The organism is Enterococcus sp. JM9B (assembly GCF_009933265.1).
In the GTDB taxonomy this organism is placed as follows: domain Bacteria; phylum Bacillota; class Bacilli; order Lactobacillales; family Enterococcaceae; genus Enterococcus_C; species Enterococcus_C songbeiensis.
Window position 1 is genome coordinate 1 of record NZ_MAEK01000008.1, and the last position, 57,671, is coordinate 57,671.

Annotated in this window: 55 protein-coding genes, 12 tRNA genes, 1 pseudogene and 1 riboswitch (1 of these 69 running past the window's edge); of the genes and pseudogenes, 58 read left to right on the forward strand and 10 right to left on the reverse strand. The window is 39.0% G+C overall.

All coding sequences use genetic code 11. The features are described 5' to 3' along the window. The first annotated feature begins 65 nt into the window (after positions 1-65). The 12 genes from BAU16_RS02250 (at position 66) to BAU16_RS02305 (ending at position 1,203) form a co-directional block, all read left to right on the forward strand. A tRNA-Ser gene (locus BAU16_RS02250) sits at positions 66-154 on the forward strand. A gap of 7 nt (positions 155-161) precedes the next feature. Then, positions 162-233: transfer RNA gene (locus BAU16_RS02255), tRNA-Glu, on the forward strand. 13 nt (positions 234-246) lie between these two features. Further along, positions 247-319 (forward strand) — tRNA-Val (locus tag BAU16_RS02260). A gap of 10 nt (positions 320-329) precedes the next feature. Beyond that, positions 330-405: transfer RNA gene (locus BAU16_RS02265), tRNA-Asp, on the forward strand. A gap of 30 nt (positions 406-435) precedes the next feature. Then, positions 436-511, forward strand: a tRNA-Phe gene (locus BAU16_RS02270). Between the two features lies 1 nt (position 512). After that, positions 513-593, forward strand: a tRNA-Tyr gene (locus tag BAU16_RS02275). 2 nt (positions 594-595) lie between these two features. Then, a tRNA-Trp gene (locus BAU16_RS02280) sits at positions 596-669 on the forward strand. 31 nt (positions 670-700) lie between these two features. Further along, positions 701-773: transfer RNA gene (locus tag BAU16_RS02285), tRNA-His, on the forward strand. Between the two features lie 6 nt (positions 774-779). After that, positions 780-851 (forward strand) — tRNA-Gln (locus BAU16_RS02290). Between the two features lie 36 nt (positions 852-887). After that, positions 888-958 (forward strand) — tRNA-Cys (locus BAU16_RS02295). A 30-nt stretch (positions 959-988) separates the two neighbouring features. Further along, positions 989-1,072: transfer RNA gene (locus tag BAU16_RS02300), tRNA-Leu, on the forward strand. Between the two features lie 58 nt (positions 1,073-1,130). Continuing rightward, positions 1,131-1,203, forward strand: a tRNA-His gene (locus BAU16_RS02305). Between the two features lie 131 nt (positions 1,204-1,334). On the opposite strand, the gene BAU16_RS02310 is transcribed toward BAU16_RS02305, so the two are convergent. The 3 genes from BAU16_RS02310 to BAU16_RS02320 form a co-directional block, all read right to left on the reverse strand. Further along, a complete protein-coding gene (locus tag BAU16_RS02310; protein WP_161526364.1) occupies positions 1,335-2,459 on the reverse strand; it encodes a tyrosine-type recombinase/integrase in 1,125 nt (374 codons plus the stop codon). Beyond that, positions 2,456-3,802, reverse strand: a complete 1,347-nt coding sequence (locus BAU16_RS02315) for a replication initiation factor domain-containing protein (protein WP_161526365.1) — start codon at positions 3,800-3,802, stop codon at positions 2,456-2,458. The genes BAU16_RS02310 and BAU16_RS02315 overlap by 4 nt, the downstream gene beginning before the upstream one ends. A gap of 226 nt (positions 3,803-4,028) precedes the next feature. Beyond that, positions 4,029-4,223 carry a DUF3173 family protein gene (locus BAU16_RS02320; protein WP_086303677.1) on the reverse strand — a complete coding sequence of 65 codons (195 nt, stop codon included), beginning with the start codon at positions 4,221-4,223 and terminating at the stop codon, positions 4,029-4,031. 185 nt (positions 4,224-4,408) lie between these two features. On the opposite strand from BAU16_RS02320, the gene BAU16_RS02325 reads away from it, so the two are divergent. The 5 genes and pseudogenes from BAU16_RS02325 (at position 4,409) to BAU16_RS02340 (ending at position 9,727) form a co-directional block, all read left to right on the forward strand. Beyond that, entirely contained in the window at positions 4,409-4,933 is a 525-nt protein-coding gene (locus BAU16_RS02325; protein WP_161526366.1) for a helix-turn-helix domain-containing protein, read from the forward strand. Positions 4,934-5,096: 163 nt separating this feature from the next. Next, positions 5,097-5,825, forward strand: coding sequence for a hypothetical protein (locus BAU16_RS02330; protein WP_161526367.1), 729 nt, complete (start codon positions 5,097-5,099; stop codon positions 5,823-5,825). A 70-nt stretch (positions 5,826-5,895) separates the two neighbouring features. Beyond that, a pseudogene (locus BAU16_RS13760) lies at positions 5,896-6,980 on the forward strand (ATP-dependent nuclease); the annotation flags it as partial. Further along, complete coding sequence (locus tag BAU16_RS13765; RefSeq protein ID WP_442896816.1) at positions 6,954-8,021, forward strand: ATP-dependent nuclease; 1,068 nt, start codon at positions 6,954-6,956, stop codon at positions 8,019-8,021. The pseudogene BAU16_RS13760 and the gene BAU16_RS13765, both read left to right, overlap by 27 nt. Continuing rightward, on the forward strand, positions 8,006-9,727 hold the full coding sequence (locus BAU16_RS02340) for an ATP-dependent helicase (protein WP_161526368.1): 1,722 nt from the start codon (positions 8,006-8,008) through the stop codon (positions 9,725-9,727). Before BAU16_RS13765 ends, BAU16_RS02340 begins: the two co-directional genes overlap by 16 nt. Positions 9,728-10,098: 371 nt before the next feature. Here BAU16_RS02340 and BAU16_RS02345 read toward each other — a convergent pair whose 3' ends face one another. Beyond that, positions 10,099-11,250: a hydroxymethylglutaryl-CoA synthase gene (locus BAU16_RS02345; RefSeq protein WP_137605938.1), complete on the reverse strand. Its 1,152-nt coding sequence runs from the start codon at positions 11,248-11,250 to the stop codon at positions 10,099-10,101. 183 nt (positions 11,251-11,433) lie between these two features. Here BAU16_RS02345 and BAU16_RS02350 point away from each other — a divergent pair, with 183 nt between their 5' ends. Then, positions 11,434-13,830, forward strand: a complete 2,397-nt coding sequence (locus tag BAU16_RS02350) for a hydroxymethylglutaryl-CoA reductase, degradative (RefSeq protein WP_137605937.1) — start codon at positions 11,434-11,436, stop codon at positions 13,828-13,830. A 117-nt stretch (positions 13,831-13,947) separates the two neighbouring features. Here the strand turns inward: BAU16_RS02350 and BAU16_RS02355 are convergent, their stop codons facing one another. Next, positions 13,948-14,589, reverse strand: coding sequence for a hypothetical protein (locus BAU16_RS02355; RefSeq protein WP_048603153.1), 642 nt, complete (start codon positions 14,587-14,589; stop codon positions 13,948-13,950). A gap of 190 nt (positions 14,590-14,779) precedes the next feature. Here BAU16_RS02355 and BAU16_RS02360 point away from each other — a divergent pair, with 190 nt between their 5' ends. Then, complete coding sequence (locus tag BAU16_RS02360) at positions 14,780-15,784, forward strand: nucleoid-associated protein (RefSeq protein WP_137605936.1); 1,005 nt, start codon at positions 14,780-14,782, stop codon at positions 15,782-15,784. A 45-nt stretch (positions 15,785-15,829) separates the two neighbouring features. On the opposite strand, the gene BAU16_RS02365 is transcribed toward BAU16_RS02360, so the two are convergent. After that, on the reverse strand, positions 15,830-16,186 hold the full coding sequence (locus tag BAU16_RS02365) for a YxeA family protein (protein WP_161526369.1): 357 nt from the start codon (positions 16,184-16,186) through the stop codon (positions 15,830-15,832). 243 nt (positions 16,187-16,429) lie between these two features. Here BAU16_RS02365 and tuf point away from each other — a divergent pair, with 243 nt between their 5' ends. From tuf to BAU16_RS02450, 17 genes are all read left to right on the forward strand, one after another. Then, positions 16,430-17,617, forward strand: coding sequence for an elongation factor Tu (gene tuf, locus BAU16_RS02370; protein WP_048603150.1), 1,188 nt, complete (start codon positions 16,430-16,432; stop codon positions 17,615-17,617). Positions 17,618-17,812: 195 nt separating this feature from the next. Then, entirely contained in the window at positions 17,813-18,439 is a 627-nt protein-coding gene (locus BAU16_RS02375; RefSeq protein ID WP_048603149.1) for a lysozyme family protein, read from the forward strand. A gap of 127 nt (positions 18,440-18,566) precedes the next feature. Then, positions 18,567-19,403, forward strand: coding sequence for a DUF368 domain-containing protein (locus BAU16_RS02380; RefSeq protein ID WP_048603148.1), 837 nt, complete (start codon positions 18,567-18,569; stop codon positions 19,401-19,403). A 223-nt stretch (positions 19,404-19,626) separates the two neighbouring features. Further along, positions 19,627-21,486 (forward strand): DNA primase, encoded by a 1,860-nt coding sequence (gene dnaG / locus BAU16_RS02385; protein WP_048603147.1) that lies wholly within the window; start codon positions 19,627-19,629, stop codon positions 21,484-21,486. Between the two features lie 16 nt (positions 21,487-21,502). Next, positions 21,503-22,609, forward strand: coding sequence for an RNA polymerase sigma factor RpoD (gene rpoD, locus BAU16_RS02390; RefSeq protein ID WP_048603146.1), 1,107 nt, complete (start codon positions 21,503-21,505; stop codon positions 22,607-22,609). A gap of 179 nt (positions 22,610-22,788) precedes the next feature. Further along, complete coding sequence (locus tag BAU16_RS02395; RefSeq protein WP_161526370.1) at positions 22,789-24,561, forward strand: cell division site-positioning protein MapZ family protein; 1,773 nt, start codon at positions 22,789-22,791, stop codon at positions 24,559-24,561. A gap of 101 nt (positions 24,562-24,662) precedes the next feature. Then, positions 24,663-25,376 carry an AzlC family ABC transporter permease gene (locus tag BAU16_RS02400; RefSeq protein ID WP_137605827.1) on the forward strand — a complete coding sequence of 238 codons (714 nt, stop codon included), beginning with the start codon at positions 24,663-24,665 and terminating at the stop codon, positions 25,374-25,376. Then, a complete protein-coding gene (locus BAU16_RS02405) occupies positions 25,369-25,692 on the forward strand; it encodes an AzlD domain-containing protein (protein ID WP_048603143.1) in 324 nt (107 codons plus the stop codon). The genes BAU16_RS02400 and BAU16_RS02405 overlap by 8 nt, the downstream gene beginning before the upstream one ends. 10 nt (positions 25,693-25,702) lie before the next feature. Further along, positions 25,703-26,566, forward strand: a complete 864-nt coding sequence (locus tag BAU16_RS02410) for a CvfB family protein (protein WP_161526371.1) — start codon at positions 25,703-25,705, stop codon at positions 26,564-26,566. Positions 26,567-26,680: 114 nt separating this feature from the next. Next, a complete protein-coding gene (gene fur / locus BAU16_RS02415) occupies positions 26,681-27,163 on the forward strand; it encodes a ferric iron uptake transcriptional regulator (protein ID WP_048603141.1) in 483 nt (160 codons plus the stop codon). A 144-nt stretch (positions 27,164-27,307) separates the two neighbouring features. Beyond that, complete coding sequence (gene xerD / locus BAU16_RS02420; RefSeq protein WP_048603140.1) at positions 27,308-28,198, forward strand: site-specific tyrosine recombinase XerD; 891 nt, start codon at positions 27,308-27,310, stop codon at positions 28,196-28,198. A 14-nt stretch (positions 28,199-28,212) separates the two neighbouring features. Next, a complete protein-coding gene (locus BAU16_RS02425; RefSeq protein WP_137605829.1) occupies positions 28,213-28,971 on the forward strand; it encodes a segregation/condensation protein A in 759 nt (252 codons plus the stop codon). Then, the gene (gene scpB / locus BAU16_RS02430) at positions 28,955-29,554 is read left to right on the forward strand and encodes an SMC-Scp complex subunit ScpB (RefSeq protein ID WP_137605847.1); all 600 of its coding nucleotides are present in this window, start codon (positions 28,955-28,957) and stop codon (positions 29,552-29,554) included. Before BAU16_RS02425 ends, scpB begins: the two co-directional genes overlap by 17 nt. Positions 29,555-30,104: 550 nt before the next feature. After that, the gene (locus tag BAU16_RS02435) at positions 30,105-30,827 is read left to right on the forward strand and encodes a pseudouridine synthase (RefSeq protein WP_048603137.1); all 723 of its coding nucleotides are present in this window, start codon (positions 30,105-30,107) and stop codon (positions 30,825-30,827) included. A 75-nt stretch (positions 30,828-30,902) separates the two neighbouring features. Then, positions 30,903-31,026: riboswitch (FMN riboswitch) on the forward strand. A 141-nt stretch (positions 31,027-31,167) separates the two neighbouring features. After that, a complete protein-coding gene (locus BAU16_RS02440; protein WP_137605830.1) occupies positions 31,168-31,764 on the forward strand; it encodes an ECF transporter S component in 597 nt (198 codons plus the stop codon). A 459-nt stretch (positions 31,765-32,223) separates the two neighbouring features. Further along, positions 32,224-33,747 (forward strand): YfcC family protein, encoded by a 1,524-nt coding sequence (locus tag BAU16_RS02445; RefSeq protein ID WP_048603135.1) that lies wholly within the window; start codon positions 32,224-32,226, stop codon positions 33,745-33,747. A gap of 143 nt (positions 33,748-33,890) precedes the next feature. Next, positions 33,891-35,231 (forward strand): M20 family metallopeptidase, encoded by a 1,341-nt coding sequence (locus tag BAU16_RS02450; RefSeq protein ID WP_048603134.1) that lies wholly within the window; start codon positions 33,891-33,893, stop codon positions 35,229-35,231. Between the two features lie 75 nt (positions 35,232-35,306). Here the strand turns inward: BAU16_RS02450 and BAU16_RS02455 are convergent, their stop codons facing one another. Beyond that, positions 35,307-35,528 (reverse strand): ferredoxin, encoded by a 222-nt coding sequence (locus BAU16_RS02455; RefSeq protein ID WP_137605831.1) that lies wholly within the window; start codon positions 35,526-35,528, stop codon positions 35,307-35,309. Positions 35,529-35,561: 33 nt separating this feature from the next. Here BAU16_RS02455 and BAU16_RS02460 point away from each other — a divergent pair, with 33 nt between their 5' ends. The 9 genes from BAU16_RS02460 to BAU16_RS02500 all read left to right on the forward strand — a co-directional run bounded on the left by BAU16_RS02460 (position 35,562) and on the right by BAU16_RS02500 (position 45,430). Then, the gene (locus BAU16_RS02460) at positions 35,562-36,578 is read left to right on the forward strand and encodes a helix-turn-helix domain-containing protein (protein ID WP_161526372.1); all 1,017 of its coding nucleotides are present in this window, start codon (positions 35,562-35,564) and stop codon (positions 36,576-36,578) included. Next, the gene (locus tag BAU16_RS02465; protein WP_137605833.1) at positions 36,571-37,956 is read left to right on the forward strand and encodes a RecQ family ATP-dependent DNA helicase; all 1,386 of its coding nucleotides are present in this window, start codon (positions 36,571-36,573) and stop codon (positions 37,954-37,956) included. The genes BAU16_RS02460 and BAU16_RS02465 overlap by 8 nt, the downstream gene beginning before the upstream one ends. Positions 37,957-38,029: 73 nt before the next feature. Further along, complete coding sequence (locus BAU16_RS02470; protein WP_048603130.1) at positions 38,030-38,638, forward strand: LysM peptidoglycan-binding domain-containing protein; 609 nt, start codon at positions 38,030-38,032, stop codon at positions 38,636-38,638. A gap of 82 nt (positions 38,639-38,720) precedes the next feature. After that, the gene (gene cmk / locus BAU16_RS02475) at positions 38,721-39,401 is read left to right on the forward strand and encodes a (d)CMP kinase (protein WP_048603129.1); all 681 of its coding nucleotides are present in this window, start codon (positions 38,721-38,723) and stop codon (positions 39,399-39,401) included. Between the two features lie 174 nt (positions 39,402-39,575). Beyond that, a complete protein-coding gene (rpsA, locus tag BAU16_RS02480) occupies positions 39,576-40,790 on the forward strand; it encodes a 30S ribosomal protein S1 (protein ID WP_048603128.1) in 1,215 nt (404 codons plus the stop codon). Positions 40,791-40,985: 195 nt separating this feature from the next. Further along, on the forward strand, positions 40,986-42,296 hold the full coding sequence (der, locus tag BAU16_RS02485; RefSeq protein ID WP_137605834.1) for a ribosome biogenesis GTPase Der: 1,311 nt from the start codon (positions 40,986-40,988) through the stop codon (positions 42,294-42,296). 242 nt (positions 42,297-42,538) lie between these two features. Further along, positions 42,539-42,814, forward strand: coding sequence for an HU family DNA-binding protein (locus tag BAU16_RS02490; protein WP_048603126.1), 276 nt, complete (start codon positions 42,539-42,541; stop codon positions 42,812-42,814). A gap of 225 nt (positions 42,815-43,039) precedes the next feature. After that, positions 43,040-43,906, forward strand: coding sequence for a VOC family protein (locus tag BAU16_RS02495; protein WP_171000834.1), 867 nt, complete (start codon positions 43,040-43,042; stop codon positions 43,904-43,906). A gap of 132 nt (positions 43,907-44,038) precedes the next feature. Next, entirely contained in the window at positions 44,039-45,430 is a 1,392-nt protein-coding gene (locus tag BAU16_RS02500) for a glycoside hydrolase family 1 protein (RefSeq protein WP_161526373.1), read from the forward strand. 55 nt (positions 45,431-45,485) lie between these two features. On the opposite strand, the gene BAU16_RS02505 is transcribed toward BAU16_RS02500, so the two are convergent. Further along, the gene (locus tag BAU16_RS02505) at positions 45,486-46,070 is read right to left on the reverse strand and encodes a polymer-forming cytoskeletal protein (RefSeq protein ID WP_137605836.1); all 585 of its coding nucleotides are present in this window, start codon (positions 46,068-46,070) and stop codon (positions 45,486-45,488) included. 249 nt (positions 46,071-46,319) lie between these two features. Here BAU16_RS02505 and rpsN point away from each other — a divergent pair, with 249 nt between their 5' ends. From rpsN to BAU16_RS02525, 4 genes are all read left to right on the forward strand, one after another. Then, a complete protein-coding gene (rpsN, locus tag BAU16_RS02510; protein WP_048603123.1) occupies positions 46,320-46,589 on the forward strand; it encodes a 30S ribosomal protein S14 in 270 nt (89 codons plus the stop codon). A gap of 122 nt (positions 46,590-46,711) precedes the next feature. After that, complete coding sequence (locus tag BAU16_RS02515; RefSeq protein WP_137605837.1) at positions 46,712-47,749, forward strand: hypothetical protein; 1,038 nt, start codon at positions 46,712-46,714, stop codon at positions 47,747-47,749. Positions 47,750-47,757: 8 nt separating this feature from the next. Next, positions 47,758-49,017 carry a tetratricopeptide repeat protein gene (locus BAU16_RS02520; RefSeq protein ID WP_137605838.1) on the forward strand — a complete coding sequence of 420 codons (1,260 nt, stop codon included), beginning with the start codon at positions 47,758-47,760 and terminating at the stop codon, positions 49,015-49,017. Positions 49,018-49,026: 9 nt separating this feature from the next. Continuing rightward, entirely contained in the window at positions 49,027-49,617 is a 591-nt protein-coding gene (locus BAU16_RS02525; protein ID WP_048603120.1) for a YpiB family protein, read from the forward strand. 76 nt (positions 49,618-49,693) lie between these two features. Here the strand turns inward: BAU16_RS02525 and BAU16_RS02530 are convergent, their stop codons facing one another. Next, positions 49,694-50,593, reverse strand: coding sequence for a YitT family protein (locus tag BAU16_RS02530; protein WP_048603119.1), 900 nt, complete (start codon positions 50,591-50,593; stop codon positions 49,694-49,696). A gap of 134 nt (positions 50,594-50,727) precedes the next feature. Here BAU16_RS02530 and BAU16_RS02535 point away from each other — a divergent pair, with 134 nt between their 5' ends. From BAU16_RS02535 to rpmG, 5 genes are all read left to right on the forward strand, one after another. Beyond that, the gene (locus BAU16_RS02535) at positions 50,728-51,096 is read left to right on the forward strand and encodes a nucleotide pyrophosphohydrolase (protein WP_161526374.1); all 369 of its coding nucleotides are present in this window, start codon (positions 50,728-50,730) and stop codon (positions 51,094-51,096) included. Next, positions 51,083-52,294 carry a CCA tRNA nucleotidyltransferase gene (locus BAU16_RS02540; RefSeq protein ID WP_137605840.1) on the forward strand — a complete coding sequence of 404 codons (1,212 nt, stop codon included), beginning with the start codon at positions 51,083-51,085 and terminating at the stop codon, positions 52,292-52,294. The genes BAU16_RS02535 and BAU16_RS02540 overlap by 14 nt, the downstream gene beginning before the upstream one ends. Beyond that, on the forward strand, positions 52,291-52,650 hold the full coding sequence (locus BAU16_RS02545; protein ID WP_137605841.1) for a thioesterase family protein: 360 nt from the start codon (positions 52,291-52,293) through the stop codon (positions 52,648-52,650). Before BAU16_RS02540 ends, BAU16_RS02545 begins: the two co-directional genes overlap by 4 nt. Positions 52,651-52,727: 77 nt before the next feature. After that, positions 52,728-53,180 carry a hypothetical protein gene (locus tag BAU16_RS02550; protein WP_048603116.1) on the forward strand — a complete coding sequence of 151 codons (453 nt, stop codon included), beginning with the start codon at positions 52,728-52,730 and terminating at the stop codon, positions 53,178-53,180. 190 nt (positions 53,181-53,370) lie between these two features. Then, entirely contained in the window at positions 53,371-53,520 is a 150-nt protein-coding gene (gene rpmG, locus BAU16_RS02555) for a 50S ribosomal protein L33 (protein ID WP_082147212.1), read from the forward strand. A gap of 137 nt (positions 53,521-53,657) precedes the next feature. Here rpmG and BAU16_RS02560 read toward each other — a convergent pair whose 3' ends face one another. Beyond that, on the reverse strand, positions 53,658-54,584 hold the full coding sequence (locus tag BAU16_RS02560) for an ABC transporter substrate-binding protein (protein WP_137605842.1): 927 nt from the start codon (positions 54,582-54,584) through the stop codon (positions 53,658-53,660). Between the two features lie 176 nt (positions 54,585-54,760). On the opposite strand from BAU16_RS02560, the gene BAU16_RS02565 reads away from it, so the two are divergent. The 4 genes from BAU16_RS02565 to BAU16_RS02580 form a co-directional block, all read left to right on the forward strand. Next, complete coding sequence (locus BAU16_RS02565; RefSeq protein WP_048603114.1) at positions 54,761-55,564, forward strand: ABC transporter ATP-binding protein; 804 nt, start codon at positions 54,761-54,763, stop codon at positions 55,562-55,564. Beyond that, positions 55,551-56,534 (forward strand): FecCD family ABC transporter permease, encoded by a 984-nt coding sequence (locus BAU16_RS02570; RefSeq protein WP_137605843.1) that lies wholly within the window; start codon positions 55,551-55,553, stop codon positions 56,532-56,534. The genes BAU16_RS02565 and BAU16_RS02570 overlap by 14 nt, the downstream gene beginning before the upstream one ends. Continuing rightward, the gene (locus BAU16_RS02575; RefSeq protein ID WP_137605844.1) at positions 56,531-57,508 is read left to right on the forward strand and encodes a FecCD family ABC transporter permease; all 978 of its coding nucleotides are present in this window, start codon (positions 56,531-56,533) and stop codon (positions 57,506-57,508) included. Before BAU16_RS02570 ends, BAU16_RS02575 begins: the two co-directional genes overlap by 4 nt. Positions 57,509-57,586: 78 nt before the next feature. Continuing rightward, on the forward strand, positions 57,587-57,671 hold the 5' portion of the coding sequence (locus BAU16_RS02580) for a 5-formyltetrahydrofolate cyclo-ligase (RefSeq protein ID WP_048603111.1). It continues 458 nt past the right edge of the window; only the first 85 of its 543 coding nucleotides appear in the window; its start codon is at positions 57,587-57,589; its stop codon lies beyond the right edge, outside the window.

The window sequence follows — 57,671 nt, forward strand, 5'->3', positions numbered from 1 at the left end:
TCGAGTCCTACTGCCGGAGTTCTCAATTTTTTTAAAATTGTAGAGTAATGAGCTTCTTTCACTCGGGAGAGTTGTCCGAGAGGCCGAAGGAGCATGATTGGAAATCATGTAGATGGTAAACACTGTCTCAAGGGTTCGAATCCCTTACTCTCCGTTTTGTTGGTCCGTTGGTCAAGTGGTTAAGACACCGCCCTTTCACGGCGGTAACACGGGTTCGAGTCCCGTACGGATCATTAATTAAAATATGGAGGTTTAGCTCAGCTGGGAGAGCATCTGCCTTACAAGCAGAGGGTCAGCGGTTCGATCCCGTTAACCTCCATAATATGAGTGGTTCCGTGGTGTAGGGGTTAACATGCCTGCCTGTCACGCAGGAGATCGCGGGTTCGATTCCCGTCGGAACCGCCATTTATAAATTTAATTATCTTCATTTTTTGTGGCTCGGTAGCTCAGTTGGTAGAGCAATGGATTGAAGCTCCATGTGTCGGCAGTTCGATTCTGTCCCGCGCCACCATGGAGGAGTAGCGAAGTGGCTAAACGCGACGGACTGTAAATCCGTTCCTTCGGGTTCAGTGGTTCGAATCCACTCTCCTCCATTAGGGGCATAGTTTAAAGGTAGAACAGCGGTCTCCAAAACCGTTAGTGTGGGTTCAATTCCTGCTGCCCCTGCCATTATTTTTTGTTACTGTTAGTTAGTGTCATGGCGATTGTGGCGAAGTGGTTAACGCACCGGATTGTGGCTCCGGCATTCGTGGGTTCGATTCCCATCATTCGCCCTTTATTGGGGTATAGCCAAGCGGTAAGGCAAGGGACTTTGACTCCCTCATGCGTTGGTTCGAATCCAGCTACCCCAGTTCTACATTTACAGATGTAGAAAAAAATAGTATAATGGCGGTATAGCCAAGTGGTAAGGCAGAGGTCTGCAAAACCTTCATCACCGGTTCAAATCCGGTTACCGCCTTAGTACTAATTATTACTATTATATTGTTATGCCGGCGTGGCGGAATTGGCAGACGCGCTGGACTCAAAATCCAGTGCCCTCACGGGCGTGCCGGTTCGACCCCGGCCGCCGGTATAAAGAGCTAAGATGTTATTTCATCTTAGTTTTTTATTTGAAATTGAATAGTACGATGGCGATCGTGGCGAAGTGGTTAACGCACCGGATTGTGGCTCCGGCATGCGTGGGTTCGAATCCCACCGTTCGCCCTAATGAAGACTCAGCAGAATTTTTTGGGTCTTTTTTTGTTATTGAAAGAAAGAAATCAAGAGAATGAATCAGAGGTATTTTGGTTGAAAAACACCTCTGATGGACCAATCATGGACCAGCTCGTTACTTCTTAAATCAAATCATTCAAGCGATCCGCCATTTCTTGTTGTCTATTAGGAAATAAATGCCCATAAACATCAATGGTCGTTGTAATACTTGAATGTCCCATTCGTTCTTTGATTGTCACTAATTCTTCTCTATTATCGATCAGCAAAGCCACGTGTGAGTGGCGGAAATCGTGGATTCTAATCTTTTTCAAATCTGGATGATGGCGATAAATCACATCCATTTTCTTGCGAACGTGAAATCTTGTAGTCTCCATCAATTTAAATTGAAAGACTTGTGTCGTGTTTCCGTGTGGAAGATCGAACTTGTTGATGAATAATTCCTTTTGTTCTTTTTTCCAGATTTTCAGCATATTTGCGAGTTTTGAATGGATACTGATTCTGCGGATCGAGCTTTTAGTTTTCGGTGAGGATACAACCGTCTGTCCTTTGATTTGTGAGACATTTTTATTGATGATGATCTCACGCCGATTAAAATCAATATCATTCCAAGTTAGAGCAAGCAGTTCACCAATTCGCATTCCTGTAAAGAAGAGAGTATAGAAAATTAATTCAAAACAGTTTTCTTTTGAATTTTCTTCTTTCAGATAATCTAAGAACTGTGAAAATTCATCGGGTGTCCAGAACTCCATCTCTTTCTTTTCAATTCGAAGATTTTTGATTTTAAAACAAGGATTTGTATCAATAATTTCTTCATCAACAGCTACATCAAATATTTTCTTTAAGAGCAAAATAATTTTGTTGATCGTGTTGTAACTTAGATTGCTGTTGTCAATGAGCACTTCTCGAAATTCTCGAATGTGTGATCTGGAAATATTTCTGACATCCGCATTTTTGAAATAGGGGAGAAGATGGCTTTTGAAATTTGCTTGCTTTGAATAATTGTAAGAAGGTTTATGCTCATGTTTAGTTTGTTCAGAGAACAATTCGGCGAGTTGTTCGAAAGTGATAGTAGTACGATCTTTCATTAATTTTGTTGTATCAGTTTGTCTAAGCTCACTCTCAATCATTTTCGCCTTCGCTAATGTGTCGATTCCATAGAATTTTTTTCGAATTCGTTTGCCTGTAATTGGATCGACTCCAAAAGACACATCAACCTTGTATTTTCCTTTTACCTTGCTTATCGTCATTGTTGAAAACCTCCTAAGTTCTTTAGAAGCTTTTCAGAATGTGATATACTCAACTTGTATAGGGCGGAGTATGCATCGGAGGAATAATTTTCTTCTGTTATGTGTACTTTGCTTTTTTCTTTTTGTTCCTTTCTAAAAAAGAAGGATCGTTCAAATATACGAATCTGATCCTTATAAGGTTCTGGATCGTCCTTGATGATTTCAATCAATGTTTTTTGTCTTTTATTTAATTCCGCGTTTTCAATGATTTGTTCTAGTAGTCTAGCATTCAATTGAGTGTCAACGATTGAAAGAAATTTGAGTGTGGGAGCAACATTATTGATTATCCATGAGGCACTTCTTGCATACGATACCGCTTTGACATCCAAAGGTAAAGATATTTTTCTAGCCGATCCTATCAGACGTTTCCAGTTGCGATCCATTTCAACATCTTTTTCTGTTTTAGGCCGATCGTAAAAGCACAGGTGAGTATTCAATAGCCCATATATGACATTCTCTACATCTTGGTGTTTCAATAACTCTTTCGCTAATTTGTCAGCTTTTTCATGTCGGAATCGTAGTTCATAGCGATTGACGATTCCTGCTTCATCCAATTCAATTCCTTTCTTGCGTTTTTGTTCATAATTTTTTTGATAAAAGCAGAAGTGGACTAAACTTTTCTTGGAACCGAAATAGATTGTCGTTCCGTTTGACTCATTATTAGAAATATCTTTTGAGGAGATCACTTCAGCGACTTTGAATTTTGACCAGAATTCCTCTCGTTCGATCTTTTCCTTGATCTCATCTAAATCAATTACGCCTACCGAATCATCCAAAGCCAAATCAATTCGAGTGAAATTCCCCTGATACTTGAATACTTTTTCAAAAAAGTCAAACCAGGTTTCTTTTCTTGATTTGAGCCATCCACCTAACATTGTACAGCCTTGCCCAGATAGCTCTAAAAGTACGCCCTTTTCTCGATTCGAATGAGACCTTAAGAGATTGATGATATTTAAGAGGGAGAGTCGATCGTCGTAACCCAGAGGTGCACTATCGTGAAATTCAAAATGTTTATTTGCAATTCCTAATATTTCCGTAATAACCCACTCGGATTCTAAAGTAGAGAAGTGGATGGAAAGGTAATCTATTTTTCCTTTGAGAGGTTCGTCACCTTCAAGGTCGTGAAAGAAGTCAAATAGTGTTTCTAAATTGCTTTGAGATAGTTTACGTGTGCCTGCTTCTGCTTTAGAGAGCATAGAACGTGAAATGCCAATTTCTTTGGCTAATTCTTTTTGTGATAATCGGTGAAGCAGTCGGGATTCTTTGATGGATTCTCCAACTTCTAGTGAATCTAATTTTTCCATTTAATACCTCCGTAATATGAGTGTGACTGAACAGTTGAAAAAAGTGACAGACAAATTGTTGATGTAACAGTGTTGAGGGGAGTGGTAAGACATAATTATTTAGTGTTAGCCCCCTGTTAGAATATGGGGCTTGAAGCAGCAAAGCTGCTAGGGTATCGAAATCGCTGTAACAAAGCTTGCGGTTGCTGGCGCAACCGCGCTTTGCCACAGCGTTTCGACACCTATATTAGTCTGATTCCAGTGGATCGATACCAATCAGCTCTTCAATCGCATGATTCGGTACAACTCCAAGTCTGCGATTTTTATAATAAGAGAAGCCTTTGCTGACTAACAACTGTTTCGAATCGTGGATGATCTTTGCTGCATGATAGTTTGAATAACCTGCTCGAATGAGATCTTTTTTTGAGACGAGTTTTGCCATAGATTCACCACCTTTTTAGTGTTATAAACTAACACTATTAATGTTTGCCTTTAGTATATCAGGCATAATTCATTTTGTAAACACTAATAATGTTAGTGTTGTTTACAACCAACATATTAAATGTTACCATTATGTAGTAGAAACGATATGTAACTCTTTCAAACAAACTTAAAGGGGTTAAAACGATGTTTAATGAAGAGAAAAATTTAGATAAAAAAATTGGAAAAAATATTAAACGGATTCGAAATGATCGAAAAATCACTCAAAAGGAACTTGCCGAATCTTTAGGGATCATCGAACAAACAGTTTCTAAAATCGAGCGTGGTGTTTTTTCGCCGTCATTTGCTACATTACTTAAAATCTGTGAGACTTTAGATACGACGCCTAATGAATTGCTACTGGAAGATAGCGACTGGAAGGACTGGAAGACAGAGCAACTTGAGCAGTTAGATTACTCTGTTACAGGTTTATCTGACAAAATTAGTATCGTTGAAGATCAGTGGGCAAGGGCAGATATGGAAAAGGAAAAAGGGAATATAAAAGGTGAGAGATTCCATATCGATACGATAATCGGTATGTACGCGTGGACGAATGAACATTACCGTGGTATTGCTGATTTTTTATATCAAAAAGATTTAAAGATTTATCTTGATAAGATGACTGATGAAGTTAGAAAAAATAAGATTAGCAACTTGAATCTTTTGGATTAAAGGAAATAATTGATAGTAGATTATATATATCAAAATAACAGATTCATAAAGAAATGAGTTAGATTACTCATTTGGATCATAATTAGAAAGGACGTCAGATTTGGCTAAGCGGAGAAGAAAACATCAATGCGTTTTGTGCAAGGAATTTTATAAGAACTATAAAATGAGTGAAGAACATTACCCGGCCCGAAGCGTAGGAAATGAAGACATAGTAGCTATGGATTTTTCAAAATCTTTAAATTTACTCATGAATGACTCATTTCGAGATATGATTGATCAAGGTATTCGTAATGGGAAAGAAATGCAGCAAATTAGTGATGAGTTATTTGATAACGAACTTTCTACGTCACTTTATCCGAAAGGAAGAACAGCAAGAACTTTATGTAGGAATTGTAATACATTCTTAGGAGTATACGATGAAGCGTATAAAAAATTCTTTGATGTTGACGGTGATCCCAAAATTGTTAAGGGCTATCACCCTACTACCAAGAATAGAATAATTAAGTCCATTTACGCTAAATTTCTCTCCGTTCCGGAATGTAAACATGAAGATTTTGATTTCATTAATTTTATTAAGTCCGATTCAATTGAATATGACGGTGAGTGGAAAATATTTTGCACTAAACGGGATAACTCAACTGATTTATTTGGGTTACCTCACATTGGAACTGGTAAGATGACCTATCCTGAGGGGGACATTTATGAATTATCAGATGTAAAGTTTATTTACCATTTAATGAAGTTTGAACCGCATGAAGGATATAGAGCGTTAAATATTTTTGATATTACCAAAAAGAAGTTCAAGATTATTGAAGGACATGAACTTATAGACGGTGGGTATCATTCTGGTCTAATGATTCAACAAATGCTTCCTGATCTTTTTATAGACTAAAAAAAAGTTATATTGGGATAAAAGTGAGTTTATCATACATTTCTTATTTTTTTGGGAGGAGTTAAAAAGGGTGTATATATCAGAAATAGAAATTTTTAATTTTAGATGCTTCAAAGAAAGTACGAAAATATTACTGAATAATGGCGTTAATGTTTTTATTGGAGCTAATAACTCAGGTAAAACAACGATAATAAAAGCTATGCAGCTCTTATTTAGCGAAGACGCAAAAAGGAAATTATCAGTGGGTGATTTCCACAAAGAAATTTCAATCGAAGAGCTAAAGAAAAGGCCACCGAAAATTGTAATTACTGCTAAGATTATTGAATCTGCTGAGGACGAAGATTATTCCAATGATTTGATCACTGTTTCAACATGGTTAACTAGAATAGAAAAACCATATGAAGCAAGACTAACGTATGAGTATTATTTGCCAGAAAAATATATTGATTCATATTTCGAAATAATGGGCAATATAAGTAGTCAAGATATTGAGGATTATTGGAATGAAGTAGAAAATAGTTTTATACCCAAATATAAATATCATTTGCTAATCGGTGATCCTACTTATAAAACATTGATTGACTATGATTCATTAAAGAAATTTGATTTTCAATTTTTGAAAGCGGTTAGAGATGTTGAAAGAGATATGTTTGTCGGTAGTAACTCACTACTTAAGGAAGTAATAGATTTCTTTATTGACTATGATATAAAAAATGATACTAAGATGACCTCGGAGCAAAAAAAACTCGAAATTCTAGAGAAAAAGAAAGATTTCTCAGCAAAAGCTTCAAGTCTAATTAATGATCTCCAAGTAAGAATGAAGTCTGGAAAAGATGAAATGTTGAAGTACGCCACAAATACAGGAGCCTCATTTGAAAAGCTACAACCTGCTTTTGAAGGAAAAATATATGATACTGAATTATATTCTGCTTTGAAACTAATTGTAGAAAATGAAACAGGAATTAAAATACCCGCTGCTCAAAATGGATTGGGATATAATAACCTTATTACATTTCACTGTTGTTAGCAAAAATGCAAAAAAATTCTTCGGGTACTTATCTTGGAACCAATGCAAAAAATTATTCTATTTTAGCAATTGAAGAGCCGGAAGCGCACTTGCATCCTAGTATGCAATATAAATTATTGAGCTTTTTGACTTCAAATAGTAAGAATGAAGTTCGCCAAGTATTTATAACATCGCATTCCCCAAATATTACGGCGGCTGTTAAACTTGATAATTTGATAGTGCTTGAGCATAACGGTAATAATTTAAAGGTATCATATCCGAGCAAAGTCTTTAGTTGCTCTATGGAAGATCAAGAATCAAAGTTGTTTGTTGAGAGGTTCTTGGATGTAACCAGATCAGATATGTTTTTTGCTAAGAAAATAATTTTTGTGGAAGGATTAGCAGAGCAATTATTAGTTCCTGAATTTGGTAGAATGATTGACAAGGATTTAATTGATCAACATATTACTGTAATCAATATGAATGGAAGATATTTTGATCATTTCCTTAAATTGTTCAATCTAAATAATTCAAGTTTTGCTATGAGTAAAAAAGTTGTTTGCATTACTGACAGAGACCCTGTCAGAAAAGAAAAAAAAATAAAGAGCGATGATGAGTCATATTGGAAAAAATGTCATCCTATTTTCCTAAATTTTGACTCTGAGAAATATGAGTATAACCCTTGTTCAAATTCCGTGTTAAATAAGGATATCAAATTTTGGAGTAAAAACATTGGTTTTTACTCTCAACCTATGTCTTTAGGTTCTACATTAGAATATCAAATGATGCTAGAAAATATTGAATGTGAAGACCTAATAACTCATAGTGTAAAAAATAAGCCTGAGTTGAAAAGCTTGATTGATTACTATAAAAAGTCAATTGATAACTATAAAAAATCACAAGAAGTAGATTTAAAGACTTTTGTTGACATTTTAAGGTCAAATACTACCAATAACGAACTAAAAGAAATTTATGAAAACCATCATTTTGAAAAAAAAGAATTTATGAAACACGTGATTGCAACTAGATACCTAGAATCTATAAAAAAAGGAGAAGCAGCCCAAGAATTATCAACAAAAGTAATGCTGATAAATTTGAATAATAATAGTGATAAAACAGAAAAGTTGGATAAAATAGAGTTGAACGTACCAAATTACATTTCGGAGGCGCTCAAATGGATATTCAAATAGAAGAGATAACTAGTAATACGTTTCTCCCAATAGACAAACATTTGAAAATAAGTGCTGGCCCAGGAGCTGGGAAAACCACTCTACTGGCTAACCATATTCAAAATATCATAAGAAATTCAAGTAAGATCTCAGAACTTAGAAAGGTCGGATGTATTACTTATACCAATATTGCTGTTGAAACTCTAAAAAAGAGACTCGGAATAGCAACAGATTATGCTGAAATTGGTACAATTCACAACTTTTTTTTTAAGCATATTGTAAAACCATATCTATGGATTCTTTCTGATGAATACGTTTTTGATTTTGAAAGAATTTCAGGTCATGATGATATAGTCCCAACTTATTCAGTTGTTCAAGAATGGATTACTTCAACTAAATCTGGGTATTTGACTAACGCTAGTTCTTTAAGTGAGATTTCCGGTAGACTCCAAAAAATACTTTGGAAGTTAGATGATAAGGGTGTTCCTTATCTCGGTTTTCCCAATTTATGGCAAGGAAAAATTGGGAAATATTTTATCAAAAAAGAATCATTATTTGAATATAAAAAAATTTGTTGGGCTAAAGGATTGATTCACCATGATGATGTTATGTTCTTTAGTTTAAAAATAATTGAAAAAAACAAAAGGATCGTTGATATTATTAGAGCAAAATTTCCATATATTATGATTGATGAGTTTCAAGATACAAGTTTAATACAGAGCAAAATAATAAAAAAGATTGCAGAAAGAGAAACAATCGTAGGTGTTATTGGCGATGAGTGTCAATCAATTTATAAATTTGCTGGAGCAGAAGTGGACGAATTTATTGACTTCAATTTGAAGGGAGCAAAACATTTTAAGATTAGAGGAAATAATAGAAGTACAACAGAGATAATAAATGTACTTAACCATATTAGTAGGGATGCAAAATTGAATCAGTTTTCTCCAAAAAAAATCAGAGGAGATAAGCCGTCTCTTATTGTAGGAAGTATGCAAAGTGCATTTCAACATGCGAAATCTATCGCAGGTGAAGATCCATTACTAACACTAGCCTATAGAAAAGATGATCCTAGTAAATTAAAACATGGAGTAGATAATTTAAACAATGAAGATTTGAAACTAAGTTTATTATTTGACGATGGAGATAGAGGAAGAAAAATATATTTCGTGATTCAAAGTGTAGAATATGCAAAGGATGGTAGAATTCAAGATGCAATGAAGTCAATGTCAAAAGCATATCGTAAAGATAAAAAATTTGAGGATTGTGATTCCTTAAAAAATCTTCAAAGTTTATTGAGCAGTTATCCAAATTATGAAAATTTATCTATAACAGATTTTTACAATACTTACATTTTCGGAAAATTTTATACAAAACAGAAAATAAGTAGAGGAAAAATGAGAGATTTTTATTCCGAGATCGTTTATAAAGATATTGCTAGTATTGTAGATTTGGATGATACAGGTAGCTTGTTTAGAACCATTCACAAGTCGAAGGGTGACGAGGAAGAGAGTGTTTTATTAATTATCGAAAATAGTGATAATTTCAATGAGGATAAAGATTTAAAATTTATATTGTCTCCCTCGATTAAGGAGAATGAAGATCATAGAGTCTATTTCGTAGCTCTTAGTAGAGCCAAAAAGAAGCTTTTTATTAATATACCAAGCCTATCGGAGCAATCCAAACAAAGGATTGATAGCATGAATCTTTTTAAGATTGTATACTTGTAGTAATCAGGAAAAACTTTTTGATATATAAATTTTAGAGTATACCATATTCTGTTGCTTCTTTAATTGACCATTTTTGGACCAAATCATTAAAATTCTAGCGTTTTCATTCAAGTTTAAACATTTAAAAACATTGATTTAATAGGATTTCAACTCCAAATATACTGATCTAGCCCAACTCAAAATCCAGTGCCCGTTGAGGGCGTGCCGGTTCGACCCCGGCCGCCGGTATCATTGATGTATCAGTCTTCTTAGAAGATTGATACATCTTTTTTTTGACAAAAAGAGCTTTTTCGGCTCTTCGTCAAATCGGACTGATGGTGTCACCTATGAACTAGGTTTTTCAACGAAAAAAAGGACAATCAATGTCCTTTTTAGTCGAGATATGTTCGAATGTTGTCTTTAATTCTCACGATACTATATGGGGTTGGGTCATTATAATCAGAGAGAGTATCTAAGTTGATTTTCTCTGAAAAAAGTATTTCATATTCCTTGATTGATAATTGTTTACGGTTATTTAGTAGTTGCTGATGTTTTTTTGTTAATAAAGGTTTTTTGAAGTTTGCTGCTAATTCTCCTGTGAAAAACTCGGCAACGGCTCCAGAACCATAGCTGAATAGACCAATTTGATCGCCAGACTGCAAAGCGGAACTATTTTCTAGCAGAGAAATCAATCCTAGATACAAAGATCCAGTATAGAGGTTGCCGATTCGTCGGCTATATTGAATGCTTTCCTCGTAGCGAGACAATAGGCGGGCTTGTTCTTCTTCTTTGAGATCAGTAATTTGTGCTAATAGAGCTTTTTTTCCCATCTTTGTATAAGGAATATGGAAGGTTAGTGCTGCATAATCGGTAAAATCAAGATTAGTTCGTTTCTTATGTTCTTGCCAAACAGTTCCAAAGGCATTGATATAAGTTTCGTTTGATAAAGGACCGTCAACGATTGGGTATTCATAACCGGTTGGCCGCCAAAAGTCATAGATATCTTGAGTTAAACTTACGCTGTCATCTTTAAGGATTAAAATATTCGGGTCGCTGGTCACTAACATTGCGACTGCTCCGGCTCCTTGAGTGGGTTCCCCCCCAGAGGCCAATCCGTACTTGGCGATATCAGCTGCCACAACCAGAACTTTTTTATCTGGATGCAACAGAACGTGGTTTTTTGCCAGTTGTAGCCCAGCTGTTGCACCATAACAAGCTTCTTTAATCTCAAAGGAGCGGGCAAAGGGTTGAATGCCCATTAGACGGTGTAAAACCACCGCTGATGCTTTTGATTCGTCAATGCTTGATTCTGTTCCGACAACAACCATGTCGATGTCTTGCTTGTCTTCTTCCGTCAGAATTGCTGCTGCAGCATTGGCAGCAAAGGTAACGATATCTTGGCTGATTGGATTGATTGCCATTTGATCTTGACCAATCCCAATATGAAATTTGTTTGGGTCGACGTTTCGGGCGTTAGCAAGATCTGTCATATCTATATAATAAGGTGGAACAAAGAAACTAATTTTATCAATACCTACTGTCATACTCAGACTCCTTCAACTCATTTTTCAGTCTGATATAAAGGTATCATAATTCTTTGATTTTGGGGATAAAAAAAGCGAGAATTTAAAGTTTGTTAAAATTTCTAGTTTTAGCTTAGGTGAGAAGGAAAATGTTATTTGTTTTTTTCCTGTTTAATGATATATTGCAATTTGGAGGTGTCACTTTTGAAAGAAGTTGTCATTATTGATGCGTTACGCACACCAATTGGAAAATACAAAGGTGCATTAAGTGAAGTCAGTGCAGTTGAACTTGGCACGCAGGTTACCAAAGCACTGCTTAAAAGAAATAATAAAATAAAATCTGCGATTCAGCAGGTAATTTTCGGCAATGTCATTCAAGCTGGAAATGGTCAAAATCCCGCGCGACAGATTGCGGTAAATAGTGGCATTTCAGTTGAAGTTCCGGCTTCAACGATTAATGAGGTTTGTGGTTCTGGAATGAAGGCAGTTATCTTGGCACGACAGTTGATTCAACTGGGCGAAGCGGAGATCGTTTTGGCTGGTGGGACTGAGAGCATGTCTCAAGCACCTAAACTACTGCCTTATCAAACAGATGGAACGTATGGGGAAGCAATCTCAAGCATGTTGCAGGATGGGCTGATTGATTCTTTCAGTGGGAATCATATGGGAATCACAGCGGAAAATGTTGCGGAAAACTATCAGGTTTCCAGAGAGACTCAGGATCTTTTTGCCTATCATTCTCAGATGAAAGCTGCGGCGGCGAAAAAAACCGGACGATTCACAAAAGAAATCGTGCCCCTGACAGTGGGAACTGGAATTGTCAATGAAGATGAAGGAATTCGCCCTTCAACCACCGTTGAGAAATTAGCCGAGTTACGCACGGTTTTCAAAGAAAACGGCACAGTGACAGCAGGAAATGCTTCCACACTAAATGATGGGGCATCGGCACTTTTATTGGCATCAAAAAGCTATGCGGATGCTAACGATCTCCCTTATTTGGCAGTTATCAAAGACGCAGTAGAAGTGGGGATTGATCCGTCAATCATGGGAATTTCTCCCATCAAAGCTATTAATAAGCTTTTGGAAAGAAATCAGTTATCCATCAGTGACATCGATTTGTTTGAAATCAATGAAGCTTTTGCTTCCTCTTCTAGTGTGGTGGAACAACAATTAGGCTTGGATCCGGCAAAAGTTAATATCTATGGTGGCGGTATCTCATTAGGACATGCAATCGGTGCAACCGGTGCACGTATTTTAACTACCTTAAGCTATCAGCTGATTGATCATCAGAAACAGTATGGTGTAGCTTCCTTGTGTATTGGTGGAGGATTGGGGTTAGCAGTTCTTTTGGAGCGGTCGAACGAAAGCAAAGGAAAATTTTACGAGCTTTCACCGGAAGAGCGATTGGCAAAATTAGTCCGAGAAAAGAAGGTCTCGCCGGAAACTAAGCTAGAATTTGAAAAAGCGGGCTTGGATACTGCAATTGCAAATCATCTGATTGAAAATCAAATCGGTGACTTTTCAATCCCATTAGGAGTAGCCTTGAATCTATCCGTCAATGAAAAAAAATATGTTGTACCAATGGCGACAGAAGAGCCATCGGTCATTGCGGCTTGTAGTAATGGCGGAAAGCTGTGCGGTGATTTTCAAGGAGAAATCCAGCAGCGACTGATGCGGGGACAGATTGTTTTTCAAGAGGTTGAAAATCCCGAAGAAGTGAGAACAGAAATTGAAGCACGCCAAGCAGAAATCAAGGAAAAAGCGGCAGCAAGTTATCCTTCAATCATCAAAAGAGGCGGAGGATTACATTCGTTGACTACGCGACAAGTAGGAACCTTTGTTTCCGTTGATCTTTTGATTGATGTGAAGGATGCTATGGGGGCCAATATTGTAAATACGATTCTTGAAGGAGTAGCGACAACTTTTCGCGACTGGTTTCCAGAAGAAGATATTTTGTTTAGTATTTTAAGTAATTATGCAACAGAATCTTTAGTCAATGTCTCTTGTCGGATACCTGTGGATCGGTTAGCCAAAAAAAATGGTAAGGCTGTTGCTGAAAAGATTGCAGCAGCAAGTCAGTATGCTGCCCTTGATCCTTATCGGGCGGTGACTCATAACAAGGGAATCATGAATGGAATCAATGGGGTGGTCTTAGCTACTGGAAATGACACGCGCGCTGTTGCTGCCGGTTGTCATGCATATGCTGCTCGGAATGGTTCTTATCAAGGATTGAGTCATTGGCAGGTAGAAGGAGATTTTTTGCTGGGAACAATCGAACTGCCATTAGCTATTGCGACGGTAGGAGGAGCAACGAGGGTTTTACCAAAAGCACAGGCAGCTTTAGCCCTTTTAGATGTCCAAAGTGCCGAGGAACTTGCACAGGTGATTGCTGCTGTTGGCTTGGCGCAGAATCTTGCCGCGTTACGAGCTCTCGTAACGGAAGGTATCCAACAAGGACATATGTCGTTGCAGGCACGTTCCTTAGCGTTATCCGTTGGCGCAATTGGAAATGAAATTGTACGTTTATCGGATCAGCTACAGCAGGAACCAATCATGAATCAGGAAACTGCTGTTAAATTACTGACCCAGTTACGAAAATAAGGGTAAAATTATCTCAGAGGAATAAATAAAAAAACGAAGGCTAAACTCCATTGGGCCGCTTGGTCCTGTCGTAATTACGACTTTTTTGGAGATAGCCTTCGTTTTTTTGATTGTTAATTATCGTTGATTGAGGGGAGTTTTGGCAAATTCTTCGATAACTGGAATGACCTCTGTTTTTAGCTTATATTTTCGTTCTAGCGCTTTTTCAATTGTAAAGTCATTTTCTTCGGTGGTAGAAATCGTAGCAAGTAAACGGTCTTCTTTCCCCTTTTCTTTGATTAAAAGCTGAGAGGCTTCAGTTTCTACAAAGAATTTAGGGAAAGCTTCGATTTGTTCACGAAATGCTTGAAAATCCAATCCATTTTTGGCTTCTTCAGGGGCTTGTTCCTTGGGTTCAGCTACTTGTACAGCTTTTTCTGCCACTGGTTGGGTTTGACGAGCAGGTGCCCAATAGCCGGCAATCTCATTAGCCAAATTCAAAGAAAAACGTTCCATTAGACCTGCTTCTTGTTTTTGAATCCGTTTCAGGACGGTAACGAAATTTTCATCCATAGGTACAGATAAAATTTGTTCCTTATGGGTTTCTCCCAGTAATTCGATCGTCATCTCTTGCAATTTCTTAGGATCGATATACACACGGATCGCTAGCTGATGATTTTGCAGGGCAAGTTTTTCTAAATTTTCAAAAAGCTGCAGACGCACTTGCTCAAACGAAGGGCGGAATTGTTTTAATAATTTTTGTTTTTGTTTTTTCTTCATCGTCTTCTCCTTTAGTCTAGTACCTTTTGTATTATAAGAAAAAAGTTGAAAAATGAAAAGGAAAAATTGAAAAAAAGCTGAAATCGGCCTCTCTTTCCCAGATATTTCAATTAAATGGCAGATTTGGTTAAAATTTTTACTTGTTTCTTGGTACATTTTCTACTACCCTTAGAAAGAAGGAGAAGTGAACATGGACATTTATTTAAAAAAAGCGATTTTACATGTCGTGGATCGTGAAGCTGGAACGCCGGTCCTTTCCCAAGTTGAGCTTGATCTAACGACAGAATATATTAGGGAATATTTAACAAAAAAAATTCAAAAATTATCAACAGCCCAGACAAAAACCGGTCAGTTGGTGGCTGCGTCTAGCTTTGCCCAACTAGCGATGGAAACGAAAGAACAGTTTGTTACCGGCAGCGAAAAACTGCTTCAGCGTTGGTTTGAAAAATACCATGAAAGCGAAGATGCGCCAAGTGCTGATGTTTTTATTGTTTTATATGAACAGGATGCCCAACCTTATCTTGCGTTTCTCAAAGTGAATTATGGTCAGGCCTACACCCATTACGTAGAGGCAGAAGAAACAGGAATTGCAAACAAGTTGATTATTAACCGGGCAATTTTAGCAAATAAGACCCAAAAAGCCGATGAAGGAATTGCGGTGAATTTGGGGGATCTAAGTTATGAATTAGTTGAAAAAAAATATACCTTTTCCGGTGAGAAGAAAAATTATTTCTCAACGGAGGTAATCGAAACACAGCCGTTACCATCACTGGAAGAAAATGTGAAGGTCATCAAACGAGTCGCCGAAAAAATCGGTGAGAAATTTGAGACGCCAAAGCATGATATTGCAGCGGACGTGAAAGAGGCAGTTTTTTCATCCATTGAAGAAACGGGTCAGGTAGCCGTTCAAGAAGTGGCGCAGCGGGTATTCAAAGATAATATTACTGCACAAATGGCCTTCCAAGAAGAAGTTTTGGAAAAAGGAGTCATTGATCAGTCGCCATTATTAAAAGATGTGAAGGAAATTACCGAGAAAAAATATGGGAAGCAAAAATTAAAATTGTCCAATGGCATCGAATTAATCGTACCATTGGATGTGTACCGCAACCGAGATTTAATCGAATTTATCAACAATCCGGACGGGACGATTTCTGTTACCATTAAGAATGTCGAAGACGTAATCAATAAATTATAAAAAATCACAGCAGTCCTTTCCTTGAAAGAGATTGCTGTGATTTCTTTAGTCTAGTTTGTTTTGGACTTTTTCCGGCAGCTCATTTTTGGTGACTTCTTCCCAACGCAATACACCTTTACGGGGATTGACTATTAATTTTAGGTAAGCTTTCAAACGCAGGGGCTTTTCTCGAGATTCACGGAGGGTTACTGTCGTTTTTTCTCCTTGTTCATTGTAAGCAGACTGATTTTCATAGATATAGACTGTGTATTGACGGCCGTCCGTTGCTTTTTCTGTCGTTTTCTCGCCATTAGTCGTAATTTGTGTATAGTAGCTGGTTCCACCATAGAAATAATTATAGGCGTAAAAACAGCCCGCTGTAAAAACAGCTAGTACGACTAAAAAAGGAATTATTTTTTTCAAATTTTTCACCTCAAACCAATTATTCTATAAAAAAGGAAAAACGTCTACCAAAAGATTTAAATGTGAAAAGGAGGAAGACGACTTTCTTGACTTTGACTAAGTTTGACCTATAATAAACATAGATTCAAACTTACAAAAGATAAGTAGATTTTCACAGGTGAAAATTTTTTACAATTGTGAGGAAAAGTCTATAATAAAAGTGAAGCCAAGGAAACTTGGAACCAATAATAGGAGGTTTTTGATATGGCAAAAGAACATTACGATAGAAGTAAACCACACGTTAATATTGGGACCATTGGCCACGTCGACCATGGTAAAACAACGTTGACTGCTGCGATTACAACCGTTTTAGGAAAAAAAGGGCTTGCAAATCCACAGGACTACGCAAGTATTGATGCTGCACCTGAAGAACGTGAACGGGGAATTACCATCAACACCGCCCACGTGGAATATGAAACTGAAAAGCGCCACTATGCGCATATTGATGCACCAGGCCACGCGGACTATGTAAAAAACATGATTACCGGTGCGGCTCAAATGGATGGAGCCATTCTCGTTGTTTCTGCAACAGATGGTCCAATGCCACAAACCCGTGAACATATTTTGCTTTCACGACAAGTTGGTGTAAAACACTTGATTGTCTTTTTGAACAAGACAGATTTGGTGGATGACGATGAATTGATCGATTTAGTGGAAATGGAAGTCCGTGAATTATTAACGGAATATAATTTCCCAGGGGATGATATTCCTGTGATCAAAGGATCTGCATTAAAAGCCTTGGAAGGGGATCCTGAAGCAGAAGCTGCTATCATGGAATTAATGGATACAGTGGATGAATACATTCCAACCCCTGAACGTGACAATGACAAACCATTCTTGTTGCCAGTTGAAGATGTCTTTTCAATCACTGGACGCGGTACCGTTGCTTCTGGACGTATTGATCGTGGTGAAGTCAAGGTAGGGGATGAAATAGAAATCGTCGGTATCAAACCTGAAACACAAAAAGCTGTAGTTACTGGTTTGGAAATGTTCCGTAAAACATTGGATTATGGGCAAGCCGGAGATAACGTCGGTGTCTTGTTACGGGGAATCACCCGTGACGAAATCGAACGGGGACAAGTTTTAGCAAAACCCGGTTCTATCACTCCACACACAAAATTTAAAGGAGAAGTGTATGTACTGACGAAAGAAGAAGGTGGACGTCATACACCATTCTTCAATAATTATCGTCCACAATTTTATTTCCGTACGACGGATGTAACCGGAAATATCGTTTTACCTGAAGGGGTAGAAATGGTCATGCCTGGCGATAACGTAACGATCGATGTTGAATTGATCCATCCAATCGCGGTTGAAAAAGGAACGACCTTCTCAATTCGTGAAGGTGGACGAACAGTTGGTTCTGGTATCGTAACTGAAATCGAAGCATAATTAATTGAAAAGGAACAACCAGACTCGGTACATAACGAGTTTGGTTGTTTTTTGCTTTTGTCGAATCGAAATTTGAATGAAATCTTTTATTTTTATTAATTTTAACGAAAGGAGGGGCAAGAATAGTAGCTCCTTTTATTCGGAAAATGGTACTATGGAAAAAGCCTAAAAAGTCTGGACGGGAATAAATAACCGATGAAGAAAAAATTTCGATGGATAAAACGATTACTCTTAGGAATAACAATCCTTTTATTTACAGCACTGATTCTATTAGGTGTTCGTAATTATTTGATTTTAAAACAGGTGCATACCTACGATCAGGAAATCAGTACTGCCAGTCAGAAATATGACATTTCTGAGTATCAAAATTTGATTGCTGCCATTATCTTTACTGAAAGTAAGGGAAAAGTAATCGATATTATGCAAAGTTCAGAAAGTGTCTACGGGGAAATGGGGAAAATCTCAAGCACGGAGGAAAGCATTGAGCATGGAGTGAAATTTTTGGCTGAAGCCCTTCAAAAAGCAGAGGATCAAAAGTGTGATTTGTGGACGGCGGTTCAAGCCTATAATTTTGGCTTAGATTATATTGATTACGTGGCAGAACGAGGAGGAAAAAACAGCTTAGAATTAGCAGAGGCGTATTCTAGGGATGTCCTTTCTCCGTTACTGGGGAATCAAGAAAAAACAAAATACCGTTATTGGGGAATTCATTCTCTGTTTTATAACGGCGGGTATTTATACCATAATGGTGGCAATTTATTTTATGCGGAGACAGTTAAGCTGAACCAGTTAAAAATTCAAGGGACAAATTTCCTTTTTTGATTTGACTGAAAAAGGGAATATGCTACACTAAGGAAGAATTCGCGTTTTCTGCAAAATAGTTGGTAATTACAAAAAAGATGACGCAGCAAAAAAACGAAAAGAAATTTGAGTAAGGGAGTACAACTGAATGGAAGAGAAGCACCAGACAACAACTAAGGAATGGCTGTTACGGTTTGTAAAGGGAATGTTCATTGGTTCAGGCTTTATTTTACCAGGAGTCAGCGGCGGAGCCTTAGCGGCGATTTTTGGGATTTATGAACGGATCATTTCATTTTTAGCTCATATTACCCGTAATTTTAAAGAAAATGTATTGTTTTTTATTCCTGTAGGGTTAGGAGGAGTTACTGGAGTCTTTTTACTCTCCTTCGCTGTCAGCTTTTTGTTGGGAGCTTATGAAACGATTATTTTATGGTTTTTCGTTGGCTGTATTATCGGAACCGTGCCTGCGTTATGGAAAGAGGCTGGTAAGAAAGGACGTTCCACTCGGGAATTGATTATTTTGGCAGTTAGTTTCGTTTTGGGCTTCTTGTTCTTATGGAAAGGTTCAGGCCTTTTCTCTCATGTGGATCAAAATTTTGTAACCTGGATGATTGCCGGCGGATTGATTGGTTTAGGAATGATCGTGCCAGGTCTTAGTCCTTCTAACTTTCTGGTTTATATGGGTATGTACAAAGCGATGTCTGACGGAATCAAAGAATTGAATTTTGGTGTGATTTTGCCTATCGGAATTGGCGGAATCATTACGGTTCTAGGTCTTTCAAAGGTTATGGATTATATTTTCAGCAAAGCTTATCCGCAATTATTCCACTTTATTTTAGGTGTAGTTTTTGCTTCGACAATCATGATTATTCCCACAGATTATTCAGGTTTTACTGCTGGCAGTTATGTCGCTTGCGTAATTTTATGTGCAGCAGGTGCGGCATTAGGTGCATGGATGAGTAAACTAGAGAATGAATACAAATAGAAATTAGTCTTGAGAGGGAAAAAACATTTTTTCCTCTCTTTCGACTTTAGTGATTTGAAAAGTTTCTTAGGATAAAAAGCTTGAAAAACAGCGGAATTATGATAGAATGAAACATGTATAATTGTGTCAATTTCTAAATCGCGCTGATTTCGGTTAGTGCGATTTTTTACCGACATTCATTATCAAAAACTCGTCTTAGCATTTCTCGCAGGAGGTGAGTGAAATGGTAAAAAGAATTCCTTCAACCGTGATTGAGGAAATTCGGTCGAAGACAAATATCGTTGAAGTGGTTGGACAATATGTCCAATTAAAAAAATCAGGAAAAAACTATTCCGGGTTGTGTCCATTTCACGAAGAAAAAACACCTTCCTTTTCAGTAGCCGAGGATAAACAGATTTTTCATTGTTTTGGCTGTGGGAAAGGCGGAAATGTTTTTAGTTTTATTCAGGAAATAGAGGGACTCTCGTTTCCCGAGGCAGTCGTCAAGGTTGCGGATTTAGAAAGTATTCCAATGGCTCAGCAGTATCAGGAAGTGGAAGCTTCTGAAAATACGCAATCCAGACAATTGATTGAGCTGCATGAAAAAGCTGTAGAGGTTTTTCATCATATGTTGATTCATACAGCGGCTGGTCAAGGGGCATTGGATTATTTGCTGGAAAGAGGGCTGACGCAAGAACTGATTGAGACCTTTCAAATTGGGTTTGCGCCGAATGAACGCCACTTTTTAGGCCAGATTTTTCAAAATGAAAAGGTTCCTGAGACACTTTATTCTGCTTCCGGTCTGTTTGTAGAACGAGAAGATGGGACGTTTGCTGATCGTTTTTATCAGCGCATCATGTTTCCTATCCGTAATCCACAAGGGAAAACAATCGGGTTTTCTGGTCGGTTTTTACCAACAGAGGGTCTTTCCGGAAAGGAACAGCCAAAGTATTTAAACAGTCCAGAAACCGAGCTGTTTAATAAACGGGATGTTTTGTTCAACTTTGATAAAGCGCGAAGTACGATCCGCAAAGAAAGTACGGTTTTTTTATTTGAGGGATTTATGGATGTGCTGGCGGCGTGGCAGGCAGGAATTCAAAACGGTATCGCAAGTATGGGCACGAGTCTTACCAATCAACAAATCACGGCAATCGAACGTGTCGCTAAAGAGCTTGTTATCTGTTATGACGGAGATACTGCTGGCGTTGAAGCAACGAATCGTGCGATTGGACTGATGCAGGAACATAGTCGACTACGATTGACAATCGTCAGTTTGCCAGAACGGTTGGATCCAGATGAATATGTTCAAAAATATGGTGTTGATGCGTTTCAAGAGTTAGCCTATCACGGGCGGGATACAGTCTTTTCTTTTAAGATGATGTATCATCGGCTGCATCATAATCTACAAAATGAAAAAGAACAGCTTGATTATGTACAAGAATTATTAAAGGAACTAACCAAGGTTGATTCGCTGATTGAACAAGATCGTTACCTGACTCAGTTATCCACAGAGTTTCATATCAGTCGTGAAACATTGCAACAGCAATTTCGTCAATTCAGGCAGGACCAACGCATACAGAACAATGAACAGCGGCAACCAACCAAGGAGCGCAATCCAGCTTTCCGTGGAACAAAGTCGCCACCGATTATTGGAGTGAAGGCAAAGCAGTTCACCCAACTGGAAAAAGCAGAACGTCTCTTGCTTTATCGTTTATTTAATGATCCCTTTCTCAATCAGAAACTGAAACAGCAACAGTTGCAGTTTGTTCATGAAAGGTATCAGGAAATCTATTTTTTATATGATACCTACGTAGAGAGCACCGGGAATTTTTTACTACCTGAATTTCTTGATTTTTTAAAAGATCAAGAAATCAAAAATATCGTGATTGAAATTGCTTATCTCAATGTTCCGGAAGAAAGCTCGGACCATGAGATCAACTACTTATTGCAGATTTTCAAAAAGGCGGAAATTGCTGATGAAATCACAAAAAAAAGAATCCAGCAGCAAGAAGCTAGTCAAAAAGGAAATCAGCAGTTAGAGTTGGAATTGGCAGTTGAAATAATAAATTTAACAAAAAAGATGAAGCAAGCCGAATTACATTGAAGGGGGCCTTCTTTTTATGGCAAAACAAGCAAACACCGAGTATGATAAAGCAGTCTCAGAATTTATACGGACAAACAAAACAAAAGGGCAGGTCGTGTATGACGAATTGTCAAATACCCTCGCAACACCTTTTTCTCTAGATGCTGATGCAATGGATAAATTGATCCAAAAAATCGAGGATGCCGGCATAAGCGTCGTGGATGAAAATGGCGAACCCTCCGTCCACAGTCTAAAAAGTAACGAAAAAAAGGCCGAAGCGGCAAAACAAGAAGACCTTTCAGCGCCAACTGGTGTTAAAATCAATGACCCTGTTCGGATGTACCTAAAAGAAATTGGTCGGGTACCGTTGCTGACAGCGGAAGAAGAAGTCGCATTGGCATTAAAGATCGAAGAAGGCGACCAAGAAGCAAAACAACGCTTAGCTGAAGCCAATTTACGTTTAGTAGTAAGTATTGCCAAACGGTATGTAGGTCGGGGCATGCAATTTTTGGATTTGATCCAAGAAGGAAACATGGGCTTGATGAAGGCTGTTGAAAAATTTGACTATCGCAAAGGATTCAAATTTTCTACCTATGCGACGTGGTGGATTCGTCAAGCGATTACAAGAGCAATCGCGGACCAAGCACGGACAATCCGAATTCCGGTTCACATGGTGGAAACCATCAACAAATTGATCCGTATTCAACGGCAACTATTACAAGATTTAGGACGGGAACCAACACCGGAAGAAATCGGTGCAGAAATGGATCTGCCAACAGAAAAAGTTCGGGAAATCTTGAAAATCGCTCAAGAACCAGTTTCTTTGGAAACGCCAATCGGTGAAGAAGATGATTCCCATTTAGGTGATTTCATTGAAGACCAAGAGGCAACCAGCCCAGCAGAACATGCAGCGTATGAGTTGCTGAAGGAACAATTGGAAGATGTTTTGGATACACTGACCGATCGTGAGGAAAATGTTTTACGTCTACGTTTTGGTTTAGATGACGGTCGTACACGTACATTGGAAGAAGTCGGAAAAGTCTTTGGTGTGACGAGAGAACGGATTCGTCAAATTGAAGCAAAAGCCCTACGGAAACTGCGCCATCCTTCACGTTCAAAACAACTGAAAGATTTCTTAGAATAAGAATGAAATAAAAACGTTAGAAAAACTTTTAAAGGTCTTTTAAGGCTTTTGAAAGTTTTTTTGTTACAAACGCAAAAAATGGTAAAATAAATTTAAAGAAAACCTAATGTTCTCACTATTGGCGAACATCTAATAATATGATAGATTTAGGGCTATGAATGTAAAGGAGCAAGATAATAGTGATCAACAAATGTCCACAATGTGGTTTTGAACCTGTGGCAGGAAAAATGATTTGCCCCAATTGCGGATTCGAAATCAAAGAAAATATTGCACAAAAAATTGAAGATCAAAACGAACAAAAAGATACACATAAAAATGATAATATTGCCTGGTCGGATTTCAAGAATGTTTCCATTGGTTCGGTAATGGAAACGTTTAATGAACAGCATGACATCGATGAAGACACTGAGACAACAAAATCAATCGAAGCAAAAGACGAACCCATAGAAAATCCAATTTTATCTGCTTATATTCGCCAGCATAAAGGGGAAGAGGGCGAAACTGTCGAAGAACTTGTTGCAAAAGAACAGGCAGAAGCCCAGTCTACAACGGCAGAATCTACCGAATTAATAGAAGAACCTGTTGGAGAGGTTGATGGAGCGGAAGAAAATGTTGTTTCACTTACAGAAACAAAAGAGATAACGTCAGCAGAAACGGGAGAAGCTACAGCAGTTCCTGAAGAAATTGACGAAGGCTTAAAAAATTCAGAACAAGCTTCACAGCCTACTGAGGTTCTTTTAGAAGCTGAAAGCGAATCTGAGCACCTTGAAGAGGTTGATGATGAAGAGGCGGCGACGGATGAACCTATTCGCAACAAGCCTCATAAATCTCGAGGAACTTATTTAATTGCGGCAGCAGCCGTGGCAGTCGTTGGAATCGGTGGTTGGCTTTTTTATGACCATCAAGAAAAAGTTGCCGCAGAAAAAGCTCAAGAACAAAAAGTTACTTCAGCTTTGGAAGATATTCAACAACAGCTGGATCAGTTTTATTTAGATTCCGATCAGCAATTTATCAAAGAAAATAAATCATTAGCTGAACTGGAAACGGTCAAAACGACCTTGGACAAATACGAGAATGAAGAAAAATATGCGGCAATCAATGCTTCCTATGGCAAATTGAAAGAAAAGTTTACAACAATCAATCAAGTGAACCAATTATTTGATCAGCCAATTTTGGTGGGAGATCATCTGGTAGAGACAGCAGTCTACGATTCTTTAGCTGATGTTACTCTTGAAAAGCCTACCGGGACTTCCGCTTTTGATCAACTTGTCACTCAGGCGATTGAAAAAGCAGAGAAACAAGCGGCGGCTTTACAAAAAGCAACAGATGCTGTTGCTTTGGTTTACCAAAAGGATCAAGTGAAAAGCGATGCTTCCCGTAAAAATTATCAAACAGCCAATAACTTGGTGAAAAAACTTCCTGATAGTACTTCAAAAACGGCGATGCTTGAAGCTTTGAGTGCAGTAGATGGTGCCTTATCGAAAAAAGAGACGGCAGCCAAAGAAGCTGCCGCAAAGAAAGCAGCAGAAAAAGAGGCAGCTGCTAAAGAAGCTGCCGCAAATCAAGCGGCAAAAGAACAGGCAGCGCAACAAGCCACATTACCGGCAGAGGCTTCGCCTAATATGCAGCCGAATACGAACAATCAGCCTATTTTAGGGACAGTAGCCAGTGATGTTGCAGATGTGAATAACCCAGCTTGGCAATGGGCGGCCGGAGTGAAAGAGAAAGTTCTTGCGACATGTATTGCACGAGGCTATATTGTTGAAGGAGGCTACACGCTGGAGAAAGTTCGGATTGAAAATGGCGAGGGATATTACAACTTATTCGCCACAAATACTCGTTCTTCCTTAATGAAGGGAGTATCTGATTCAGCATTGCCATTTTATCTAGTGACTATCAACTGTAAAACCGGCTATTTCCGGGGAAATGGTTCAGATAATACGATAAAATAAAAATAAAAAGAATATTATTTATTTTCTGAAAATTACTTGTCTACCTTCCTTATTTCCGCTATGATAATTTCAATCAAATGGAAAGAAGGAGGGTAATTTTCATGCAAAAATTACAAAAAGTGAGCTATGCAAGTTTCAGTGACGGTGTGAGAGCATGTTTACCCACGATGTTAGGTTATTTAGGAATCGGTTTTGCGGCTGGGGTCGTTGAAAAAGGTGTTGGTCTTTCCCTTTTAGAGATTGCGTTGTTATCACTAATTGTTTACGCCGGTAGTGCTCAATTTATTATTTGCGGTTTGTTGGCGATTCAGGCACCGTTGTCCTCAATTGTGGTCACTGTTTTTTTAGTGAATCTTCGGCACCTGTTGATGAGTCTTTCTGTCGCCGGCTATTTTAGAAAAGAAAAAATCTGGACGAATATCGGGCTGGGAACCTTACTGACTGATGAATCCTATGGTGTGCTGACCACCGCTTTGCAAGAAGAACAGCCGGTAACGGCCTCATGGACCAATGGATTGAATGTTGCGGCTTACTTGACGTGGCTGGTTGCCAATCTTTTAGGAGGACTTCTCGGGCATTTCATTCCTGATCCGGCAGCTTTTGGTTTGGATTTTGCATTGACAGCAATGTTTTTAGGTCTCTTTTTGTTTCAAGTAGAATTACCTCTAAAAAAGCGTACCAGACAAACGGTGACGGTTTTAGCCGCCGTGATTTTTTCGTTGGTGCTTTTGATGCGGCTGACTTCTGCTGAAATTGCGGTAATCGGCTCGACACTGATTGGTTGTTTCGTAGGGACGGTGACTGTTGATGATTAGTAGTGGGATTTTGATTATGATTGTTGTTAGTGGGATCGTTACATGGATACCTCGGATTTTACCCTTTGTGTTTTCTCGCAAGCTGGTCTTTCCAGATAAAGTTCAAACTTTTTTAAATTTTTTGCCCTTGTGTATTTTGACTGCCCTTTTTGTTCAAAGCTTGCTGGAATTTCGAGAAGGTCGGTTTCCGGTGATAAAATTAGAGGAAACACTTGCTTGTATTCCCGCTTTAGTGGTAGGTTACTATACGAAGGATCTTATGAAAATCGTCGTGACCGGTATCGTAGCAATTGCGATTATTCGGATCATAATTTAAGGAGAAAAATATGGAAGAATTATTGGCATCCGTCTTTTCAGGGATGATTATTGATGAAAATGAAAAAGATTATTTCGTTCAAAAAAATGGGGTGACTTTCCGCCTATCGAAAAAAGAAGGGGAATTTCAGTTAGGAACAGCGGTGGAAGGTTTTGGCTATCAAAATCAGAAGCAGGAGTTTAGTTTCACAACAGAAATTCCGAAAAGCCGTAAAGGGCATTATGCTTTTGCGACAGTAATCGATACCCGTCGTGACCTTGGTGCATTTGTGGATATCGGCTTACCTGACAAGGATATCCCGGTTTCTCTTGATGAACTGCCAACGATGCGGGAGCTCTGGCCGAAAAAAGGAGATCGTTTGATGGTTTCTTTGCGCGTTGATCACAAGGAACGGATTTGGGCTACCTTGGCAGATGAAAAAATTTTCCGGGCATTAAGCAAGCAGGGAAATGCAGAAATGAAGAATCAAAATAAAGTTGGAACGATTTTCCGATTGAAGTTGGCAGGTTCTTACTTGCTGACGGAAGATTTTTATCTGGGCTTTATTCATCCTTCTGAACGTTTTCAAGAACCACGGTTAGGTGAAGTAGTGCAACCGCGGATCATCGGCGTGCGTCCAGATGGGGTGCTGAATATGTCGCTAAAACCTCGAGCGCATGAAGCAATCAATGATGATGCGGCGATGTTGTTGGCTTATTTGGAACGAACAGCAGGAAAACGGATGCCTTACACAGATAAATCTGATCCAGAAGCGATTAAGCAAATGTTTGGTATCAGCAAAGGGCAATTCAAACGGGCGATGGGTCACTTACTAAAAGCAAAGCTTGTGGAACAAAAAGAAGCGTACACCTATTTGTTGAAAAATTCTAATTGAGAATGACTTGTATTAATCTGGAATTTTATTTATAATAAATATAATCTATCGATAATTATCTAAAACCTAGATTATAATTATTATAAAGTGTTGACGAAAGAGGTTGATGGGCTGATGAACACACTCACTGCTTTGAAAAAAATCAAAAAGCAACTTCATGAATCGGGATTTAAGCTTACGCCGCAACGAGAAGCTACGTTGCAAGTGCTTTTAGAAAATGAGAAGGATCATCTTTCCGCAGAAGAAATTTTCTTTTTTGTTAAACGGAAAAGTCCGGAAATTGGTTTAGCGACTGTTTATCGTACATTAGAAATTCTAACTGAGATCAAGGTAATCGATAAAGTCAGTTTTAATGACGGGGTTGCCCGGTATGATTTAAGAAAAGAAGGTGCCAAACACTTTCATCATCACCTGCTTTGTTTGGAATGCGGCAATATCGAAGAGGTAGAAGAGGATTTACTGGGTGCAGTCGAGGAAGTCGTTGAAAGCAAGTATCATTTTTTGGTAAAAGATCATCGTCTGACCTTTCACGGAATTTGTAAAAATTGCCAAGAAAAAGCGGCATATTCTGAATTGACAGAACAAAAAGAACAATAGAAAAAAAGTCTGGTTTGACATGAGCGGACAGCCTCCTCACAGGAAGCGTCGGTTCACGGAAACGAGGCTTTTCTTTTTGATATTTTTCTGTTCGAACAGAGGGTTATTTGTTATGATGGTAAAGTCGAAAGTTGAGGGTTGATGATGGAAGAGCAAGTAATTGATTATATTCATTATTTAACGATTGAACGAGGCTTATCTTTAAATACAAGAAAGAGCTATGAACGGGATTTGACGCAGTATTTACACTTTTTGGAAAAAGCGCAGGTAACGAATTGGGATCAGATTGATCGATTTCTTATCTTGAGTTTTTTACAGGAATTAAAAACAGCTCAAAAATCTTCGGCGACGATTACTCGAATGGTTTCTAGTTTGCGTCGGTTTCATCAATTTTTACGTCAGGAACGCTATACGGATCATGATCCCATGCAGCACATCGATTCGCCTAAAAAAGTGCAGAAATTACCGGATACATTGAGTTTGCAGGAAGTCGAACTTCTGATCGATACACCGGATACGAAGGATATTTTAGGCATTCGGGATCGAGCGATTCTGGAAGTGTTGTATGCGACTGGATTGCGAGTTAGTGAATTGATCGGCTTAAAGTTAAATGACCTGCATTTAAGTATGGGACTTTTGCAAACTTTAGGAAAAGGGGACAAGGAACGAATCGTGCCTTTAGGGGATTATGCAATTCAATGGGTGCAGCGATATCTGGAGGAAGCTCGCCCTTATTTGACCCGCAAGCATCCGGAAGAAGCACATCTGTTTGTGAATAGTCATGGCACAGGATTATCCCGCCAAGGAATTTGGAAAAATTTGAAAGGGATTGTCCGTGAGGCAGGCATCACTAAAAAAGTGACACCTCATACATTGCGACATAGTTTCGCTACTCATTTGTTGGAAAATGGAGCTGATTTGAGAACGGTACAAGAATTGCTGGGACACGCCGATATTTCCACGACACAGATTTACACCCATATTACGAAAAAACGAATGACTGATGTGTATAAGCAACATTTTCCAAGAGCATAGAAAAAGGTGAGACGGTGCGAGAGATTAAAATAAAATTAGCTGTTTTCGAAGGTCCCCTGGATCTTTTGCTGCATTTGATTCAAAAATTGGAACTGGATATTTACGATATTCCCATCGCTGATGTGACGGAACAATATATGGAATATATTCATACGATGAAAACATTGGAGCTGGAGGTTGCGGGAGAATATTTGGTGATGGCCGCAAGTTTGATGGCAATCAAATCTCAGATGCTTTTGCCGAAACAGGAATTGGAACCAATCGATGATGCCTATGAAGAAGATCCGCGGGAAGCATTGGTGGCTCAGCTGTTGGAATATCGCAAGTACAAATATGCTGCAGAACAATTGTCGGAGAAGGCAGAAGAACGCAGTCAGTATTATACAAAAGAACCCATGGATATAGAAGATTACCGGGAAACGACCGAAGAATTACCGGAACATCAATTAAACACGATTGATCTTTTTTTAGCCTTTCATCAAATGTTGGAAAAACGTAAGAAAAGAAAGGTTTTGGAGACAACGATTTCTGCTGATGAAAACACAATTGAAGAAAAGATAAAGGAACTTCAGGAAAAAATGCGTCAATTTACCGGGAAACGTGGACGGTCCTTTGAATCCTTTTTTGTCAGTTACAGCAAATCAGAGATTGTTGCCACGTTTTTGGCTTTGTTAGAGTTAATGAAAAAAGGTCAAATACGGGCAGAACAGGAAAAAAATTACGGAGAAATCATGCTTTATGCAACAGGAGAAGAGTATAATGAAATTGAGTGAATTGGAAGCGATGCTGTTTGTCGTGGGGGATGAAGGCATCGGATTGGAAGAATTGAGCTACTTGCTGGAAACCCAGACTGCTACGGTGTATCAAGCGTTGCAGACGTTGCAGCAAAAATATCAGGATGACGAATCTTCTGCTCTGCATATCTTAGAAGTAGGAAATCATTTTGTTCTAACGACAAAAAAGCAATTTGCTCCCTTGTTAAAAAAATATGCACACTCGCCAATCGCCCATACTTTATCTCAGGCCGCCTTAGAAACATTATCGATTATTGCTTATAAACAACCGATTACTCGGGTGGAAGTCGATGAGATTCGTGGTGTGCAGTCCGCCGGTTCAGTCCAAAAATTGGTGGCGCGGCAATTGATCGGTGAAAAAGGTCGAGTAGATGGACCGGGACGAGCCATTCTTTATGGGACAACAGACTATTTCATGGATTATTTTGGCTTGAAATCATTGGAAGAGTTGCCAGATATCCAAGCGATGGAAGAAGAATTAGAAGAACTGCCGACAGACTTGTTTTTTGATCGCTTTACAAAAGAACAAACAGAACCCACAGCAGACGATTCGCAACCATAATTTCTGAAAGAAAAGTTGCTGCTAGAAAAAGAAAATCCAAAGTATCCGTTCCACTTAAAAAGAAAAAAGCAAGTGGAATGATATACGTAGTGAAAATCGGAAGAAATTTTGTAAAAAATTTCAACAAAAGAATGAACGAGGATGTCAGTTCCACTTAAAAGGAAAGAATCTAGTGGAATGATATACGTAGCGAAAATTGGAAGAAATTTCGCAAAAAATTTCAACAAAAGAATGAACGAGGATGTCAGTTCCACTTAAAAGGAAAGAATCTAGTGGAATGATATACGTAGTGAAAATTGGAAGAAATTTTGTAAAAAATTTCAACAAAAGAATGAACGAGGATGTCAGTTCCACTTAAAAAGAAAGAATCTAGTGGAATGATATACGTAGTGAAAATCGGAAGAAATTTCGCAAAAAATTTCAACAAAAGAATGAACGAGGATGTCAGTTCCACTTAAAAGGAAAGAATCTAGTGGAATGATATACGTAGTGAAAATCGGAAGAAATTTTGTAAAAAATTTCAACAAAAGAATGAACGAGGAGAAAATAAATGGAACGTTTACAAAAAGTGATTGCACATGCGGGAATCGCTTCCCGAAGAAAAGCCGAGCAACTGATTATTGATGGTCGGGTAAAAATCAATGGTGAAGTAGTAACGGAACTAGGCATCAAAGTTCAAAAGCAAGACCGTGTTGAGGTAGATGATATTCCTATCTATCAAGAAGAACCTGTTTATTTTCTCTTTTATAAACCAAGAGGTGTGATTTCTGCGGTTTCTGATGACAAAGGGCGCAAGGTAGTGGTTGACTATCTGTCAGGGGTGACAGAGCGAATTTACCCTGTGGGACGATTGGATTATGATACCTCTGGTTTGCTTTTACTGACGAATGATGGGGAGTTTTCACAAAAATTAACTCACCCCAAACACCAAGTTGATAAAGTATACGTGGCAAAAGTCAAAGGAATCGCTGATAAAAGACGGTTAGCACCATTAGCACGGGGAATCAAAGTTGAAGGTAAGAAAACTGCGCCGGCTCGTTTTACCATTCTGTCAACTGATACAAAAGCAGAGACAAGTATTGTTGAACTGACCATCCATGAAGGCCGTAACCATCAAGTGAAAAACATGCTGATGGCAGTAGGATATCCTGTGCAAAAACTAAAACGGGAAAAATATGGCGAGTTGACATTAGGAAAATTACGTCCGGGAGAATACCGGGAGTTGAATAAGAAAGAAGTTTCCAGTTTATTGAATACAGCAAAAGAAATCTAGCCAAAAGAAGCACAACAACTTATTTGTCTTTTTGTTAGATTCGTGTATAATAGGAACTGTAAAAAAAATATTAAGGTTCGTCTTCAGGGGCAGGGTGTAATTCCCGACCGGTGGTTATAGTCCACGACCCACTTCATTGAAGTGGCTGAATCGGTGAAATTCCGATACCGACAGTAAAGTCTGGATAAAGAAGATAGGGCTTATTTGAATTGGCACTATACCTTCAAATAACTCTAACTCTATTTTTCCCTGAGAAAAATAGAGTTTTTTTGTTTGCATCGTATGGCGACGATTTGAAAAGGTTCGATTGAAGATGAGTCCTTGAACTAGGAGGATTTCAATGAAGAACAGTAAGGTACAAAAAATGGTGGCAGTCGCACTTTTTGCGGCGATGGGATTGATTTTGCAATACGTGGCGTTTCCAGTATTGCCGGCGTTCAATTTTTTAAAAATTGATTTTAGTGATATTCCGGTAATGTTGAGTATGTTTTTATTTGGACCAGTTGCCGGTATTATGACGGCGTTTCTCCGTTCAACATTGCATTTGTTGACGACAGGGCTGGAACCAAGCAATATGGTAGGAGACATCGCAAGTTTCCTAGCCTCCAGTATTTTTACGCTACCGATGTATTATTTCTTTAGAGGTCATGAAACAAAAAGAAATAAAACCTTTGGAATCGTAACGGGAATTTTGGCATTGACGATTTTTATGAGTCTTGCAAATTATTTCGTCATCACCCCATTGTATCTCACATTTTTCGGTGTAAGTGCCGATCAATTCTTAGGAATGTCACTGGCTCGCTATGTAGCGATCGGTATCGTTCCCTTCAATTTGATCAAAGGAGCGATCGTCAGTGCGGTGTTCTTAGTCCTTCATGCCAAACTGCTTCCTTGGTTGAGTCGTAAGCAAAAACAAACACAAATGAACCATTTTTAAGAAGATAGAATCAGGAGAGATCGAGTGCAAAGATAGCATTCGATCTTTTTTTTAATAAAATAGCAAAATATTGTTATTTTTGAGTGAAAAAAAATACATAATTAAGTGTAATGACAGGTGCAATTGAGCTAGATTGGACAGTTTATGCGGATTGGTGTATAAAAATTGAATTAACATTGCATAAAGCCAAATCCTTCACGTTTTAAAGGACGAGATTTTCATTTTATTTCTTTTTTGAAAGCGTTACAATTTTGATGGAAGCAGAGATTTAATAAAAATTTAAAAAGTCTCGCTTGAAAATTTTGAAGCATACGGTTACTCAGACGAAATATACATAATCTTGGGAAAAAGACGTTTTTAATTGATTCTTAATCCAAGTATGCAGATCGTTTGCGATTTGATAAAATAACGATGTCGGTGTAATTTGTATGTTAAAAAAATACAGAGAGGAAGAAAGAGATGGAAAATGTAAAAAAGAAAAAGTTTCAAATGCCTTCCGCGTACACGGTCTTATTCCTTATCATTGCAGTTATCGCGGTCTTTACCTGGTTCATTCCTGCGGGACATTACAGCGTTGATGATGCAGGAAATATCATTGCTGGTTCTTATGAACAGGTAAAATCAAACCCACAGGGAATCTATGATGTATTGATGGCACCAGTCAATGGGATGTTAGGAGTAGATGCAGGAGAATTTACGAAATCAACACCCGCTGCAGTCCAAGTGTCCTTCTTTATTTTAATCGTTGGTGGATTTTTGGGAATCATCAACAAAACCGGCGCTTTAGATGCGGGGATCGCCACGGTCGTGAAAAGATTTAAAGGCAAAGAAAAAATGCTGATTCCAGTATTAATGTTCTTGTTTGCTTTAGGGGGATCAACCTACGGAATGGCGGAAGAAACGATTCCATTTTATGCGTTGTTGATTCCGGTGATGATGGCAATTGGTCTAGATACAGTGGTTGCCGTAGCAATTGTTTTGGTCGGTTCACAGGTGGGCTGTCTTGCTTCTACTGTTAACCCCTTTGCAACTGGTGTAGCATCGGATGCAGTTGGTATTTCGATGGGGGAAGGAATCGGTTTGCGATTCGTTATGTTCATCGTTTTAGTCACGATTTCAATCATTTACGTGTATCGTTATGCCTCGAAGATCGAAAAAGATCCGACCAAATCGCTGGTTTATAAAAACCGCGAAAAAGACAACAAACATTTTGATATTGAAGCGATTGCCAATCAAGAAACGATGTCCAAAAAACAAAGACACGTTATGATTTTGTTCTTTGCTACCTTTATCATTATGATCATTAGTTTGATTCCTTGGACGATGCTGAATGAAAACTTCACCTTGTTTGAAAATATCACAGCATGGTTGACTGGTCTGCCAGTTATTGGAACAGTTTTAGGACAAGACATGTTGCCGTTTGGTGACTGGTACTTCCCAGAAATCACCATGTTGTTCCTATTGATGGCAATTCTGGTTGCTTTCATTTATGGCATGAAGGAATCCACTTTTATTTCAGAATTTATGGCAGGCGCTGCTGACCTTTTAGGCGTTGCAATCGTGGTTGCCGTTGCGCGGGGAATCCAAGTTATCATGAATCAAGGACTGATTACAGATACGATTCTTCATTGGGGGGAACAAGGACTAAGCGGATTGAATTCTGGTGTCTTCATCGTATTGACATTTATTTTCTATATTCCAATGTCCTTCTTGATTCCATCGACTTCTGGTCTGGCATCAGCAACGATGGGAATCATGGGACCAATGGGAGAATTTGCCGGTGTCGGTAAAGACTTAGTCATCACTGCGTATCAATCTGCTTCAGGTCTGGTGAATCTGATTACACCAACTTCAGCGATCGTTATGGGGGCGTTAGCCATTGCTCGTTTTGATATTGGTGTCTGGTTCAAATTCATGGGTAAATTGATTGGAATCTTATTTGTTGCTATTTGTGCAATCTTGGCAATTGCCGCAATGCTGTAAGATTTTCACTGGACAAAAATATTGAAGAAGTCTAACATGAATGACAGATAATCTGATAGGATCACCTAGCAATAGGAAATGGATTAGAGGGATTTCGATTATCTGATCGAAATCCCTTTTTAAATTTTATAGGAGGTAGGAAGATGAAACAATTTGTTACAGAAGAACATCAAAAAGCTGCAGTCCATGCATTGGAAGAATTGATTCAAGTGCCATCCGTTTTAGATGAATCTGATACTGGAAAAGGGCATCCTTTTGGCAAAAAAGTAGTGGCGGCTTTAGACAAGGTCGTTGAAATCTGCGATCAAATTGGCTTTAAAACATTTAGAGATCCAGATGGGTATTATGCCTATGCGGAAGTCGGTGAAGGCAAAGAACTTTTTGGCATTTTATGTCACATGGATGTCGTACCAGCTGCTGACCAAAAAGGCTGGGAAACAGATCCTTTCAAACCAGAAATCAAAGATGGAAAAATCATCGGGCGGGGTTCACAAGATGATAAAGGACCGTCAATGGCTGCGTTGTTTGCGGTAAAAGCTTTGATGGATGCCGGTGTAACTTTTAATCAACGAATTCGTTTTATTTTTGGCTCGGACGAAGAAAACTTGTGGCGTTGTATTGAAAAGTACAATGAAAAAGAAGAAGGCATCACACAAGGTTTTGCTCCTGATGCAGAATTCCCATTGATTTATGCAGAAAAAGGCTTACTGCAAGCTTATCTGACTGGTCCGGGAACAAATGAAGTCTTTGTGAAAGCACCGGGAGCACTGAACGTTGTACCGGATTCGGCTCCTTATAGCGGGAAACATTTAGCAGAGGTCAAAAAACAATTAGAAGCATTTGGCTTTGATTTTGAAGAAACCGCAGATGGACTTGCGGTTCTTGGAAAAAGTATCCATGCAAAAGATGCACCGCAAGGCACCAATGCGATCTCGCGTTTGTCTATGGCATTAGCAAACATTGTAGATTTTGGTCCATTGAATTTCTTAGGTAAATTAGTGAAGGAAAATGCGACAGGAGAAAATGTTGTCGGGAAAACGGTGGATGAACAATCTGGTGAGCTGACAATGAATATTGCAAGTTTAGAAATCACTCCTGAACACACAAAAATTGGAATCGATATGCGAATTCCGGTGACCTTTGAAAAAGAAGATTTAGTGGCAAAACTTTCAGAAAAAGTGAAAGAGTACGGACTAACTTATGAAGAATTCGACTTTTTGGATTCCTTATATGTGCCGATTGAAAGTGAATTAATTCAAACATTACTTGGGACATATCGAGAAATTACTGGAGACACAAGCGAACCGATGATTTCCGGTGGCGCAACCTTTGCTCGAACGATGAACAATTGTGTCGCTTTTGGCGCGATGTTTGCAGATACGCCAGACTTCATGCACCAAGCCAATGAACAATGGGAATTGGCAAGCATGTACAAAGTAATGACGATTTATGCAGAAGCCATTTATCGATTGTGTGGAAAATAAAAAAAGACTCAAAGACGGAAGTTTTCGTCTTTGAGCTTTTTTTTGTTATCTATTTTAATGAAGTTCCTTGTAAATCTACTGGAGTTCTTCCAGTAAGATTGCACGAACAGGACATTTTTGATAAGCTTTGGTCACAGCCACGGCTTCAGCTGGTTGAACGAATTGTTGCCGAGCTTCGGGTTCTTGTTTGAATAAAACAATCCCTTCTTCATCGTAGTCAAAAATATCTGGTGCGTAAACGGCACATAAACCGCAGGCAATACATCGTTCGGGAACGATTTTACATAGACGAGCCACTGTGGGTCACTCACTTTCTGGAGGAAGCATTCATTGAATACTTTTATTTTAGCTTTGTTTGCGGAACATGGCAAGTTAAAGCCAAGTTCTCTTTTTCATTTATTAAACGGCAAACGAACCACATCTATCTTATCTTTCGGCTTTTTTCATGATCTGCTTGCACTGAACGGTGTGTTGCCGAATTATTCACAGAAAGCCTATGAAAAAACATTAGCCGATTTGCTGCAAGAGCAATTATTAGAAGAAACGCTGGACGGGCAACTCCAGCTGACGCAAAAAGGCAGACAAAACGTGCCGATGCAAGCAACGATTTTGTCGCAGGTCGATTATTTTTCCTACGGTCGAAACACGGAAAAAATGTGGCGTTTTGTGCAGTTCGTTCTCCAAGTGACTTCCTATCTAGGAAAAACGAATCGGTACTTGCCTTTGGAAACATCTCCTGAATATACAGAGCGGGTGCGACAACTGGTCCGTAGGTCAGAGAATCAGTTGCCTAATCAAATCTACAAGGAATTGACGCAAATTTTTTCTAGGATGCCAAAAGAAGAAGCCAATTATTTGGCACAGACTTTTTCAGGGTATCATTTTGTCGGGCAAGCCTCCTATCAATTAGTTCCCCAAAATTTTCAAGAAATGCCATGGGCACAGTTGTTCCATGATAGCCGGGTTCATCATTTTTTTCACGAATTAGCGGGACATCCCGACTTTATACTCTATCATTTTTTGCAACCTTATTATTTTGAAAATGAAAATCAAAGTATGGGAAAAACCCGGCAATTATTTTTAAAGGGCTATTCAAGAGAGCAGATTATGAAAATACGTCACATAAAAAGCGGAACCATCAACGATCACTTGATTGAATGGGCATTGCGAACCCCAGATTTTCCCTTTGAACGGTTCATCTCGAGTCAAGCACGAGAAAAGTTGCAACAGCTTTCTGGGGAGTATCAGCAATGGGATTACCGAGAAATTACAGCAGCACTGGAAATTTCTTTTGAAGAATTTCGGTTGTACCAAATTATGCGGAAAATGGAGGAAGGTCATGCTTGAAGATTCGTTGAAAAGCTATTTTGGGTATGATACCTTTCGTCAAGGACAAAAGGAGACCATCACTGCGATTTTATCGGGGCAAGATACTTTGGCGGTTCTCCCGACTGGAACGGGAAAAAGTTTGTGTTATCAGCTTTCGGGTTATCTGATAGAAGGCTTGGTGGTGATTGTTTCCCCGTTGATTTCTTTAATGGAAGATCAGGTCAGCTCCTTGCACCAAACCCAAGAAAAACGGGTGATTGCACTGAATAGTCTGTTATCAAAAAATGAAAAAAAGTTTGTACTGACACGACTGAATCGCTACAAATTTTTATTTGCCAGTCCGGAAATGTTGTTGCAGCCGGAAGTTATTCGCGCTTTGCAGCAATGTACGATTGGTTTGTTGGTTATTGATGAAGCCCATTGTGTTTCTCAATGGGGAATCGATTTTCGCCCGGAATACCGGGAACTGCAACAGGTAAAAGACTATTTAGGAAATCCCGTTACCTTAGCACTGACAGCAACGGCTCCCAAGCAGGTTCGAGAAGATATTGCCACGACATTGCTTACCGAGAAGCATCAGGAGATTCTTTATTCTGTGGATCGCCCAAACATTGCCTTGTTTGTAGAAAAAACGACAGATAAACTGGCTTCATTAAAAACTATCCTTACACATTTTTCGGGATCAGGTATTATTTATTGCGCCACGAGGAAAAACGTGGAACAGTTGTATGAGCAATTGAAGGATCAGTGGAATGTCGGGTATTACCACGGGGGACTGGCTGCCAGTCAACGAAAATTATTGCAGCAACAATTTTCTACAGGGAAACTCCAACTTTTGATTGCAACCAATGCGTTTGGCATGGGAATCAATAAAGCGGACATCCGGTTTGTGATCCATTATGATTTGGCTGATAGTTTGGAAAATTATAGTCAAGAGATCGGGCGGGCGGGAAGAGACGGTCGCCCCAGCTATGCTCTGCTGCTTTACCAAGACGGCGATGAAAAGATCCATGAATTTTTTCAACATGCCTCACAGCAAGAGCGAATCGGATTGGAGCAGTTGTTTAATCATCAGGTGACTGAACAGACACCTCTGCAAGAAAAATGGCAAAAGCAAGCCGACCATTTTGGAAAATCTGCTGTTTTACAACTTTTGTATCAAAATGAACAGGCTAAAAAACAACGATTGCAAAAAATGCTTGCTTATATTGATGAGACGACGTGCCGCCGTCGCTGTCTGCTGGAAAATTTTGAAGAACGATTGACGAAAAAAGTCGCGAACTGCTGTGATCTCCATGCCGCTCAGCTTCCGCAAAAAGAACTACTACCTGAAAAAAAGACGAACCTACCGGATTGGCAAGAGATTTTACTAAAAATGTTTAAAGAAACAGATTGATTGCTTTTTTTCAAGACAGTCGTCAAATTCCTATGGTATAATTACACACGAAAGATTTTAGGAGGGTAACACATTGAGCAGAAAAGACAAACATGATGACGTTCAACCAAATGAAACGCAAGAACCGTGGGAACAACCGATCTATGACACAGAATACGATCAAAGTTCTTCCCGTTCACAGCAACGTAAGAAAAAACGCGGGACTTCAAAATTCTTGATTATTCTCGTTGTTTTATTGGCGCTTTGTATTGCGCTTCCAACAGCAGCGTATTTTTTTGTGATTAAAGGTGATCGCAGCAACAATACAGCAGCAAGTACCGAACAAACGACACAAGTTAGCGAAAGCACGAGCGAAACGACTGAAGAAACGTCTACTGAAGAGTCTTCAACGAGTGAAAGCTCAACGGAATCTTCTTCAACAAGTACTAGCACCAGTGAGTCTTCCTCTGATTCCAGCAGCAGTCAAGCAGTTGAAAATAATGCCGCTGCTGAAAATGACAATCAGACAAATAATCAAACAAACAATCAAACTGGTGAACAGTACACAACCGTTCAAGATGGTGAAGGACCAAACCAAGTTGCGGCTCGGATGGGAATCTCAGTTGAAGAGTTGTATCAATTAAACGGCATTGATCCTAATAACTTTATGTTGTATCCAGGACAAGAATTGCGCGTGAAATAAAGTTGAGTAAAAGCTGAACGTTTCCGTTCGGCTTTTCTTATGAATGTTTTTATTCTGTATGGAAAGTGTTAGGTGTCAGATAATGGAAAAAATCAATATCGCAATCGACGGACCGGCTTCTTCCGGCAAAAGTACTGTTGCTAAAATTTTAGCTAAGAAATATGGCTTTGTTTATACGGATACGGGGGCAATGTACCGTAGTGTTACCTATTTGGCGATTCAACATCAGGTGGCTTTTTCAGACGAGGAAGCATTGGTCCAGTTAATCAAAAAACATACGATTTCCTTCAAACAGACAGGGAGAGGACAACTTGTTTTTGTTGACGGCGAGAATGTGTCAAAAGTGATACGGGAACCGGAAGTGACCAACAACGTCTCAGAAGTATCCGCTCACCGAAAAGTGCGGGAAGAACTGGTTCGCCAGCAACAAAAAATCGCTGAAGCTGGTGGTGTGGTGATGGATGGTCGAGATATCGGCACCGCTGTTTTACCAAATGCAGAGGTCAAAATCTTTTTGGTTGCCAGTGCAGAAGAACGTGCCCAACGACGATACAAAGAAAATCAAGGAAAAGGAATCACAACAGACTTTGATACGTTGAAAAAAGAAATCGAACACCGAGATTACCTGGATTCTCACCGGGAAGTTTCACCGTTAAAACAAGCGGAAGATGCTGTATTAATCGATACGACAGGCAAAGACATTCCCGAAGTGGTCAAAGCAATTCGAATCGTAGTTGCAAAAAAAGGATACCAAGGCGCCTAAATTTCGCCCTAATTGATCTGTTGTTATCCAAAGAGAGACCAATCACGCATCCAAAGTGAAGAATTTCAAAGAAATAAGAGAAATCGCTTTATTTTTTCGCAAGAATATTTTACACTTAAAGTTGTAGTGTAAACGTAGAATTGAATTTAATTGTTGGTTAGGAGGACATTTGTTATGACAGAATTTGAAAACGGTCAAGTGGAAAATGGAAATGAAACAATGGCAGATGCATTGGAAAGTTTCCAAGAAGTAAAAGTTGGCGATATCGTCAAAGGTGAAGTGCTGGCAATCGAAGACAAGCAAGCAATCGTTGGTATCGAAGGTGCCGGCGTTGAAGGTGTCGTGCCTGCAAAAGAGTTGTCAACATTACCTGTTGAAGACATTGAGGAAGTCGTAAAAGTCGGCGACGTCTTAGACTTAGTCGTGATCTCAACGATCGGTAAAGATAAAGAAAACGGTAGCTACCTTCTTTCTAAACGTCGCCTAGACGCGAAGAAAGTTTGGGAAGATATCGAAAAAGACTTCAAAGAAGGAAAAGTCATTGAAGCACCTGTAACAAATGTCGTAAAAGGCGGCTTAGTTGTTGATGTCGGTGTTCGTGGATTTGTTCCTGCATCAATGGTAGAAGACCATTTTGTTGCTGATTTTGAAGAGTACAAAGGCAAAACGTTGGCTTTCAAAATCATTGAAATCGAACCTTCAGAAAATCGTTTGATTTTATCCCATAAAGCTGTAGTTGAAACAGAAAAAGAAGCACAAAAACAAGAAGTATTGGCTACAATCCATGAAGGAGAAACGGTTGAAGGAACGGTTGCCCGTTTAACAGACTTCGGTGCGTTTGTCGATCTTGGTGGTGTGGACGGTTTAGTCCATGTATCTGAAATTTCTCACAGCCATGTGGATCGCCCAAGCGATGTCCTAAAAGTCGGCGATTCCGTTCAAGTAAAAGTATTGTCCGTTGATCCTGAAAAAGAACGTGTTTCTTTATCAATCAAAGACACATTGCCTGGACCTTGGACAGATATCGAAGAAAAAGCAGCACCAGGTACGATTTTAGAGGGTACGGTTAAACGCTTGACAAGCTTTGGCGCATTTGTTGAAGTCTTCCCAGGAGTTGAGGGATTGGTTCACATTTCTCAAATTTCTCACAAACATATTGCTACACCTCATGAAGTGCTTAAAGAAGGCGATGAAGTGCAAGTTAAGGTGCTGGAAGTCAATCCGAATGAACATCGGGTAGCATTGAGCATCAAAGCATTGGAAGAAAAACCACAAGAAGAAAAAGAAGAATCCTATGAACTTCCTGAAGAAACAAGTGGATTTACAATGGGAGACATTCTTGGTAATGCATTAAATACGGATGATTCCGAAGACAAATCAGAAGAATAACCCGTACTTGCTGGGAGACATTAATCTGTTGAGATTAGTGTCTCTTTTTTTGAGAAGCAAGCGGCAGGTTTTTCCACGAGAATTTTACCTTGCAAGTTACCGGGGGATTAGGTAAACTAAATAAGATTGTAATGAATTTGGACAAATTTTCTGATGGAAAATTTCATACCAAAAAAGGAACTAGGGGGAATTAACATGGCGAATCCAACAATAGCAATCGTCGGTCGACCAAATGTCGGCAAGTCGACGATTTTTAATCGCATTGCCGGTGAACGAATTTCGATCGTTGAAGATACGCCGGGTGTTACTCGTGATCGTATCTATGCGACAGGAGAATGGCTGGGACGTGAATTTAGTATTATCGACACTGGCGGTATTGATTTAGGCGATGAGCCTTTTATGGAACAAATCAAGCATCAAGCAGAAATCGCAATCGATGAAGCTGACGTTATCTTATTTATTGCCAGCGGACGTGAGGGGGTAACTGATGCAGATGAATTAGTTGCCAGAATTTTATATAAAAGCAATAAACCAGTTATCTTGGCAGTAAACAAAGTGGATAATCCGGAAATGCGTGCGGAAATCTATGAATTTTATTCTTTAGGCCTAGGCGATCCATTCCCAATTTCTGGTAGTCATGGTTTGGGTATCGGGGATGTTTTAGATGAAGCGGTCAAACATTTCAGCACAGAAATCGAAGAGGAAGATGATTCGGTTATTAAATTCAGCTTGATTGGACGGCCCAACGTTGGTAAATCTTCGTTAATTAATGCAATTTTAGGGGAAGATCGGGTGATTGTTTCTGATATTGAAGGAACTACTCGAGATGCAGTCGATACTCATTTTACTTCGGATACCGGACAGGAATTTACCATGATTGATACTGCAGGAATGCGTAAACGGGGAAAAGTGTACGAAAGCACAGAGAAATATAGCGTGATGCGTGCGATGCGTGCGATCGAACGTTCTGATGTCGTCTTGATGATTTTAAACGGGGAGGAAGGAATTCGGGAGCAGGATAAAAAAATCGCCGGCTATGCCCATGAAGCAGGACGCGGAATCATTATTGTCGTTAATAAATGGGATTTGGTGAAAAAAGAAACCAATACCCTGCGTGATTTTGAAAAGGAAATCCGTGAAGAATTCCAATATCTGGATTATGCCCCGATTCTATTTGTTTCAGCAGAGACAAAACAACGGTTGAATAAATTACCTGAGCTGATTGAAGAAGTCAGTGCCAATCAGAATATGCGGATTCCGTCAGCAGTCTTGAATGATGTAATCATGGACGCAGTAGCAATCAATCCAACACCAACGGATAAAGGCAAGCGATTAAAGATTTTCTATGCAACACAAGTAGCAGTAAAACCACCTGCTTTTGTTATCTTCGTCAATGAGGAAGAACTGATGCATTTTTCTTATGCTCGCTTCTTGGAAAATCAAATTCGAAAGGCATTTGTCTTTGAAGGAACACCGATTAAAATCATTCCTCGCCGCAGAAAATAAAAGATTTTACCATAGTTGAATTTTTTTTTCAAAGAATAACTATTTTTTTAATAGATTTGTTTTTTTGATGGAAAAAAGACGGGTTAAAAACGCGAAAATCCTTGATATTACAACGTTCTTATGATAACGTTATATCAGAATATTGATGGTTATCAATATTTATCGCAAAGATTTGGACCACTCAAATTTTTGTGATGTGATGTTAAGCATCATAACCCTTTTGGAGGAGGTGAAATCATCCCATGGCAAACAAAGCAGAATTAATCGAAAAAGTTGCAGCAGCTACTGAATTAACAAAAAAAGACGCAACTGCAGCTGTTGACGCAGTCTTTTCAACAATCCAAGATGCTTTAGCTAAAGGTGAAAAAGTTCAATTGATCGGTTTTGGTAACTTTGAAGTTCGCTCTCGTGCAGAACGCAAAGGACGTAACCCACAAACTGGTGAAGAAATCAAAATCCCTGCAAGCAAAGTACCTGCATTCAAACCAGGTAAAGCTCTTAAGGACGCTGTGAAATAATGCGGCAAATAAACTCGTTGGGGCTCTAGAGCTCTAGCGAGTTTTTTTATTTTTCATCTTAAAAAAGCGGAAAATGAACTCCTGTCTAGTTTCTGTTTTTTGAGCAGGATTTTTTAGAGAACGCTTTATTTGTGCTACGCTTTAACTAGGCATTGATACTGCGGAAATTTTTATCTTTTTGAAGTTGAAATAGTATGTTCAGGTTAAGAACAGGAGGAGACCATGATGAATAAGAATAAAATGGCTTGTTGTCTGTGGATCGATGGTGCACCACAAGAAACTGCTGATTTTTATTTGGATATTTTTGATAAAAGTGAGCAAAAGCGTTCCTTGCGTTTTGTTGAAGATATTCACGGGCGCCCTGGTGAAATTGCAACGATTGAACTGAATTTAGCGGGAAGTGAATTTATTCTTTTAAATGGCGGACCAGAATTCACCCCAACACCGGCGATTTCTTATGTTATCAATTGTGAAGATAACACTCAGTTGGAAAATGTTTGGCAACGATTATCTGCTGATGGAACTGTTTTGATGGAATTTCAAGAGTATCCAGAGATTGGACTCTTTGGTTGGGTGGAAGATCGTTATGGTTTTTCTTGGCAGGTAAAAATTGGCGAGGGAGCGCAATCCATTACTCCTTGTATCATGTTCGCAAATGAACGCTATGAAAAAGCTCAGGAGGCCGTTACTGAATGGTTGACGATTTTTGGTGGAGGAACGGATTTTCGTTTATTGAATGATGATCAAACCACACAGCTTACCGGTTTCCATCTTTACGATCAATCGTTTCTTACGATGGATAGCCCAGAAGAGCATAAATTCGGGTTTTCAATGGCTAATTCCTTCTATATCTATTGTGAAGATCAGGATGAAATCGATCGTTTGTGGGAAAGCGTAACTAACGAAGGAACGGAATATCCCTGTGGTTGGATGATGGATAAATTTGGCATTTCTTGGCAAACCGTTCCACGAGATTTATCTGATTTATTGGACGATCATCATTTTGAAAAAGCGTATCAAACAACACTGGCTCTGTATAAAATGAAAAAAATCGACATTGAAAAATTACGCAGTGTTCATCGCAATGCTTAGAATCTAAGAAACCGGAGACAATCTTAAAAAAAGGATTGTCTTTTTTCTTTGCAATCGCTATCCTGATAATGAACGCATTCAGTGATTGTTAGAAAAACAATCGCTAAAGAATAAAAGAAATGAGGCAATCAAATGAGCATGTATACATTTCCAGAAAACTTTTGGTGGGGCTCAGCCGCAAGCGGTCCCCAAACAGAAGGTAGAGTCGCAGGAGACGGCAAAGGCGATAATATCTTTGATTATTGGTACGAAAAAGAACCAGAGAAGTTTTTTAATCAAGTAGGTCCGGGAAAAGCTTCGCAAGTGTATACCAAATATAAAGAAGACATTCAACTGATGAAACAAACGGGGCATAATTCTTTTCGGACGTCAATTCAATGGAGTCGATTGCTCCCCAATGGAACCGGAGAAGTCAATTCAGAAGCAGTGAAATTCTATCGCAATTATTTTGCGGAATTATTGGCAAATGACATTGAACCTTTCATCAATCTGTATCATTTTGATATGCCGATGCCATTACAGACAGCCGGGGGATGGCTCAATCGGGAAACGGTAGCGGCTTATGAAGTGTACGCCAAGACTTGTTTTGAGTTATTTGGCGATCAAGTAAAGAAATGGTTCACTCATAACGAGCCGATCGTTCCTGTTGAAGCAGGTTATCTGTATCAATTGCATTATCCAGAAGAAGCAAATATGACGCATGCTGTCCAAGTTGGCTATCATGAAGCGTTGGCTTCTGCTTTGGCAATTAAAGCCTATCATGAAAGCAAGCAGGAAGGACAAATTGGGATTATTTTGAATTTGACACCGAGCTATCCTCGAGATGAGAATAATCCAGCTGACGTAAAAGCAGCAAAAATTGCTGATGCTTTTTTCAATCGTTCTTTTTTAGACCCAGCAGTCAAAGGAAAATTTCCTCAAGATTTGGTGGATTTATTAAAAGAAAAAGGAATGTTACCGGAAATGCAAGAAAATGATTTGCAACTTATCCGAGAAAATACAGTGGATTTATTAGGAATCAATTATTATCAACCACGAAGAATCAAAGAAAAAGAAACACCAAAAGCTGAAAATCCTATGCCGGAAGATTATTTTGATGTGTACGAAATGCCGGGAAGAAAAATGAATCCTTATCGTGGCTGGGAAATTTATGAAAAGGGAATCTATGACATTTTGATGAATGTTCGCGACAATTACGGCAATATCCCTTGTTTCATTTCTGAAAATGGTATGGGAGTAGAAGATGAAGGTCGTTTCATTCAAGCGGATGGAATGATTCATGATGATTATCGGATCGACTTTGTTTCGGAGCATTTGAAGTTTGTGCATCAAGCAATTCAAGAAGGAGCTAATTGTTTAGGCTACCACATGTGGACGTGTATGGATAATTGGTCCTGGACCAATGCCTACAAAAATCGTTATGGCTTTATTTCAGTCAATTTAGCAGAAGATGGGAAACGGATAATCAAGAAATCTGGTTATTGGTTTAAACAAGTAGCGGATCAAAATGGGTTTGAAGAATAAAAAAAGCGGTCAAAATCATCTGATTTTGACCGTTTCTTTATGAAATTTTATTGAATTATTCAGCTACAGTAACGTCGCCGCTAACTGTTGCGCCGTTTTCTTCTAATTTAGCAGAATCTTGGAATTCTTTGCTTGCAAAAGTTACGTTACCTTCAACTTTAGCGCCATCCAATACAAAGCCGTTTGCTTTCACTTCGATATCGCCTTTTACAGTTCCGTGAACGATGTTTAAGTTTTCTGATTCAACAACGATCTTTGGTACAGTAATTGTATATTCATCTGTTACATTACGGTCTTCATCTTGAGAATACAAAGCTAATTTACGGTAAACAGCTTGTGTATCGTCACCTTTATCGTGGAATTCACCAGTAACTGTTAAGTCATTGTCAAAAGTTACATCAGCAGTTGCTGCTACGATCCAGTTTCCGTCAGCACCTAATGCTTTTTCAAGAACACTTGCTTGATCGCTGATTGAAGCAGTTGATGTTACTTCAACAGAAGAAGATGCTTCAGTTGATGCTGCGACTGAAGAAGAAGCACTTGATGATTCTTTTGTTCCTTCATCTGCGCCACAAGCTGTTAAAACACCGCCTGTTGCTAATAATGCTGCTGCGAACGTTACGACTTTCACGAATTTCATAAAAAAATCTCCCCTAAAAAAAGTTTTTGTTTGATACAATGAAAATAATAAGCGTTCCAACCTCATTCGTCAACTATAAATACTTATTTTTACTTTGTGAATAAATTGACGCACGAATTAGATTAGACAGAAGAAGAGCAATTGATTGTCAATTAAAGGAAATCGTGCTATGCTTTCAAAACGTAAAGATTACAGTTTATGAAAAGCTCATTGGTTGAAAAAACAATTTAAAAATGGAAGGAATTTATAATGGCAAAAAAATCCAAAATCGTTAAAGCGCAAAAACAACTAGCGCTAATCGAAAAATATGCAGCAGTACGCTTTGAATTGAAACAACAAGGAGATTATGCTGCTTTAGCGAAATTACCAAAAGATGCAAATCCTAATCGTTTGAAAAATCGTGATTTGATCGATGGTCGCCCCCGCGGCTACATGCGTAAATTCGGTATGTCACGGATCAATTTCCGTCAATTAGCCCACGAAGGAAAGATACCCGGAGTGACAAAAGCCAGTTGGTAAGATAAAAATTTAAAAAAGATGAACTGTGGAAAATCTAACTGAATGATTTTCCACTTTTTGATTTCCCTTAAATTTTTTATTTCTGAGAAATTAATGATACACTGACAGGGGAGGGGAAAAGGATGCGCAGTCAATTCAAAAAACAGCAACAATCGTCAACAATTATTTATGGTGAACCGCTTGCTGCCAGCCTACCGACAGCAGCATTGTCCGGCAAACATGTACTTGTTGTAACCAATCAAAAATATTATGACCATTTTTTTGATAAAATCAGTCGAGTGTTGCAATCGGCGGAGGATTTGGATTGGTATATCGTGACCAACCAAGTCTATTGTAATAATTTAAATGAAATGATGGATCTATTGTCCTTTTTAGAAAAATTTCCTGAAAATAAAGAGTATTTACTAATAGGGTTTGGCAATGAAGGCGTGATGCAGCTGGTAGGCTTTTTGCAACAGACGATTCGCATGCGAGGAAATTATTGGACGATTCCTGCATCTGTTCGAGCTTTGGCAAGTTGTTTGACGGCTCATTCATCCATTGTAAAAAAAGGCAATCAAGCCATTTTACAAGTTAAAAATCTGCCGGAATTCATTTTTTATGATCAAACAATTTCGGAAGGTCAAAAAGATGGTAAGCTGGTGGATTTCCTAACCCTGATTCGTTGTGGTCTCGTTTGTGATTATCCTTTTTTACAAAACCTATACAGAAATTTTCCCACGAGTAATCAAATTGAAACGCGTTCATTTACCGCCTTATTGCAGGATGTGCTCCGTTTTTATCAGGAAACATCGGTTGAAACTTTCGGGTCGCTTTTTGAGCAGGCTTTTTATGAAACTGAGAATGGTCACTTGCTTTCGGCAAATATGAAACGATTGTACGGAGTGATTTTCCAGCTGCTTTGGAGTGACTGCGAGGTGCCATTGAATTTTCAATTGGAGAATTTTATGAAATGGCTAAGTCATCTAGGTTACCCGATCCATTTACCGCAACAGCTATCCCTTAGTGAATATTGCGAAAACGTGGTAAAATTAAGTCAAAGAACCGATGCACCTATTGTATTGACTGCTATCGGAAAAATCGGCGGCAGAAAATTGCCGAGGGATGAGGCGTTAATCGCCATGATGCAAAAGTACCAACAAATTCTAAATAAGATTTGAGGAAAACCATGGAACAATCATACAGTGAACAAATGCTGACGGCACTTGAAAATGAAGATCTCGTCGCTGCTCAGTTAGCATTTAATCAAGCATTAGTAAAAGATCAGCCGGAAGAGTTGGCACAATTAGGAGAACAACTGCTGCAATTGGGTTTTTTGGAAGAAGCACAGCAGCTATTTGAGCGTCTCGTAGAACAAACAAAAAGTCCGGAATTTTATCTGCCTTTAGCAGAAATCGCCATTGAGAATGATCAGATTGACACCGCATTTGAGTTCATTGAAAAAATTCCTAAAGACAATGATTTTTATCCAGAAGCACTGTTGCTTTCAGCGGATTTGTATCAGGTTTTGGGAATACCGGAAGTCAGCGAAGCAAAATTGAATGAAGCTGCAAAATTATTGCCGGATGAACCATTGATTCAGTTTGCATTGGCAGAATTATATTTTACAACGGAGCGTTTTTCAGAGGCTGCGACACTTTATCAGATGTTGTTGGCTGCAAAAGTCAAAGAAATGGCAAATGTCTCGTTGGAGGAACGTCTTGGTAGTGCCCTTAGCTTAGAAGGGAAGTTTGAAGAAGCTGTCGTGCATATGGAAAAAGCTTTGCAGGAAGAAGTCACTGATGATCGACTGTTTCAAACAGCTTTTGTTTATTTGCAATTAAAAGAAAATCAGCAAGCCATCCACTATTTGCAACAGCTGCGGACATTAAATCCTCAGTATCAGTCTTTATATCTGTATTTGGCGCAAGCATTACAGGAAGAAGAGCTGTTGGAGGAAGCGCAGGAAGTAATTGAAGAAGGGTTAAAGGAAAATCCTTTCCAAATCGATTTTTATCAATTTGCATCAGAAAATGCCTTTCGATTGCATGAAGAAGAAAAGGCAGAGAAATTTTTGATTCAAGCATTGGAAATCGGTGAAAAAACCGATGAAACGTTATTGATGCTCAGCAATCTGTATCTTAAAGAAGAACGATTCGATGAGGTAGTCACAACGATCGAAAAGATGGAAAACCCCGATGATGCGTTTGCACAATGGAATTTGGCACATGCCTACAATGAATTAGAAGATTTTACCGAAGCAGCTATACATTATGAACAAGCCAATGTTTCATTGCAGCATGAACCGGAATTTATGAAGGAATATGGACTCTTTTTACGAGAAGAAGGACGATTAGCTGAGGCACTTTCGTTGTTTACCCATTATTTAAGCCATGAACCGGGAGATTTGGAGGTCCAATCGATTATTGACGCCTTAACAGAAGGATAGGTGAGGACAATGGTTGTAACTATCAAAGAAAAAAAGAATTTTCTAAACTGGTTTGTTGCGAATGCTTCATTTAGTCGGCGGGAAGTATCTTGGATTTTGAATTATTTAATCAACCACGAGTCGATTTTGCAAAATGTTCATTTTGTTGAAGGAGTCAAAATGACTAACCGTGGATTGCAGATTCGCGAGGTATCCTTTAGTGGGGAACCGTTGACTTTGCAAATTGATGGGCAACGATTTCACGACAGCGATCAGATTTTTCATGAGATTCGTTTAAATTGGAAAGAACCGCTTTATATTGAGTGTCTATTTAAAAATGCCTGGAATCAACCGGCCTATCTTTCGGTACTGGAGGATAACCCCTATTTGCGATGGAACGATATCGTAAGTGAAGGAATCATCGATCGCATCGATACTTATTTGAAGCAGGAAGAGATCCAAGCGCAAATTCGCTTGCTGTATCAGCAAATCGATGCCGCTTTGGAAGCAGGGGACAAAAATGCCTTCTTTGAATTATCAGATGAAGTCAATCGCGAATTGTTACGATTGCGTGAAGCAAATGGAAATCACTCCCAACTTTTAGAAGACAATCCAAAATAAAAGACAAGAGCTTTTACAGTTTCCGTCAATCGGCTGGATAAATCCGGCAGGAAGCTGTCAAAAGCTCTTGTTTTAATTACTCTATTTTTGTACCATTTGGCGTTTTTCGCTTGAATAAGGCGTTCTTCGGCTTCATGTAGGTAAAACCCTCACCTTCGACTTCATGGACGTTGATGATGGAAACAAAGGCCCGTTCATCAAATTCATGAACAATGCGTTTAACCTCAGAAATTTCCCGTGCGCTGACCACCATATAAATGATTTTCTTTTCTACACCGGAAAAACCGCCTTCGCCTTTGATGTAGCTGACACCCCGTTGTAATTCAGACATTAGGACAGGGGTAATTTGCTCAGTGAAATTGGAAATAATCAAGACACCCTTTGCCGAGTACCCGCCGTCTAGGATTGTATCGACGATTCGAGAAAAAACATAAGAAAAAATGAGGGTGTACATCATTCGTTGCAGGTCAATATATGTTAAGGAGGCTGTCAGAACGAGGATGTCAAAAAAGAATAAGGAACGCCCCATCGTGATTCCAAATTTTTGCTCCAGCACGCGTGCTAGAACATCACTACCTCCTGTCGTTCCCCCTACGCGATAAATAATCCCACTGCCGATGCCGGCAAATAATCCTGCAATGAGAGCGGCAATCAACAAATCGTGTTGAATGTCGATACTAAAAGAAATATGCTGCCAGAAAAAAAGCCAGCCGGAAAGAGCCACTGTTCCAATAATCGTATAAAAAAAAGACCTTCTTCCCAATATTTTTCCGCCTAATAAAATGATCGGAATATTTAGTATCAAAGTACTTAATGCCGGATTGATTCCAAACAGTGCCCGCAGAATCAGAGTGATCCCCGTCACGCCGCCTTCTGCCAAACTATTGGGAATATTGAAATAAATCAGACCGAAAGCATAAATAAGTGTTCCCAGTAAAATGATCAGTGTATCTTTGATTGTTCTTGAAAAATCCATGAAATCACGCTCCAGTTGCAACTAATGTAGCTTTAATGTAGCACGAAAAAAAATTCTTCACAATCATTCTGTTGTTCTATGCTAGGAAAAAGAGTCTACTTTTGATAAGATAAAGGAAAATAGAGGTGAAAAAAGTGACAGAAAAACGATCATTGGTTTCCATGCAAGAAGAAGTAGATACCTATATCCAACAATTCAAAACCGGCTATTTCAGCCCATTGGCGCAAATGGCTCGTTTGACAGAAGAAGTTGGCGAACTGGCGCGAGAGATCAATCATTATCACGGGGAAAAAGCCAAGAAAGATTCGGAAGGACAAAAAACCGTTGCGGAAGAATTAGGGGATGTATTGTTTGTCACTTTGATCATGGCCAATTCATTGAACATCGACTTGACTGAGGTATTCGAAGAAAATATGGAGAAATTCAATCGGCGGGATCGCTATCGTTTTGAACGCAAAGATGGAAAAACCGCAGAAATGGAAAAAAACGATGAAATTAAATAAATTACCGGAAGAATTTACAAAAGCTTCGCCCGTTTTGAAACAAATCGAAGAAGCTGGTTATGAGGCATATTTTGTTGGTGGGAGCGTTCGGGATGCATTGTTGGGACAACCAATCCATGACGTAGATATTGCGACCAGTGCTTTTCCTGCAGAAATCAAAGAAATTTTTAAACGGACCATCGACATTGGGATTGAACATGGGACCGTGCTGGTTCTTCATGAAGAGGAACAATATGAGATCACAACTTTTCGAACAGAATCAACCTATCAGGATTTTCGGCGACCAGACCATGTAGAGTTTGTTCGTTCCTTAGCAGAAGATCTGAAAAGGCGAGATTTCACGATCAACGCCTTTGCTTTAAAAGAAGATCATACGATTATTGATTTGTTCGATGGCTTATCGGATTTGGATCAAAAAGTCTTGCGAGCAGTAGGCAACCCTCATGAACGGTTTCATGAAGATGCGTTACGCATGATGCGAGGCCTGCGATTTATCAGCCAACTGGGTTTTGAGATGGAGCAGGAAACTTTTTCAGCCATTTATGAGAACCATGCCTTGTTAGAAAAAATTTCCATTGAACGAATTTATATCGAATTCAATAAATTGCTTTTAGGAAATTACCGAACCCGAGCAATCAAGAACTTTGTTGAAACTGAATGCTATCAGTATTGCCCAGGATTCAGGGACAAGGGAGCAGAGCTGCTGAATTTTGCTGATTTACCTCCCCAAAAAATTGCGACGGAAGCTCAGGCATGGGCGTTATTATTGGATCAGCTTTTAGTGAAAGCGGAAGAAATTCGTTCCTTTTTAAAAAAATGGAAAGCTTCCAATGAACTGATTACTCATACTCAAGCGATTTTTCGCGGGATGCAGCTTCGCAAAGATCATTTTTGGCAACCATTAGAACTTTATCATCTTGGCAGTTTTGCTTTATCAGCAGAAGAAATGATGCCATATTTTTCGGTCGAATCCGACCAAATGGCAGTGGAGGCAGCGTTAGATGATTTACCCATCCGTTCATTAAAGGACCTCGCCATCAACGGACGGGATTTATTGACGACCTTTGATTTAAAATCCGGAAAATGGGTCAAAGAAGTGTTGACGTGCTGCGAAGAAGCCGTGGTATTAAGAAAAATTAAAAATACACGTTCTACTTTGATTGAATTTGCAAAAAAACAGTTGGAGGAAGAAAAATGAATCCCACCAAAGAATTTACCGTCACTCCTGAATTTACCGCTTTAGCAGTTGGTTCAGGAGGACTAGACGTTTTAGCGACACCAGCCCTAGTGACAATGATTGAAAATACGTGTTATAATTACCTTGAAGAACTTCTGAGTAAAGAGGAAACCAGTGTTGGTGTCCAAATCACGCTTCATCATATTGCCCCTTCAAAGGTGGGTGCGCAGATTCAAATTGTGGTGAATACCATCACGGACGAAGGAAAAAAAGTCGGATTTCAGTTTGAAGCTTTTGAGAATGGTCGAGTAATCGCCCGTGGGGAGCATCAGCGAGTGATTGTAAATACTCAGAAATTTTTATCAAAACTTTCGTAATGTAAGCATTATCTAAACGATTGTGCATTAGGTATGCTACACTAAAAACGTAAAACATAAAGTGAGGAGATCAAAATATGTCAAGAGAAATGAAAGCACTAAAATTTTACTTTAGAAATGGAGAAACATGGACGATTGAACGTCGTCACATCGGTGATCTATGGATCAAACAAATTACGACTAGTTATGGACGAATCAATGGAAGCGAATTCGTAGAAATCCATCCATGTGCTGGTTTTAAAATTGAAATTTTCCAAGAAGGCGATCATGTTGCTACGCAAGATATCAATCTTGGCGGTTTGGAATTAGGCATGTTTTCTCGAGCATTAAAATATGAAGACATCGAACGGATGGAAATTTTATTCCGCACGGGAACCCCAGATTTAGTTTACTTCCCATACAAAGACAAAGATACAGAAGGATTGGATAATGTTTATCAATCCACAAAAGTCAGTGAAAAAACAAAGAGTCTATATATCGTAATCGATCCAACGCAAACTGTTGATGAAGTTTATGGTGAATTTTTTTAATTAGACTGCAGTAAGAATTGATCCGAGCGAAGATGTTCGGATCAATTCTTTTAATTTTGAAATTTTTTTCGTCAAGTAAAACTACTTAACAAAATCCATAAAAAGACTAGCGTTCACGAAAAAAACATGATATTATATTTAGGTCTGAGAGAGATCTTGGAGAATGCTAGTGAATAGGGGAGGGAAAACAATGCGCGTAAACATCACATTAGAATGCACTTCTTGCAAAGAACGCAATTATCTAACAAGCAAAAACAAACGTAACAGCCCTGACCGCTTGGAAAAGAAAAAATATTGCCCACGCGAAAGAAAAGTTACTTTACATCGTGAAACTAAATAATTTTTATTTGGCACTTGAAACCTGTTTTTACGGCGTTTCAAGTGTTTTTTATTTGTTAACCGATAGAAAATAAAAAAATCCGCTCATCATCGACAAACGGATTTTCTAAGAGAAAGTAGATAAAAATCTGTATAAACTTAGTTGAGTTTTTCTTGAATATCCTCAACCATCTGAGTATAGGCGATTGGTCCATTGTAGAGCCAACTGCTCTCAGGTCCAAATTCCCACAAATGATTGTTTTTGACTGCGGGGATGTTTTGCCAAATTTGATCGTCAAACATGGCAGCACCCGTGTCACTATTAACAAGAATCAAATAATCTGCATCAAGCTGAGCGAGTTTTTCTAATGAGACTGCGGACCAGTCAGAAGTTGCTGATTGACTGATTTCCTTGGTGAGATTGGGTACTTCAAAGCCTAATTGGTCATAAAGTAAATTACCGCTGGAGCGGTTTTCAGCGACCATGAAGGCAGAATTGTTGGTCACCCATAAAACGGCAGCCGATTTTCCGGCAATTTTGTCTTTTAATTCTTCTTTTGCTTGTTTCACAAGAGCTTCGTAATCTGTGATCACTTGGTCTCCTTGTTCACTTTTATCCAGAACGTCGGCAATATCTTTTAATTTTTCCTGCCAGGTGACATCCTCACCATTTTTTACTACATAGGTTGGCGCGATTTTATTGTATTCTGCATATTTGCCGCCTTCGACCATCGAATTGGATTCAATCAGCAGCAAATCTGGTTCAAAACTCAATACGTCTTCATACGGCAGATCAAAATTGATTGTCGGAACATCTTTTAATCCTTCTTGTAAATAGGTTTGAATGGATCCACTGCCAACTGTCCATTGGGCAACTGGTTTAACGTCAAGAGCAACGAGGTAATCTTCCAGATAGCTGCCGATGATCCGTTTCGGGTTGTTCGGGATAGCTACTTTGTGATCCAAAGCATCGGTTTTTGTTTCACTTTTTTCAGTAGAATCATTTTTTTGAGAGCTGCAACCGGCAAAGACGAGGGTGCTTAATAAAAGTACAGGCAGAATCATTTTTCTTGTTATTTTTTTCATCTTGGATTCCTTTCGTAAATGAGAACTGTTATCAATTATAAATACTAACAAACTCAAGGGGAAAGTCAATCATTACTTTCTATTAAATCCTGTAAAATCAATTCTTCTCCTATTGACGAATGAAAAAAATAAGGGGATAATTGAGAACGATTATCAACAATACATAGGAGATACCAATGACGGAATTAAAAACGATTGATTTATCAGTCGGTTATCAAAAACAAAGAATTATAAAAAATTTAACCTTAAAAATTCCAGAAGGACAGATTATAGGCTTGATCGGACCTAACGGCAGTGGAAAATCCACTTTGTTGAAGGCTTTAGCTCGGATTTTGCTTCCCCACGAAGGGACTGTTTTTTTGGATGGTGAAGCGATTCAAACCATTGCAACAAAAGAAGTAGCGAAAAAAATCGCCATGCTGGCACAAGCTAGCGATAGTTCCATCGGCTTGACGATTGAAGAAATTGTTTCCTATGGTCGCTTTCCGTATCAAAAAGGCTTTGGACAGCTGTCCAAAGCAGATTACGAAGCAATTCACTGGGCGATTGAGGCAACTGGGTTGGAAAAACTGGCAAACAAAACGATTCAAACACTATCAGGCGGACAAAAGCAACGAGTTTGGATTGCAATGGCGTTGGCACAAGATACTGATATTGTTATTTTAGATGAACCAACGACCTTTTTAGACCCTGCTCATCAATTGGAAATTTTACAATTATTGCAAAAAATCAATCAAAAGCATGAAAAAACCATCATCATGTCGATTCACGATTTGAATTTGGCTTCTCGATTCTGTGATTATCTTTATGCGTTAAAAGAGGGTGAGATGCTGACCTGTGGAACTCCTGAACAAGTATTGACAAATGACTGTTTGCAACAGTTATTTGAAATTGATGCCTGCTTAGGAACTTTTCCTGACAGTACCAAACCGTTAGTAATAAGTTATGAACTGCGAGGAGCTGCTTATGAAACGGAATAAAATGTCGCTACTTATCGGAGGCCTTTTTTTAGCCTGTCTGCTTTTATTTTATTTTTCTTTGACAAATGGGGCAGTGACTATTTCCAGACAAACTGTTTGGGAGGCGCTTTTTCAATTTGATCCGCAAAATCAGACGCAGCAAATTATCCGCAATTTACGTTTGCCACGAGTCTTGGCTGCCTTTTTGATTGGCGGTGCATTTGCTGTCAGCGGGGCATTGATGCAAGCTGTCACGAAAAATCCTTTGGCTGATTCAGGATTATTGGGAATCAATAGTGGAGCTTCCTTGGGATTGGCATTAAGTTTTGTTTTCTTTCCAACACACGAGGCAACAGCGGTTTTATTTTCATTTTTTGGTGCATTAGGGGCAGCGGGTTTTATTTTCTTGCTGACACGTTTTTCAACCGTCGGGCTTTCGCCGGTTCGATTAGTTTTAGCGGGAGTGGCAATAAGTTCTCTGTTTTCTGCATTGAGTCAATCTTTGTCCCTCTTTTTTGATCTTCAGCAGGATATTGCTTTCTGGTTTATTGGTGGCGTGGCAGCCATTACTTGGAGTCGTTTTTTCAATTTATTGCCTTTTTTTGTTGTTGCGATTATCGGAAGTATTTTTTTATCTGCACAATTGAATGTGTTGACGTTGGGGGATGAAACTGCGATTGGTTTGGGAAAAAATCCCTCTTTTATCCGCAGATTTGCCTTAGTGCTAGTCGTTTTATTGGCAGGAACTGCCGTTTCACTAGTTGGTCCAATTAGTTTTATTGGATTGATGGTTCCTCATGTAGCGCGTCATTTTTCAGAAAGTTATCGTAAAATCGTGCCCTTAAGTATTCTGATGGGAGGCTTTCTGGTTATGCTGGCAGATTTTTGTGCCCGCTTAATCAATCCTCCTTTTGAAACGCCATTTGGCTTGTTGATTGCAGCCATTGGTGTACCTTTCTTACTCTACAAAGTAAGGAGGACAACCCTATGAAGAAACAGACGATTGGTGTAGTTGGTGTTTTGCTTTTGGTTTTTTGTGCCAGTTTGATGATTGGAAAAACGACGTTGGATTTTTCAGAGGTAGCAGCAATTTTTATGAAGGAAGCCACACCAGCACAAACACTGATTTTTTGGAATTTTCGTTTTCCTCGGAGTTTGATTGCCTTAATCGGCGGTTGCGGATTAGCATTTTCCGGTTTTTTATTGCAAGGAACGACCCGAAATGACCTAGCAGATGGCAGTATTCTCGGTATCAATAGCGGTGCTGGATTGTTTGTGATGGTATATCTGGGATTTTTTGCACAGGGTTCTCTTCTTATTTTGCCGATGCTTGCTATGGTGGGAGGAATTTTAGCAGCTATTTTAGTATTTGGCATTGCTTTTCAACGTAAAGAATTTTTATCAATGGAAAAAATTCTTTTAGCCGGAATCGCTGTCAATGCTGGTTTTAGCGCATTGACTTTATTATTAACGATCAAAATTTCTAAAGATAGTTATTCCTTCGTCACTTCTTGGCTTGCCGGTTCAATTTGGGGAACGACGTGGACTGCAGTTACGGCGTTGATTCCGTTTATTCTTATTTTTACAATTTTTGCTTATCGTAAAGTACCAATGCTGACAATTTTAGGCTTTGGAGAAGAACGAGCAATGAGTTTAGGCGTAAAGGTCAATCGGGAACGAATGATTTTATTGGGGACAGCAGTTGGACTGGCAGCCTGTTGTGTCGCATTTACCGGGAGTCTCGGTTTTGTTGGTTTATTGGCTCCGCATATCAGCAAAGCATGGCTTAAACAAGAAACTCGTAACAGCTTCTTAATAAGCGGTGCAATAGGTGGCATATTGGTTTTAGTGGCAGATATTATCGGACGGATTCTTCTTACCAGCGGAGAGATTCCTGCGGGGATTATTATTGCGATCATTGGTGCACCGTATTTTTTATTTTTATTGTTGAGAGATCAATTTTAACTAGCAAACGGCGGATTCGTGTTCTGTCCGTTTGCTATTTCTACTTTTTTTCGATACTATTCACTTATGGGAGCGTTGATGATGAAGAAAGAATTACGAAAAAAAAGCATTGAGAGCTTACAAAAACTTGCGCAAAATGCAGAAGAAAAAAAAGCCAAAGAAA

Bases quoted from the DNA above. Each gene is read 5' to 3' on its own strand.
- BAU16_RS02380 (WP_048603148.1), top strand. From the start codon at position 18,567: ATGGAAGAGAAGCACCAGACAACAACTAAGGAATGGCTGTTACGGTTT.
- BAU16_RS02465 (WP_137605833.1), top strand. From the start codon at position 36,571: ATGCTTGAAGATTCGTTGAAAAGCTATTTTGGGTATGATACCTTTCGT.
- BAU16_RS02320 (WP_086303677.1), bottom strand. From the start codon at position 4,223: ATGGCAAAACTCGTCTCAAAAAAAGATCTCATTCGAGCAGGTTATTCA.
- BAU16_RS02375 (WP_048603149.1), top strand. From the start codon at position 17,813: ATGAAGAAAAAATTTCGATGGATAAAACGATTACTCTTAGGAATAACA.
- BAU16_RS02450 (WP_048603134.1), top strand. From the start codon at position 33,891: ATGAAACAATTTGTTACAGAAGAACATCAAAAAGCTGCAGTCCATGCA.
- rpoD (WP_048603146.1), top strand. From the start codon at position 21,503: ATGGCAAAACAAGCAAACACCGAGTATGATAAAGCAGTCTCAGAATTT.
- BAU16_RS02525 (WP_048603120.1), top strand. From the start codon at position 49,027: ATGGTTGTAACTATCAAAGAAAAAAAGAATTTTCTAAACTGGTTTGTT.
- BAU16_RS02310 (WP_161526364.1), bottom strand. From the start codon at position 2,459: ATGACGATAAGCAAGGTAAAAGGAAAATACAAGGTTGATGTGTCTTTT.
- rpsA (WP_048603128.1), top strand. From the start codon at position 39,576: ATGACAGAATTTGAAAACGGTCAAGTGGAAAATGGAAATGAAACAATG.
- BAU16_RS02505 (WP_137605836.1), bottom strand. From the start codon at position 46,070: ATGAAATTCGTGAAAGTCGTAACGTTCGCAGCAGCATTATTAGCAACA.
- dnaG (WP_048603147.1), top strand. From the start codon at position 19,627: ATGGTAAAAAGAATTCCTTCAACCGTGATTGAGGAAATTCGGTCGAAG.
- BAU16_RS02560 (WP_137605842.1), bottom strand. From the start codon at position 54,584: ATGAAAAAAATAACAAGAAAAATGATTCTGCCTGTACTTTTATTAAGC.
- tuf (WP_048603150.1), top strand. From the start codon at position 16,430: ATGGCAAAAGAACATTACGATAGAAGTAAACCACACGTTAATATTGGG.
- BAU16_RS02440 (WP_137605830.1), top strand. From the start codon at position 31,168: ATGAAGAACAGTAAGGTACAAAAAATGGTGGCAGTCGCACTTTTTGCG.
- fur (WP_048603141.1), top strand. From the start codon at position 26,681: ATGAACACACTCACTGCTTTGAAAAAAATCAAAAAGCAACTTCATGAA.
- BAU16_RS02490 (WP_048603126.1), top strand. From the start codon at position 42,539: ATGGCAAACAAAGCAGAATTAATCGAAAAAGTTGCAGCAGCTACTGAA.
- BAU16_RS02435 (WP_048603137.1), top strand. From the start codon at position 30,105: ATGGAACGTTTACAAAAAGTGATTGCACATGCGGGAATCGCTTCCCGA.
- BAU16_RS02345 (WP_137605938.1), bottom strand. From the start codon at position 11,250: ATGACAGTAGGTATTGATAAAATTAGTTTCTTTGTTCCACCTTATTAT.
- der (WP_137605834.1), top strand. From the start codon at position 40,986: ATGGCGAATCCAACAATAGCAATCGTCGGTCGACCAAATGTCGGCAAG.
- BAU16_RS02565 (WP_048603114.1), top strand. From the start codon at position 54,761: ATGACGGAATTAAAAACGATTGATTTATCAGTCGGTTATCAAAAACAA.
- BAU16_RS02400 (WP_137605827.1), top strand. From the start codon at position 24,663: ATGCAAAAATTACAAAAAGTGAGCTATGCAAGTTTCAGTGACGGTGTG.
- BAU16_RS02405 (WP_048603143.1), top strand. From the start codon at position 25,369: ATGATTAGTAGTGGGATTTTGATTATGATTGTTGTTAGTGGGATCGTT.
- BAU16_RS02360 (WP_137605936.1), top strand. From the start codon at position 14,780: ATGGACATTTATTTAAAAAAAGCGATTTTACATGTCGTGGATCGTGAA.
- BAU16_RS02410 (WP_161526371.1), top strand. From the start codon at position 25,703: ATGGAAGAATTATTGGCATCCGTCTTTTCAGGGATGATTATTGATGAA.
- BAU16_RS02445 (WP_048603135.1), top strand. From the start codon at position 32,224: ATGGAAAATGTAAAAAAGAAAAAGTTTCAAATGCCTTCCGCGTACACG.
- BAU16_RS02340 (WP_161526368.1), top strand. From the start codon at position 8,006: ATGGATATTCAAATAGAAGAGATAACTAGTAATACGTTTCTCCCAATA.
- BAU16_RS02575 (WP_137605844.1), top strand. From the start codon at position 56,531: ATGAAGAAACAGACGATTGGTGTAGTTGGTGTTTTGCTTTTGGTTTTT.
- BAU16_RS02330 (WP_161526367.1), top strand. From the start codon at position 5,097: ATGAGTGAAGAACATTACCCGGCCCGAAGCGTAGGAAATGAAGACATA.
- BAU16_RS02495 (WP_171000834.1), top strand. From the start codon at position 43,040: ATGAATAAGAATAAAATGGCTTGTTGTCTGTGGATCGATGGTGCACCA.
- BAU16_RS02500 (WP_161526373.1), top strand. From the start codon at position 44,039: ATGAGCATGTATACATTTCCAGAAAACTTTTGGTGGGGCTCAGCCGCA.
- BAU16_RS02325 (WP_161526366.1), top strand. From the start codon at position 4,409: ATGTTTAATGAAGAGAAAAATTTAGATAAAAAAATTGGAAAAAATATT.
- BAU16_RS02545 (WP_137605841.1), top strand. From the start codon at position 52,291: ATGAATCCCACCAAAGAATTTACCGTCACTCCTGAATTTACCGCTTTA.
- BAU16_RS02515 (WP_137605837.1), top strand. From the start codon at position 46,712: ATGCGCAGTCAATTCAAAAAACAGCAACAATCGTCAACAATTATTTAT.
- BAU16_RS02540 (WP_137605840.1), top strand. From the start codon at position 51,083: ATGAAATTAAATAAATTACCGGAAGAATTTACAAAAGCTTCGCCCGTT.
- BAU16_RS13765 (WP_442896816.1), top strand. From the start codon at position 6,954: ATGCAATATAAATTATTGAGCTTTTTGACTTCAAATAGTAAGAATGAA.
- BAU16_RS02550 (WP_048603116.1), top strand. From the start codon at position 52,728: ATGTCAAGAGAAATGAAAGCACTAAAATTTTACTTTAGAAATGGAGAA.
- BAU16_RS02520 (WP_137605838.1), top strand. From the start codon at position 47,758: ATGGAACAATCATACAGTGAACAAATGCTGACGGCACTTGAAAATGAA.
- rpsN (WP_048603123.1), top strand. From the start codon at position 46,320: ATGGCAAAAAAATCCAAAATCGTTAAAGCGCAAAAACAACTAGCGCTA.
- BAU16_RS02315 (WP_161526365.1), bottom strand. From the start codon at position 3,802: ATGGAAAAATTAGATTCACTAGAAGTTGGAGAATCCATCAAAGAATCC.
- cmk (WP_048603129.1), top strand. From the start codon at position 38,721: ATGGAAAAAATCAATATCGCAATCGACGGACCGGCTTCTTCCGGCAAA.
- BAU16_RS02570 (WP_137605843.1), top strand. From the start codon at position 55,551: ATGAAACGGAATAAAATGTCGCTACTTATCGGAGGCCTTTTTTTAGCC.
- rpmG (WP_082147212.1), top strand. From the start codon at position 53,371: ATGCGCGTAAACATCACATTAGAATGCACTTCTTGCAAAGAACGCAAT.
- xerD (WP_048603140.1), top strand. From the start codon at position 27,308: ATGGAAGAGCAAGTAATTGATTATATTCATTATTTAACGATTGAACGA.
- BAU16_RS02355 (WP_048603153.1), bottom strand. From the start codon at position 14,589: ATGAAGAAAAAACAAAAACAAAAATTATTAAAACAATTCCGCCCTTCG.
- BAU16_RS02530 (WP_048603119.1), bottom strand. From the start codon at position 50,593: ATGGATTTTTCAAGAACAATCAAAGATACACTGATCATTTTACTGGGA.